Source organism: Bradyrhizobium sp. th-b2 (genome assembly GCF_000426785.1).
Classification (GTDB): domain Bacteria; phylum Pseudomonadota; class Alphaproteobacteria; order Rhizobiales; family Xanthobacteraceae; genus Bradyrhizobium; species Bradyrhizobium septentrionale.
Map to the genome: position 1 here is coordinate 1 of NZ_AUGA01000029.1, position 55488 is coordinate 55488.

A 55488-nucleotide genomic window follows, 5' to 3' on the forward strand; every position below is an offset into this window, starting at 1 on the left:
TCGGTCACCACATCGCCGGCATTGTCGACGAAGTAGGTGTCGTTGCCGAGCCCACCGGCCATCGTGTCGGCGCCAATTCCGCCGTCCAGCGTGTTGTTGCCGGAATTGCCCGTGATGACATTCGCGAGCCCGTTGCCGGTGCCGGCGAGATTGCCGGTGCCGTCCAGGATCAGATTCTCGACGTTCGCGGTCAGGGTATAGTCGATCGTGCTGTGAACGGTGTCGGTGCCCTCGCCGGGGTTCTCGGTCACGACGTCGCCGGCATTGTCGACGAAATAGGTGTCGTTGCCGAGGCCGCCGGCCATCGTGTCGGCACCAAGCCCGCCGTCCAACACATTGTCGCCCGTGCCGCCCGTGATGACATTTGCGAGCGCGTTGCCGGTGCCCGAAACATTCGCAGAAGTCTCTATCGTAAGGTTCTCGACGTTGGCAGCGAGCGTGTAGTTGAAGTTGCCTGTGACAACCGCAGTGTCGGTGCCCTCTCCCAGGTTCTCGGTAATGACATCGCCGGGGTCATTGAGAATATAGATGTCATTGCCCAAGCCGCCGACGAGCGAATCTGCCCCGCCTGCGCCGTCCAGCAGGTTGTCCCCGGCATCACCGATCAAGGTATCGTTGAAGTCTGACCCTCTCAGCCCCTCAATCGAGATGTACGTGTCTCCGGCCGCCTCGCCCGTGTTCAAGGCCGGATTTGCGAGGCTCACAAGCAGGCCAGTGCTGGATGTGATATATTCCGCAACGTCGTTACCGGCTCCGCCGTCCAACGCGTCGGCGCCGAGACCGCCGCGCAGATTGTTATTTCCTGCATCGCCCGTCAGCGTGTCACCGAAGTCCGAGCCGATGATGCCTTCGATCGAGGTATAGCTGTCACCAGCAGCATCGCCGGTGTTGCTGCCCGGATTTCCGAGATTTGCAACGACTGCCGTTGCAGCGTTGCCGTAGTCTGCGTAGTCAGTGCCTCCGCCGCCATCAAGCGAGTCGGCACCGGCACCGCCACGCAAGTTATTGCTGTTTGCGTCGCCGATCAGGGTATCGTTAAAGGCACTTCCCTGGATGGCTTCAATCGAGGTGAATGTGTCTCCGGCGGCTTCACCGGTGTTCTGTGTCGGGTCTGCGAGATCGACGACGAGGCCGGCCGACGAATTGGCGTAATCGGCGTAGTCGAAACCTGCTCCGCCATCGAGGGAGTCGGCGCCAAGGCCGCCACGCAGGAAATTGCTGTTGGCATCGCCGATCAGCGTGTCGTCGAACGCCGACCCACTGAGGTTGCTGATGTCGAAATATGTGTCGCCGGCCGCTTCTCCGGTGTTCTGTGTCGGGTCTGCAAGATTGACTGTAACTCCGGCGGCCGAATTCGCGTAGTCGGCGTAGTCGCGGCCTAAATCGCCGCGGATCGAGTCAGCTCCCAGTCCGCCCCGCAGGAACGAGCCGGTTCCGTCGCCTTCAAGAGTGTCGTTGAAGTTGCTGCCGATCAGCCCTTCGATCGAAGTGTAGGTGTCCCCCGCCGCAAAGCCCGTGTTGTTGCCCGGGTGCAGCAGGCTTGCCACAACTCCGGTGCCGGAGTCGCTGTAGGATGCAAAGTCAAATCCGTTGCCTCCATCAAGGGAGTCGGCGCCATCGCCGCCGATCAGCGTGTCATTGCCGTCGAGCCCCAGCAGCGTGTCATCTGTGTTCGAACCGTTGGGGGTTCCGGTCAGGGTGTCTGGACCTGACGTGCCTGTAAATGTTGCCATGGTAAAATTCCCCTTCCGTCATCAATAGTGGCTGCGCAATGCGAGCAGTCGGCAGAATTCTGAGGTCACCGGAAGAACCGGTGTGCCAATCACCGAACCAGAACGAACCGCTCGAGCGCTCACGAATGCGAACGCCGTACAGCAGCGAAAAGCTGCTGTGCTCAGGTTGCGGGTCGAACTGATCAGGTGACGGAAATCCAATCGAGGCCGTTAAGGCGGATTGGAGCGGCAACGAAAAATCTCCCAACTCAATATGCAGGGATTGATTGAACAATGAAAAAGACAATTTAGGCGGGAGATTTAGAGGTAGTCCCCGGCCACAGGCTTGACATTAAGTACGAGACGATGCTGCGGAACTCGCCGAGTGCGGCAATTTGTCAGTGGCGCAGGGTTCGCGTCTCGGGAACCTGGAACGTGAGAACTCCGCATCACGAGAATTCGCTCGCGCTGCTGCGCGCGGCTCGTTGGCACGGTTGATCCCGTCTGGCGCTCAAGCGTCGGCCGGATCAGGCTGGCAATCGATGGCAGCCGGCGCTACGCCATCATCGTCCCTGTTCCCGTCTGTCTTGAGTCTGAGCTGCTCGATCGGACGAAGCTGAATTGAGGCCGCCTCTGCCCCGTCAGCTGTTCTGCAAATTGAATCGGACAGCCATATCGGCTGCCGCCAAGACTTGAACGTCTCAAAACTTGAACGTCTCGATCCCGTCAGCTCGGTCCCAAAATCATATAGAGCAGCATCGCGCCCACGACGGCGGTCCAGCCGATCGATGCGACAACGGTCCACACCTGCAGGGGCATCGGACAATCTCTTTGCAATCAATGAAGCACAATCACTCAAGCAATACGAAGAGGCCGCTGGCGCTGGACAGCGGCCTCCTGAACCTGACCTAAAATGAACGCCTTGGTAGTAAAAATATTCGCCTCAGGTCCGCCATTATTAGATCGGGAAATTGCCACACAGTGAAGTCCGAAAAGCCCCAACGCCCAACGGAACTCTTGGGGCGTTGCGGGCGCGACACACCTTCTGCGGCCTGACTTCAGGCGTCGGTCAGCGGAAGCTCGCCCTGACCGCCCGTCCAGTCGATGATATCGACCAGCAGCCCGCGCTTTAGCATCTCGGCCTCAAGACTGCCGGCATGCCGTTTCCACTCGGGCGTCGAGCGGACCCGGAATTTTGGCTCTTCGCCGTAGGCCTCGAACTCATCGTCGGCCGCGAGCGCGCCGCGGACGGCCTCATACATCATCTTCAAGCTGGCGTCGGTGAAGGCGCCGTAGTCCATCGGTCGTCTCCTGTAACGCTGTTAGACGCAAAAAGCCGCCACGCTGCTACGCGTGGCGGCCTTCTGCAAGCGGCCCATCCAGACGGCCTGGAACGAACCTTGTGTGAGTCGGGTTAATGAAAGCTTGCCGGTGCAACGGCGACGTCTCTCCTTGCGGCGCGTTGCGAATTGGTCCCGCCTGTCGGAATCGAACCGAGCGTCCCCGGGTCCACAACCCAGTGCCTTGACCACTAGACGAAGGCGGAGAACTTGGTCCCGACAGGCGGAATCGAACCGCCGACCGGCACGACTTATGAGGCCGCCGTTCTACCGCTGAGCTATATCGGGAAGATGGCCGGTGCGGCAGGACTCGAACCTGCGGAATGTCGGAGTCAAAATCCGATGCCTTGGCGAACTCGGCTACGCGCCGGTGAAATGGCGCTCCCTACCGGACTCGAACCGATGCCAGAAGCCTTCACGCTCGTTCGAATATCGATGACCGAGCGCGTCGCAGCACGTCTGCGGGACGAAGGCGGCGAAACTCTATGGTTATGAAGGTTCCGACGCGGTTTCGATCGGCAACTTCGACCGATGGTTTTTCCAGTATTATCCCTATCTGCGGCGCTTCATCCCGTTCGATCAACTGGCGGGAAAGTCCGTTCTCGAGATCGGCCTTGGTTACGGTTCGGTGTCGCAGGCCGTTGCGGCCGCGGGCGCGCAATTGACCGGCCTCGACATTGCGGCCGGTCCCGTCAACTGGTTGCGCCATCGACTTGCGCTGGCGGGCTTGCCGGGGCAAGCGATCCAGGGCTCAGCCCTCGATATTCCGTTCCCTGAAGGCAACTTCGACCACGTCGTGACGATCGGCTGTCTTCATCATACCGGAGACCTGAAAAAAGCGATTTCAGAGGTGCACCGGGTCCTTCGCCCCGGCGGAACGGCAATCATCATGGTCTACAGCGCGACCAGCCATCTGCGCCGGCTGAAACACCCCGCCGAGACCTTGCACTATGTCAGGTCGGTTGCCGCCGGGAGTGACGAGCCGCTCGCCCTCGACAAGCACGGCCGGCCGACTTCGATGCCGCCCCTGACGGACGGATCGCGCCGGAAGTCGTGCTTGCCTCAAAGGCCGCATTCTCGCGCATGCTGAACGCATTCAAGGAGCACACGATCCGTCGCACCAATGTGCCGGATCATCCGATTGTCGGCCTCATTCCGCGCGACTGGCGAATTCAGACCGAAGGCCGGCTGTTCGGAACTGATCTCTATGCGACCGCGCGGAGGTAGGACCGCAGCGACTGTCACCTCCGATACCAGGATCATCCGCACGACCTCCGGCCATGCCGGTGCCTCCCCTCGTCACAGTCTCAGGCATCGAAACAATTGCGCGAGCGCGGTGTTGGCAGATTGTGCGCGCCGTTCGAGGACCTCGGCCGCGGTGGCGTAGTTGCGCGCCAGGATCTGGAGCGCACGACGCGCGTCCGGCAGCGTGGATTGCTTCGCCATCTCCAGGCACTGATGCTCGAAGTATCGAAGCTCCTCAAGTTCGGTCATTGCGATTCGTCCGATTAGGTTCCGCATTGTCGAACTCACTGCGCCCGCGACCTAGTGAAAGTTTGGCAAGATTGTTGCGGGGGCCGGACTAGCTGGTCCGAGTGTTTCTGGATGCATGATTTGATAATCACCGCTCCGTGACCGGCGCTGGAGTGAGCATCGGCAAGCGCGTTTGATCGTTTCAGACTGCCGGAGTCTTGCTTTGCAGGCATCGTTGCGAGAGATTTCGCTGGAGCGGGCCGCGGCCGGCGCGGCATCGATTTGGCGTTGTTGAAGCAGATGAAGAAGCGCGATTGGGCCTTCGTGGCCGCCTGTGTGGCAGGTGCCGTGCTGTTCGGTGTCTGGAGCTTCCAGATGGGTCTCGCATTTCATCGATCCCGGCAGGGCGCGACCGATCTCTCCAGTTCGCACCGGCGTAACCAGGACGGCGCCTCCGCGCGCAGCCCGGCCCGGCTGCTGGCTGACGACGGCGATGAGCAGGCCGGGCAGCCGCGATAGCGGAGCACTCGCGGTCTTCACCGCACGTCGCCCCGGATTAGGCCCAGGCAAGACCGGGTATGACAGCGGCGTCCTCCTCGTCGTTGCTCGCGCGCGTGGACCGCTTGCGGCGGTGGTGTCGCTTGCGCGACGGTGACGGATATCGAGCCTGCGCAGCGCCGTCGGCACACGCCGCAGCATCCAGTTGATAGAATCGATCGCCTGGCGGACGACGGCCAGCACGGTCGCCGCGCGCGTGAAGAAGCCGATCAGGAAGATCATCGAGAAAATGTCGATATAGGCCAGCACATCGCCAACCAGCATCAACTCGGGAGGAAGCGGAATCCGATGCCAATAGGCGCCGATCAAGATGACGACCGGGATCAGCGCAATCAGCTTGCGCAGCGTCAGCCGGTCGAGCAAGGCAGCGAGCTCCACGACCAGAACCTGCCAGAGCCAATCGCCAAACGCGGCCGGCCTGTCGATCGTCCAAGTCTGCCAGATTCGTTTCCACATTGCGGCGTCAGCCGTCTCTCGGGTGCAAGCCTCGGGTGCAAGACCGGCACGCTACGACTTCGACGAGGCCCCGCCTGCGTCGCCCTCGTCCGCCGCGCCTTCCACGTCGGTCGAACCGGCCGATGGAAAGATGCGCTCGTAGTTCGCCCGGGCCTCGCGGATCAGACGCGCGCGCTCCCGTTCAGACTTCGAGATAAACCTGATGATCTCGCCCATTTGCTCTCCAAGAGGGTCTGCCCTCCAAGGGGGTAACTGTCTGACTATTGGCAATGCAATCATCGTGCCTGATGGTCGCACGGCCGACGGCCGCTCAGCGGATCGCCCGCGGCGCCATCCGCTGCTGGCTGAACGCAACGCGCGGGTTGACGCCGCAATAGGCATTGCGGCCAGACGCCGCCGCCTGGCATTGCTGGTAGGTCTGGTACCCGCAATAGCCGGGATACCCCTCCTGCCTGCCCTGGATGCACCACGGATAATCATAGGGATCGGCGACCGCCGGCGATGCGGAGCCGACAATCCAGCTCGTTCCGAGCGCCGCAAACGCCAGAATTGCCCAATTCGTCCTGCGCATGATCCTGCTTCCTTCCTCAATCGGCACCCAGCTACTGATGTAGGTACGCCGGCGAGATGTGCGAGGTTTCCGGTCGCCGCCTCAAGAAGCTGTGAGCAAGAGTTGTAAGGAAGGTTCAAGGCCCTTTTCAGCGTGAACAGGGCCGGCTGATGCCGAATGGCCATGAGAACAAGGGCATCAAGAGCTTCCTCGGCCAGGCCAAGTCAAAGGAGCTGTTCGCCAAGGAGGCCTACGCGTTGAAGAACCAGCTGGAGTTCTTCGCGGTGACCGCTAGCATCTTCCTGGCCGGCAAGGATTCCGGGCACGAGCCCTACACGCGCGCCACGCTCAAGGAAAGGATGCCGGACTATTAAAAAGTAACTCGTCGGCCTGTTCGGCGCCGATCCCGAAGAAACCAGCATCACGCCGGTCGCCTCCGCGAACTGAGTTCAGGACCCCACAAAAAACACGAGGCCCGGTGTGCCTAGGAGCCCGGGCCTCGTGTCTGATGTCCCCCGCCTCACGTGGCGGATCAGAGGTCTGCGTGTACGTCAGGTCACAGGCGCGATCCATCCCGGATGACTACGGTGTTCGCCGCGCGGCGCAGCCTTACTTGCTGTAGCTGTAGAACCCCTGCCCGGTCTTGCGGCCGAGATGGCCGGCATCGACCATCTCCTTCAGCAGCGGCGCCGGCCGGTATTTGGGGTCGTTGAAGCCGGTGTAAAACACCTCCATCACCGACAGCATGGTGTCGAGCCCGATCAGGTCGGCAAGCGCGAGCGGGCCGATCGGATGGTTGCAGCCGAGCTTCATGCCGGCATCGATCTCCTCGGCCGTCGCAATGCCTTCCTGCAGCGCGAAGATCGCCTCGTTGATCATCGGGCACAGGATGCGGTTGACCGCAAAGCCCGGGCTGTTCTTCGCCGTGATCGCGACCTTGCCGATGCGCTTGGCGAAGGCTTCGGCCTTGGCGACGGTGTCATCGGAGGTCTGCAAGCCCCGGATCAATTCGAGCAGCGCCATCACCGGGACCGGATTGAAGAAGTGCATCCCGATGAAGCGATCAGGACGATCGGTGGAGGCCGCCAGGCGGGTGATCGAGATCGACGAGGTGTTGGTCGCAACCAGCGCGCTCGGCTTCAGCCCGGCGCAGAGATCCTTCAGGATCTTGATCTTCAGCTCCTCGTTCTCGGTCGCCGCTTCGATCACGAGATCGCAGGCGGCAAGCTTCGACTTGTCGGTGGTCGCGTTGATGCGCCCAAGCGTCGCGTCGCGATCGGCCGCTGTCATCTTCTCCTTGGCGACCAGGCGATCGAGGCTGGTCCCGACCGTCTTCAGGCCGCGCTGCACCGCCGCGTCGGAGATATCCACCATGGTGACAGCAAGCCCCGCCGCCGCGCAGATCTGCGCGATGCCGTTGCCCATGGTTCCGGCGCCGATGATGCCAACCGTCTCGATCATTGTGTCAGTCCTTCCCGTCGCTTGCGCCGCCGCGCGGCTGCATCGTCAAAAACGGCGGACCGTAAGTCCGCGGATGGCGCATGCATAGCAGCCCGACCGAGCGGCCGATACAGGGGGTGCCGGTATTCTGGTGGTGACTATTCCGGGCGCGGCGGGACCGGCCACCGTGGCGGGACGGACGCGCGCGACGGCACCTCGGTCCGTGACGGCTCGGCGGCGCGCGACGGCTCGAACACGCGATTGAGTCGCACAATCCACCAGGCCACCCGCCCGTAGCTGCGGCGCAGCGCCGGTACGATACCCTCATCAATATCTTGCTGCCGATCCATGGTCGCTATCGCTAGCGTACATCCTTGAAGGAACGGTGTGATGAGATCACGCGCTGGGTGGCCCGCCGGTAGGGATTTGGCAACCATTCCGTCCCGATTCTCGGCAAAGGCCCCGTGGGCCGGATGCTACAAAACCCGCAGCTGTGACGTTCAGCACCTTTCCACGCAGGGGTGTCGATTGCTAAATTGCAGCCATCGGACGTCTCGGAAACGCTGAGGGTACGGTGTTTCGATTAATTCGACGCTGGAAGACGAGCAAGCTGGCGTTGGCTTGCCCGAGTTGCAAGGAAATCGCGTCGCCTCAACTGTTCAGGCGCGGACGATATTTGCATGGCGACACACCGCTTCGCTGCGAGCGCTGTGGCACGGTATCGCTGACGACGCTTTGGCGCTTCGAGGGTTTGGCTCATGGCCCCGCGGTTGCTGGCTGCGAGGGATCCAGACCCGCCTTCTCGCAGCAACAGCGCGCGACCTGAGCCGGCGGACGCCGGTAGTCTCCCGGATTGCACATGGACGGGCTCGCGGCGCAGCATTGCCAAGACGGCTGCGGCTCGCATTTTGTTGATCGAATTTTCGAGAGGACGCCGCGACTTACAGGAATTGGACGACGAGGGCTACGCCCATGCTTGCCGAGAAATTCATTCTGTTGCTCGAGACGTTGCTTAACGGCCAGACCCATTCCGACGGAAGCCCGCGTGTGGTGAGCACGTCGCCCCACATCCCGGTCAAGCTTCCGCGTGGAAGCCAAGGCAACGTTCAAGGTAACGCTCCTCGCTAAGCCTGCTGGCGGCAGGTCAGGTCGCCACAGCGCGCCAGAATTCTCCATCGCCCGCGCGACGGCGCGGATTCCCTGTTGCGGTACGCGTGAGCAACGTTGCCGGCGGTTGACCGCAGCGATCCGCGGAGCTCGTTGGCACGGCGTGCGCCGCGCCCGTGAACCGGCTCATAGTTGGCCAAGGCTGAGCCGCGCTACACCGCGTCGGCAACAACGCGGTGTCGCCATGCAGAGCAAGACCGATTTCGTGAGTATCGTTGTGGCCGTCTGCGTTGCTGCCTACGCAGCGATCATGCTTGCCTATCTTGCTCAATACGATCTCGGCCTCTCCACCGCGCAGACGCGTCATCTCTCGGTGCTGGCAGCGCTCGTCCTCGCGCTGCCTATCGTGGTGGATTTCCTGCGCACAGGATCCGGCAACGCCAGCTGACGCGGATATCAGCACGCCTGCCCGTGCAGATCTCGCCGCCTCAAGCTCACCCGCGCAACATACCGTTAGGTGAAACGGCGCGAATCAGCGTTACTTTGCAACTGATCACTTCGTGGGATTTGGCGGCATGACCCAGCCCGACGTCTTGGATCAGAAGATTTTGGATCAGAAGATTCTGGATCGGAATATTCGCGAGCTGCAGGAATGGCTGCGCAAGGCCTGGCAGCAGCTTGCGGACCCCTCGCTCACCGCCTTCTCGCGCCGCGAATTGCGCAACCAGATGAAGCAGTGCAGTGCCGATTTGCGCACGCAGTTACAGGCTGCCGAACGAGCGCCGAGACAGCCTGCATCGCCTGCCAGAAAGTTCGCCAAGCCGGAGCTGCGGATACTCGCCTAGAGTTTGACGCCGTGATGAGGGCATCCACGAACCGCGCCTCCGATCGCCACAACAGCCCGCGCGCCAAAATGCCGCGATCTCCTGCTGCATGCGCGCCATACGCACGCTCTGCTTGTGCAGGGACGTCCGACAGGGCACAGCAAAGCCGCGCCGGTATGCCTATATAGGGCGTCGTGCAGCGGCCGACGCCGCCCAAGCTCAGGGACTCCCGTGTTATATCTGGAACTTGCGATCGTGGCGGTCTTGATCGTCGTCAACGGTCTGTTGGCAATGTCGGAACTCGCCATCGTCTCCTCCCGTCCGGCGCGCCTCGCGGCGCTGGTTGAACGCGGCGTCAGCGGTTCGCGCCGTGCGCTTGCGCTGGCCTCCAATCCCGGAAGATTCCTCTCCACCGTGCAGATCGGCATCACGCTGATCGGCGTGCTGTCGGGCGCCTTCTCGGGCGCAACGCTCGGCCAGCGCCTCTCGCAATGGCTGTTCGAGCTCGGACTGCCGGCAAACGTCGCCGACGCCGCCGGTGTCGGCATCGTCGTCGGCGCGATCACCTATGCCTCGCTGATCATAGGCGAGCTGGTGCCGAAGCAGATCGCGCTGCGCGATCCGGAGTCGATCGCGGTCAAGGCTGCGCCGGCCATGACGGTGATGGCAAAACTGTCGCTGCCGGTGGTGTGGCTCCTCGACCGCTCCGGCAAGGCGTTGCTCTGGCTGCTCGGCCATCGCGAGGATGCGCAGGACCGCGTCAGCGAGGACGAGATCAAGACACTGGTGGTGGAAGCCGAGAACGCCGGCGTGCTCGAGCCCGGCGAAAAGGAGATGATCGCCGGCGTGATGCGGCTCGGCGATCTGCCGGTCGGCGCCGTGATGACGCCGCGCCACGAAGTCAGCCTCATCGACCTCGCCGCTCCCGCAGCGGAGATCCTCGCGACGCTGCAGAAGAGCAGCCACTCGCGCTGCGTGGTGTTCGACGGCAACCGCGATCATGCGCTCGGCATCGTGCAGGCCAAGGACGTGCTCGACGTCTACCTCGCGGGCCAGGCGCCCGACATCCGCGCGCTGACGCGCGACGCGCCGATCATCCCGGAAACGGTGGACGCCCGCGACGTGGTCGCGATCCTGCGCGACTCCGCGGTGCATATCGGCCTCGTGCACGACGAGTACGGCACCTTCCAGGGCGTCGTCACCAGCGCCGATATCCTTGAGGCAATCGTCGGCGCCTTCCATACCGAGGAAGGTCCGGCCGAGCCCGCTTATGTCAGGCGCGACGACGGCTCCTATCTGATCTCGGGCTGGATGCCCGCGCTCGAATTCAGCGAACTGCTCGGCATCGCGCTGCCCTCTCCGCGCCCCTACCAGACCGCGGCCGGCTTCCTGCTGCATGAATTCGGCGCGATCCCCGATGTCGGAGCCAAAACCACGGCGCAGGGCTGGGAATTCGAGATCGTCGACCTCGACGGCCGGCGCATCGACAAGGTTCTGGTGAGCAAGCAGCCGGCGGCCTGAGATTGCCACCCGGCCGGCTTGTTGATAACGGGCAGGACAGCAAAACAGGCCGCCGCGGTGTGCTATCGGCATAGCGGCAGCCCGAATAGACCCAGAATAACCCCCACGGAATTCATCCCATGCGCATTACCCTTGTCGGTTCCCGCCATTTCGGCGTGACGACCCTGAACATGCTGCGCGAGCATCACGTCACGCTCGTCAGGGTGGTCGTCCATGACGGCGAGGACCGGCTTGCGGCAGCGGCTCGGGCGGCCGGCATCGAGGTCGTCGTTCAGGCCGACCCCAAGCTGGTGACGGCCGCCGAGATCGCCCCGGGCACCGACCTGATCGTGACCGCCCACAGCCACGCCCGCGTCAGCAAGGAGGCGCTTGCCGTGGCCAAGCTTGGCGGCGTCGGGTACCACCCATCGCTGCTGCCCCGACACCGCGGCATCGCTGCGGTGGAGTGGACCATCAAGGAAGGCGATCCGATCGCCGGCGGCAGCATCTATCACCTCGCCGACCGCATGGACGCGGGCGCAATCGCGGCGCAGGACTGGGTGTTCGTCAAAAAGGGCGAGACCGCCCGCGAGCTTTGGGAGCGCGCGCTGGCGCCGCTCGGTCTGCGTCTGCTCGCCGAGGTCATCGACTACGGCAAGGTCAACGGCTCGCTGCCGGCCAAGCCGCAGGATGAGCAGTTTGCAACCAAGGCGCCAAACCTCAGCGGTACCAAACACTAAGCCGAAATAAGGTACTTAAATACCTGATTCCGTGAAGCGCGGAGGCAAATTTCTCGTTCCTGATCCGGAACCAGATTCACCATGATGTGTTTGAGTTCACAGGAACATTTGGGGCCTCTCGCGACGCAGCAAATTTTGAACACATTGTGACAGGATAAGCCGCGTCATCACACGAAATTACAGGGATTTGATTCATGCGTTCGATCCGCATTCGCGACCTGATTTTGGTCACTTCGGTCGCCTCGGCTGCCGCCCTCACCGCTGCTCCCGTGTCCGCGCAGCAGCCCTATGACGGCCTCTGGAGCGTCACAGTCGTCACCAAGACCGGCAGCTGCGAGCCGTCGTCCAGTTCGACGGTGAATGTCGTCGAAGGAAAGATCTCGGCGCAGGGTGCGGCGATCTCCGGCACCGTGGGCAGTGGGGGACTTGTGCGAGTCTCGATCAATGGTGCATATGCGAACGGTCAACTCAGTGGCAACTCCGGATCGGGGAAGTGGAATGGGGCATCAGCTGGCGTACCGTGCAGCGGCCGATGGGAAGCGTCCCGTCAGTAAGATCACCAGCGTATCAAGGTTCTTCGCCATCGCGCGGCGGCCAGCATTTGCAGCCGCCGCGTTTTTCGTGACCGCATTGGCCAGCACCGCGGGCCATGCCCAGTCCAGCCCGTTCGCCGGCATGGCGGGCACCTGGTCGGGCGGCGGCTCGGTCACGCTGGACGACGGCTCCAGCGAGCGGATTCGCTGCCGCGCGACCTACCGTGTCGGCGGCCCGAACATGACCATGAGCCTCACCTGCGCCAGCGACGCCTACAAGTTCAACCTGGCTGCCGACGTGCAGGCGCAAGGCAGCGCCGTCAGCGGCTCGTGGAGCGAGACCAGCCGCAATGTCAGCGGCGACCTGCGAGGTCGCGGCGGTGGCGGCAACTTCCAGGTCGTTGCCAGCGCTCCCGGCTTCAACGCCGACATCTCGATGCGCACCTCCGGCAACAAGCAGTCCGTCACCATCAGGCCCGACAGCCAGTTCCGCGGCGCCAGCATCACGCTGTCGAAGTAATCGATCGCTCCGCCGACGAGAAAAGCCCTCGGGTCACCCCCGAGGGCTTTTTGCTGGCCGCGCAACAATGACGTCGCACGCGTCTCGGCGTTGCTAGGCGGCCGGCACGAACGCCGTGACCTCGATCTCGACCTTGGCGCGCAGATCGACCAGCCCGTCGATGTAGAGCAGCGTGGAGGGCGGGAAATTGCGCCCGAGCGTCTCCTTCCACGCCGCGCCGATGCCGGTGCCCGCGGCCTCGTATTCGATGCGGCTGGTCAGGTACCAGGTCAGGCGGACGATGTGCTCGGGACCGGCGCCGGCTTCGTTCAACAGCTTGACGATGCGCTTCAGCGCCGTGCCGACCTGGGCTGCCATCTCGGGTACGTAGTCGCCCTTTTCGTCGCCGCCGGTCTGCCCCGCCAGCACGATCCATTTGCCCGGAGCGTCGAACGCGACACCGTGCGAGAAGCCGCGGGGTTTCGACCATTCGGCCGGTTGCAAGACACGCATGAGCAGATCCTCCTGATGTGATTATTCCCGACCTGCTTAGCAGAGATCACATGGTCGACACATCACCACGCCGGCAGAATTGCACGTTGCAAATTCGTATCGGCTCGCCGATACCGGGTACCCCTCACCTCGTTTCCCGTCATGGATCGCACACCCTCAAAAACCGGCGCAGCGCTGTGGATGTCCGGTTGGCTCGCGCTCATGCTGATTGTGGCGGTGGCCGGCCGCGAGGCGACGCGCGAGGTCAACGTGTTCCAGCTGATGGCGGTTCGCGGCGTGCTCGGCTTCGTGATGCTCTATCCGCTGATCCACATGAACGGCGGATTCGCGATCGTGAAGACGGCACGCGTGCACATCCACATCGCGCGCAACCTGGTTCATTTCTGCGCGCAGCTCGGCTGGTTCTATGCGCTGACATTGATCCCGATCGGCCAGGTGGTCGCGATCGAGTTCACGATGCCGATCTGGACCGCGATCCTCGCGGCGAGCTTTCTCGGCGAACGGATGACATCCTGGAAGATCGTCGCGATCGTGCTTGGCCTGGTCGGCGTGTTCGTCATCGTGCGGCCGGCGACCGGCGCGATCAATCCGGGCCAGCTGATCGCGCTCGCCGCGGCCGTCGGCTTCGGGATCTCGGTCGTGGTGGTCAAGTCGTTGACGCGGACCGAACAAACGCTGGCGATCCTGTTCTGGATGCTGGTGGTGCAATCGCTCGCGAGCATCGGGCCCGCGCTCTATGTGTGGATCTGGCCGCCGCTCTCGACCTGGGGCTGGCTCGTCGCGATCGCGTTCTGCGGCACGTTCTCGCATTACTGCATGGCGCGCGCCCTGCTCCACGCCGACGCAACCGTGGTGATCCCGATGGATTTCATTCGCGTGCCGCTGACCGCGATCGTCGGCTGGCTGATCTACGCCGAGCAGCTCGATGCCTACACGGTGCTCGGCGCGGCCATGATCCTGGCCGGCAACCTCCTGAACCTGAAGCCGGGCGCAGCGGCGCTGGCGCGCGCACGGTGACACTCGCGGCCCGCCGCGCAGGTCGCCGCATAGCAACAAGCCCGGGGATCATCCCGGGCTTGCTTGTTTTGGAAGTGCGCTACTTCCCGGCGGCCTTGCGCAGCGCCGCGTTGATGCGGTCCTGCCAGCCGGGGCCGCCCTCCTGGAAATATTGCAGCACGTCCTGATCGATCCGCAGCGTGACCTGCTCGCGGACGCCGGGGACGGCGACAGTCTTTGGCACCGCGTCCGCGACCTTGGTGGTGGCGCGCTTGAACGCCGCCTCGGCCTCGCTGCGGGCATCGTTCAGGGTTCGCGGTCGCCTCGGCTGATCGGCCATATCCTGGATTCCTGTGTCTCAAATTCCTTCAAACAACGCCGTCGAGAGATAGCGCTCCGAGAACGACGGCACAATCGCCAGGATGGTCTTGCCCGCAGCCTCCGGCCGCTTGCCGATCTGCAAGGCGGCCGCGATCGCGGCCCCCGAGGAAATGCCGCCGGGGATTCCTTCGTTGCGCGCCAGCGCGCGCGAGGTCTCGATCGCGGTCGCGCTGTTGACCTTGACGATCTCGTCGATCACCGAGCGGTCGAGGATGTCAGGGATGAAGCCCGCGCCGATGCCCTGGATCTTGTGCGGGGTGTGCTGACCGCCCGACAGCACCGGGCTCTCTTCCGGCTCAACCGCGACGATCCGCAATGACGGCTTGCGCGGCTTCAGCACCTGCCCGACCCCGGTGATGGTGCCGCCGGTGCCGACGCCGGCGACGAAATAGTCGATGTTGCCGCCGGTATCATTCCAGATCTCCTCGGCGGTGGTGCGGCGATGGATTTCAGGATTGGCGAGATTCTTGAACTGTTGCGGCATCACCGCGTTGGGCGTCGTGCGCACCAGTTCTTCCGCGGCAGCGATCGAGCCCTTCATGCCCTGCGCGGCCGGCGTGAGCACGATCTCGGCGCCGAGGAAGGCCAGCATCCGGCGCCGCTCGATCGACATCGATTCCGGCATCACGAGCTTCAGCCGATAGCCGCGCGATGCGGCGACATAGGCGAGCGCAATGCCGGTATTGCCCGAGGTCGGCTCGATCAGCACGGTGTCGGCGTTGATGATGCCCGCCTTCTCCATCGCCACGATCATCGCCGCGCCGATGCGGTCCTTCACGCTGGCCGCCGGATTGAAGTATTCCAGCTTGGCGAGGATCGTCGCGTGGACGCCACCCGCCTGCGGCAATCTGCGCAGGCGTACGATCGGGGTCGAGCCGATCGCATCGACGATGGAATCGAAGACGCGGCCGCGTCCGGGTTGCACTGCACTCGTTGTCGACGGCGCGTCCATCAAGCGGCTCCTGTTGCGGGATATGCTGGGAATATGCGGTCTTCTCTCATTAGAAGCAGCGCATCATGACGCGCAAGTGAGAAACCGCCGAGGCACAAATTCGTTGCATCGCAAAAATGAGAACCTGCGCAAATAACGTAAAACCTACGCATTTGTGTTGCGACAAGGTCAAACAAGTGCGTCTATATACTTTCGTCAGGTACAGCTCCGAACGCAAAGGAGGTCACATGCCAGCTCTCGCTGAAGTTCTGTCGACCGCAGCGTCCAGGCCCGATCCGCGCGGCAGCGATTTGCCGACCTGTCCGGTGTGTGCGGACTCCATGATCGCGGCAGAAGCGTCCGCGTACCTCCAAGACAATTTGATCAGCTATCTCTGGACCTGCGACACTTGCGGTTACGGGTTCGTCACCAAGCACACCGTCAAACCGATCGTGTGCAACTGATCACGCAGCTCACCTCGGAGCGATGTCCCCGCGCGCCCAACCGGCGCGCGTTTTCGTTCTGAAGGCCTCGAACGTGCCGTTTGCGATCGCGTCACGGATGCCCTGCATCAGCTCCTGGTAATAGGCGACGTTGATTTCGGACAGCAGCATTGCCCCAAGTGTTTCGCCCGCACGCACCAGATGGTGCAGATAGGCGCGCGAAGTGCTACGTGCCGCCGGCCACGGGCTCTCTTCATCCAGCGGGCGCGGATCGTCGACGTGCCGGGCGTTGCGCAGGTTGATCTGGCCGAAGCGGGTGAACGCCATGCCGTGGCGTCCGTTCCGTGTCGGCATCACACAGTCGAACATGTCGATGCCGCGCGCCACCGCCTCGAGAATGTCCTCCGGCGTGCCGACGCCCATCAGATAGCGCGGCCGATCGGCCGGCAGCGCCGGCGCGGTCTCCTCGATCATCGACAACATCACCGATTGCGGCTCGCCGACCGCCAGCCCGCCGATCGCGTAGCCGTGAAAGCCGGTATCGGTGAGCCCGCGCGCGCTGACGTGCCTGAGATCAGGGACATCGCCACCCTGCACGATGCCGAACAGCATGTAGCCGTCCGGCGCCGCCTCGAACGCGCGCTTGGAGCGTTCGGCCCAGCGCAGCGACAGCTGCATCGCCCGCTCGATGTCGGCGCGCTCGGCGGGCAGCCGCACGCATTCGTCCATCTGCATCGCGATATCGGAGCCGAGCAGAAGTTGCACCTCGATCGAGCGCTCCGGCGACAGCTCGACCTTGGCGCCGTCGATATGCGAGCGGAAGGTCACGGCCTTCTCGGTCACCTTGCGCAGCTCCGAGAGCGACATGACCTGGAAGCCGCCGGAATCCGTCAGCATCGGACCGCCCCAGCCAGTGAAGCGCTGCAGACCGCCAAGCCCGGCGATCCGCTCAGCGCCCGGCCGCAGCATCAGATGATAGGTGTTGCCGAGCACGATATCGGCGCCGGCATCGCGCACCTCGCGCCAATGCATGCCCTTCATCGCGCCGGCGGTGCCGACCGGCATGAATGCGGGCGTCCGCACCAGGCCATGCGGCGTGGTCAGGCGCCCGGTGCGGGCAGCGCCGTCGGTTGCCAAGAGCTCGAATTGATTGGGAAGATTCATGCGGCTGCTTATTGCGTGTCACTGACGCCCGATCAACCCGTCGGATAACGCCTCTCGCCCGACTTCGTGAACGCCGGCAGCCGGATCGATACTTGCTTCGGGCCGGCCGCCACATTAAACAAAACGAAACCGTATCGTTTTATGTCGATAATGGGGCAGCGGACTTCCCCGCCGCGCCGCAATCCACGCAGAGACGTGATTGGCAGAGATGGTCTCAATCCCTAGCGCCCGGCCTCGGGGCATCAGCCCTCGCACGACGGCTGCCGGCGCGATCCGGCATGCCGCTCTGCTGTGTGGCCTGGCTTTCGCGCTGGCGGCCTGCAGCTCGCTGCCGCGGACGCCCTACACGGCGGCCGACGCCGTCAATTCGCGGGTGCTCGATCTCGACGGGCTGCGCCGCTACGCCGACGAGCCGGCGTCCAGATTCCGGCTCGACAAGAGCGACGTCGCCCCGATCAAGACCTATCTCGCCCTCTCCGGCGGCGGTGCCGACGGCGCCTACGGCGTGGGTGTCCTCAACGGCTGGACCGCGGCAGGCAATCGCCCGGCCTTCTCGGTCGTCTCCGGCGTCAGCACCGGCGGACTCATTGCGCCCTTTGCGTTCCTCGGCCCCCGCTACGATGACACGCTGAAGGAGGTCTACACCTCAGGCATCGCGGAGAGCCTGCTACAGGACCCGAGCCTGATGCGGGTGCTGTTCGGCTCCGGCCTGTTCGGCAACAAGCGGCTGCGCGAGCTGGTAGCGCGCTACGTCGGCCAGGACATCCTGAGTGAGGTGGCGCGCGAAAACGCCAAGGGCCGAAAGCTCCTGATCGTCACCACCGATCTCGACACCCAGCGCACGGTGATCTGGGACATGGGGCGGATCGCCGCCGTCGGCACGCCCGAGGCGTTGCAGCTGTTTCGCGACGTGATGGCCGCCTCCGCCAGCATCCCGCTGGTGTTTCCGCCGATCATGATCGATGCCGAGGGCCAGGGAAAACGCTTCCAGGAGATGCATGTCGATGGCGGCGTCACCGCACCTGTGCTGACGCTGCCGGACGCACTCCTGTTCCGGGAGCGCAGCTGGCCGGCCAATGGCCGGATGAACATTTACATGCTGGTCAACAAGAAGCTCGAGGGAAACTTCGAGCTGGTGTCGAACTCGACGATCGACGTCGCCTCCCGCAGCATTTCGGCGATCACACAGGCGCAAACCCGCTCCGTGATCCTCTCGACCTATGATTTCGCCCGGCGCAACCGCCTCGGCTTCCATTTGTCCTATATCGAGCGCGATTATCCGGCGCCGGAGACGCAAGGCTTCGATACGGCCTATATGCGCGCGCTCTATCAGTACGGATACGAGAAGGCCGCCGCGGGGCACGCCTGGACCGCGACGCCGCCATGAGCGGCCCGCCCCCGGTACCACCGAATGGACGAATCCGTACCGCGCGGGTTATAGACCGGACAGACCCGTCCGACGCACAACGAGATGAATGGGCAATGGGATTGACGGCAACCAAGGCCAAGGGCGCCAAACAGCCGGCCAAACGCGGCGTGATCAAGTCACGCGGCGGCCGGCCGACCCGCGATGCCGCGATCGAGCGCGACCAGCGGCTGATCGAGGTCGCCACCCGCCTGTTCCTCGAGCGCGGCTTCGATGCGACGTCGATCGACGCGGTGGCCGAGGCCGCCCGCGTCAGCAAGCCCACCGTCTATGGACAGTATGGCGACAAGCGCGGCCTTTTCGCCGCGGTGCTCCGGCGCGAAATTGCCCGCTGGCTTGCCCCGCTCGCCGCCGCGGCAGCCGAAGCGCAGGGCGACGGCAATTGCGAGGGTTTGGTCGAGGAGCGGCTGACCGAGCTCGGGCGCCAGTTATTGGTGCTGAATTGCAGCGCGGACTCCATCGCCTTCAGCCGGATCCTGACCGCGCAGGCGATCAACTTCCCCGAGGTCGCCAAGCTTGCCGTCGACGAAGGCTGGTCGAAAGCCGTGTCCACGACGGCGGATTTCTTCGACCACCTGGTCGACAAGGGCGCCCTCGACCTCGAGGACACCACGATCGCGGCCGAGACCTTCCTCAACATGGTGGTCGGCCACACCCATCGGATGGCAACCTTCGGGATCCCGATCGACATGAAGACCGCCGAGACGCGGATGGAGGTCTCGATCCGGCTGTTCCTTGCCGGCGCCGTCGGGCCGCAGGATCGGCTGCGCGAGGCCGCCAAGGAGGCGGATAAGGGCGGCCGCCGCCGGCCGGCCCGCTAAGCGGAGTCAGCAGGATCGTTCTATCGTCTCGCACGTTATCGTGAGCAATCTTGATTGCGAGTAGCCTTGAACGAAACAGAACGAAACCGTATTGTTTAGTTGCAACGAGGCGCAGAATCCAGATCAGCCCCCAAGGGTTTTGACGCCGACTTGTAATTTCGACCGTGACGACGGGGCAGCCGCCATCGCTCCGTCCTGAACGTTCGGCGGCCGACCCCTGACTAACCGGGGTCGGCCGCACCTTTCTCGGCCCGCGCGGCCGCTGCAAGCGCGGGCAACGCGCAAAGTTCGATACAGGTTCGACGATGAGGACAGGACGATTGCGCGCACTGAGGTATTTGGCATTGGGAACGCGGCTGCTTGCAACCGCGCTGCTGGCCCTGCCCTTCGCGGCGCCGGCCCATGCGATCACGAGTTCGGCTGCCGCGGCCCTCACCCCGCGTGACAATGACAACGCGCTCGACGTGCATGCGGTTCGCCGCGAACTCGACAGCTTCCAGGCCGCACAGATCTCGCTGCGCAAGGCGATGGCGATTGCGGAAGCGCTGCACTCCGGTGCGATCACCGCCGACATCAGCTTTGACGGCGCATCGCTTCCCGCGGTCTACCGGGTCAAGACCATGCAGCAGGACCGCATCTGGCACCACGCCATCGACGCTGCGACCGGTGAAGTGGTGGGTGGCGAGGCCGCCTCGCCGCTGACGTCGCTGGGCGCCGAGGACCGCGGCAACCTCGTCGTGCTCAGGGCGCTCCGGCACCGTCTGTCGGATGCGGTACGCGTCGCCGAACGCTCGACCTCGGGAAAGGCGATCAGCGGCGGCTTGATGCGCGAGCGCGGCAAGCTGAATTTCGTGATCGTGGTGCTCGCTGGCAGCGATCTGAAAGAGGTGATCCTCGAGCCGCCCGGCGCGCGCCGGCGGTAAGGGCCCAGAGCGTTTTCGAGCGAAGTGGACACCGGTTCGCGTGAAGAAAACCCGTCAAAACAAGAAGCTAGAGCTTCGGTTCTGATTCAATCAGAACCGAAAATGCTCTAGGCGGGCCTTGCCAGATTTTCGCCCAAAAGCCGTTGACGGGACCGATCTCTCCCGCATAAGTCCGAACCATGATCACCGCGACCAAACGCACCACCAAAACCACCAAGCCCTCCGGGGCCTCGGGAGGCGTGCGCGCGTAGTCGGTCGAACCGCATCATCTCTACCCGAAGCCCCGCCTGATGAAGGTCCGGGGCTTTTTTGTTGTCTGCAGCACATCTCAAATGGAGGACAAAGTGAGTAACGATCCCGTCGTCGCGATTGTCGGCGTCACCGGCGCAGTCGGCGCCGAATTCATCTCCACCATGGACAAGCGCGGCTTCCGCGTCGGCAAGCTGAAGGCGCTGGCGAGCGCCCGCTCGGCAGGCAAGACCGTCGCCTTCCGCGGCAAGCCGGTCGTGATCGAGGAGCTGACCGAGCGCGCCTTCGAGGGTGTCGACATCGCACTGTTCTCGGCCGGCAGCGGCATCTCGAAGAAGTTCGCGCCGCTTGCGGTGAAGTCCGGTGCGGTCGTGGTCGACAATTGCTCCGCGTTCCGGATGGATACGAACGTGCCGCTTGTGATCCCCGAGATCAACGCCAACCGCATCCGCGACCACAAGGGCATTATCGCCAACCCGAACTGCGCCGCCATCACAGCGCTGGTGCCGCTGTGGCCGATCCACCAGAAGAACCGCATCAAGCGCGTGATCATCTCGACCTATCAGGCCGCGAGCGGCGCCGGTGCTGCTGCGATGGAGGAGCTCGTCGAATCGACCCGCGCCAGTCTCAACGGACAGGTCTTTACGCCGAAGGTGATGCCGCACCCCTACGCCTTCAACCTGTTCAACCACAACACGGCTGTTGACCCCGAGACCGGCTACAACGACGAAGAGACCAAGGTCATCAAGGAGACCCGCAAGATCTTCGAGGACGACAAGATCGCGATCGGCGTGACCTGCGTGCGGGTGCCGGTGCTGCGCGCGCATTGCGAGGCGATCACCTTCGAATGCGAGAAGCCGATCACCGAGGACCAGGTCCGCGCAATCATGGCGCAGGCGCCTGGCGTCAAGATCGTCGACGATCGCGCCAAGAACTACTTCCCGATGCCGATCGACGCCTCCGGTCAGGACGACGTGCTGGTCGGCCGCATCCGCAAGGATCTCAGCGACCCCAGCGGCCACTCGATCTCGATGTTCGTCGCGGCCGATCAGCTGCTCAAGGGCGCCGCGCTGAACGCGGTGCAGATCGCCGAGCTGCTGCCCGAACGCGCGATGGCGTGAGCGATAATGGAGGGTGGGCAAGGCGCCAGCGCCGCGCCCACCCTCAACCCGACAAGCAAGAGCAGGACGTATCATGCCGAGCACTCGGATCACGACCGGCATTTGGGCCCGCGGCATCGAGGCCCAGGTGATTGGAGCCGTCCAGGACGCTCTGCTCGCGGCGCTGAAAATCCCTGACTACGACCGCGATGTCGTGCTCGACCTCTACGATGACGCCGCCCGGATCGTTCCAGCGGGCCGATCGGAGCGCTACACACGCATCGAGATTTTCCTGTTTTCCGGACGATCGCTGCAGGCCAAGAAAGCCCTCTACAGCGCCGTGGTGGCGAACCTCTCCGCCCTCGGAGTGCCCGCGAATGAGATCAAGACCATTCTGATCGAGATTCCACCCGACAATTGGGGCTTGCGCGGAGGTTTGCCTGCGTCCGAAATTGACCTCGGCTTCAAGATCGACGTCTGACAGCCATGCTCCAGTTGCATCGCAGCGCGGGTCGAGCGAAGCCGTAACCCACTCCGATGCATTGCCGACGGACTCCTTCCGACATGCATTCCCAATCCGAACAGTTCGAGATCAGAGACCTGCATGCTCATTCCGGGCGCGAGGAGTTGTTGCGACTGAACAACGCCAGTGCCAGTGAAACGTCCCTGCTCACGGCCGCGAGGTTCGAACAATTGATCGATGCAGCAACGATCGCGCTGTTCGTTCCGCCGGCCGCCGCGATGCTGTTGGCGTTCGAGCACGGCGACAACTATGACGGCACTCACTTCGGCTGGTTCCGCGGCCGGATGGACCAATTCCTCTACGTCGATCGAATCGTCGTTGGGGCGGCGTGGCGGCGGCACGGACTGGCGCGCAAGCTCTACCGCGAGGTCTTCCGGCAGGCCGCGCATCGCGGTCATCGTCGTGTCGTGTGCGAGGTCAACCTCCAGCCGCCGAATCCGATATCAGACGCACTCCATCATTCGCTTGGCTTCGAGGAAGTCGGCCGGACCACCATCGACGGCGGCGCAAAAACGGTCCGCTATCTCTGTGCGAGGCTCGAGCCTCGCACGTAAGCCCTCAATCGCGCGCACGAAGGCGCTATGCATCGCTCGCCTCGCTCGGGTATGCCGGCAGACCGCCACCGGATCAGAAGTGGACCAGGGTGCGCAGACCAAGAACCCAGGCGTTGTCGGTCTTCACGCCGGCGGCGTTGTATCCGCGTCCGCCGGGATGGATGACATACTGGGCGTCGAATTTGAGGTTCATCCAGCCGGTCGCCTGCCAGCCGTACCAGGCTTCGATCGGCACTTCGTTGCCGCCGGCATTCAGGGTGAGCGCCGCCGAGTTCACATGGGTCGTGCCCACCGCGAAGCCGACTTCGTCCTCGGGACGCGAGGCGAACGTTCCGGTGTGCCTGAAGCCCCAGGCGATCTGGTAGTCCTGATACGACGTCCTGTGATCGGCGACGGTCGTATTGAGGAACGTGTACCAGCCCTGCGCCTTCGGACCCTCAACGGTCAGCCGCTGCAGGATCGATTCATAGACGCCGTAGCGGCCGCGCTGATCGCCGAGATTCTGGTCGGGGACACCGCTGGTGCCCGGGACGATCGCGATGATGCCCGGGAGGCCGCCATCGATCGTCGATGCGCTGTCATACCAGCCGCCAAACCGCCAGGTCCCGCTCAACGGACCGCTCGGCGCCCAGACCAACTCGACCGGCACCAGCACGCCGGAGGCCGGGCTCGAGCCGGGGACACCGGGCAGGAAGTAGGTCGCGGAATCCGACGTCGTCAGATAGTTCGGGTTGGCGTCGTAAACGCCGACCGAGAGCTGGAATTCCTTGGCGAAGTTGTAGTGGACCACACCGGCCCATTGGCTCACCGGCCAGTTATAGATGTAGCCGCCCTGGATGTTGCCGGGCTGGCCGCCGCAGAAGGTCAGGTTGATGAACTCGCACAGGCCGAAGAAGAAATCGAAACCGACCGGAAGACGGCCGCCCTTGAGTTCGAGGCGATCATCGAAGAGCTTCTGCGAGTAGTACAGTTCGGTCAGGCGCAGGATGTTGCCGCGGCCGAACACTTCGTTGGTCAGCTGCAAGGCCGGAATGCCGGCCTCGTCATTCAGATTGCGGCCGAAGCGGTCGACCAGCGTGAGGCCGACCAGGCCGCCCTGGATGCCGGCCAGTTTCGCCATGTCGAACTTGGCCTGAAAGAACAGCTGCCCGGCGTTGGCCCCCGTGTTCTTGTTGCCGCCCGATATGTTGGTCACGGCCTCGTCGCCCAGCGTCAGGGCCAACGAGATGCCCTGCTCCTTCAGCTTCGTCCTGCCGAGATCCCCGAACAAATACGGCCGTGTCCAGAAATCATCGGCGGGATCAACGTAAGGCAGCGGCGGAGCTTTCGTCAGGAGATCGGCCGCGTGTGCGCCGCCACTCAACAACGATGACAAAACAATCCCGACGCCGCACGCGCGTGCGACGCTTACAGGCCCACGAAACATTCTTTCCTCCCACCGTCCCGGGCCTTGTCTGATTCCTGTCGCGTCCCCGCCCAAAGCCCTTCAGCCCGGAACGCGCTTGTTGTAGCGTTACTATTTTTCAATTTTAGATAGCAATTACGCGCGCACTAAAACCCCTCAACACTGCGTTAGGGTCTGTCCGCGAGCCGGCGTAGCTGCGCGCGAGCGTCGTGCGATTCATCAATCTTGCGCATCGAACTCCTCCCCTTGTTCCTCTACTCAGGGAACCGCGACCATATTCCTGAGTCCGGTCGCGTTTTTTCTTATCGAGTTGTCATGCCTGGTCGCCCGTACTCGTCGGCAACACAGCCGCGCCGTGCGATGACGCGCTTTGCAGAATTGTGCTTTCCTTCGATCGCGGCGCGCTGCGGGTGAGGCCGGCCAGCGCCACCTTGCGCCGGCGTCGCGCCTGCAATTGCTGATCCGCCAGCACGCCGAGCAGAATGACCGTCCCCATCACCGCGAAGTTCAGCGAATTGGGGATGCCAAGGATGTTCACCAGGTTCTGCAGCACCTGCAGCAGCGCCGTCCCCAGCACGATGCCGAGGATCGATCCCTCGCCGCCGCGCAGGCTGCACCCGCCGAGGACGGCAGCCGCGATCGCATAGAGCTCGTAGAAATTGCCGAACGAGCTCGGCGAGACCGAGTTGGTGTAGAACACGAACAGCACAGTGGAGATCCCGGCGAGCCCGCCGCTGATGATGTATGCCGTCGCAATCACGATATTGGTGCTGATGCCGGAGAAGCGCGCCGCTTCCTCGTTCTTGCCCACGGCGTACAGCCAGCGCCCGTAGACCGAGCGGTGCAGCAGCACGCCGAGGATCAGCGCGAGGATGATCAGGAGGATGAAGGTGTTCGGGATGCCAGCGACGTTGCCGGAGGCGATGTCGCTTAGTGTCTTGGCTTCATCGCCGTAGCCGAAGCCGCGCGTCGAATCGCTGGTGTAGTAGCGCGCGACGCCGCGATAGATCAACAGCCCGCACAGCGTCACGATGAAGGGCTGCATCTTCAGCCGCGTGATCAGGAACCCCTGGATGCCGCCGAGCCCGAGCCCGCCCAGTAGCACCAGAAGCAGCGCCAGCGGCCAGTCGAGCTGATAGGTCGTCAGCAGGTCGACGAACACGACGCCAAGCAGCGCGAACATCGAGCCGAGCGAAAGATCGATGCCGCCGGTGATGATCACGAGCCCCTCGCCCAGCGCGAACACGCCGAACAGGCCGATCAGATTGGCCATGTTCAAGAGGTTCACCCATGAGAGGAAGGCCGGATTGATCGCGCCCGTGATCGCGGAGATCACCGCCAGCAATATGAGCAGTCCGAGTTCTTTCTTCATCATGGCGCAGCGGCTTCCGTGGTTTCGAGTGCTTGACCGATCGCCAGCCGCAGCACGTTGTATTCGCTGAACTGCTCGCGCTCGAGCACGCCGCTGACGGCGCCTTCATGCATCACCGCCACCCGGTCGGAGACGCCGATCACCTCCTCCATGTCCGAGGAGATCATCACGATCGCGACGCCTTGGTCGGCAAGGTCGCGCATCAGCGCGTAGATCTCGCTCTTGGCACCGACGTCGATGCCCCGAGTCGGCTCGTCGAAGAACATCACGCGCGGCTGCATGGACAGCCACTTGCCCAGCACGACTTTCTGCTGGTTGCCGCCGGAGAGCGTCACCGCCTCGATATCGACGCTCGGCGCCTTGATCGACAGGCTCCTCGCCTGCTGTTGCGCGACCTCGCGCTCGGCCGCGCTGCTGACCAGCCACATCCGCGCATATTTGCGCAGGTTCGCGAGCGTCACGTTCTCCCGGATCGGCAATTCCAGCACCAGCCCGGATTTCTTGCGGTCCTCCGGCACCAGATAGATCCCCTGCCTGATCGCATCCTTCGGCGACCTGACACCGACCGGCGTGTTGTCGATGCTGATCTCGCCGCCGAGCAGCGGGTCGATGCCGAACGCCGCTCGGGCGAGCGAGGTGCGGCCGGCGCCCACGAGCCCTGCCAGGCCGAGGATCTCGCCGCGCCGCACCGACAGATTGATCTCCTGGTCGGGATAGGCGCTGGTCACAACGCCGCTGATATCGCAGCCGCCCGGCTGTGGCGGCTGCTTGGGCGGGGTGTAGAGCGTGTTCAGGTCGCGGCCGATCATCAGCCGGATCATCGCGGCATGGCTGAGCTCATGACGCGCCAGCTCACCCACCGTGCGCCCGTCGCGCAGCACCGCGACGCGGTCGGCGCAGGTCATGATCTCGCCCAGCCGGTGCGAGATATAGATCACCGAGATGCCGTGCGCCTTCAGATCGGCAATCACCCCCAGCAGCCGTTCGGTCTCCGAGATCGTCAGGCTCGAGGTCGGCTCGTCCATGATGATCACGCGTGCGTCCATCGAGAGCGCCTTGGCGATCTCCACCATCTGCCGCTCTGCGATCGACAGGCTGTCGACCAGCGTGTCCGGCGCGAAATCGGCGCCCAGCCGCTTGAGCAGCGGCGCCACGCGGGCGTGCATCTCCGAATTGTCCACCAGCTTGAGCGGTCCGCCGGTCAGCTTCTCGCGCCCGATGAAGACGTTGGCCGCGACGTCGAGATTCTCGAACAGGTTCAGTTCCTGATGCACGAAGGCGATGCCGCATCGCGTCGCCTCGCTCACCGTCATCCGGGCATGGTCGTTGCCGCCGATCCGGATCACGCCCTCGCTCGGCGCGATCACGCCGCCCAGCACGCGCATCAGCGTCGATTTGCCGGCGCCGTTCTCGCCGATCAGGCCCAGCACCTCGCCGCGGTAGACGCGCAGGCTGACATCGTCGAGGGCCCTGACACCGGGATAGGTCTTGCTGATGCCGGCGAGTTCAAGCAGCGTCTCCGCCATTCGTCGTTTCCTTCCGCACGACGCCCGGCAGCCAGTGGCGGCCGGGCGGTGAGACACACTGAAGTCACTTCTTCAGCAGTTCTTTCAGGGATGCGGTGAATTCCGCGACGTTGGACTTGCTGATCACCTTGGTCGGCACGATCAGCTTGCTGTCCTTCGGAATCCAGGATTTGTCGCCGTTCAGCGTCTTGATGATGTTGGTCGCGGAGAGGTAGCCGAACTCGTAGGGCTGCTGCACGACCGTGGATTCGATCGTGCCGTCGGAAACTCCCCGCAAGGTGCGCTGGTCCTCGTCGAAGCCGACGATCTTGACCTTGCCGGCCTTGCCTGCGGCCTTGACCGCGTCGTAGATCAGCGGCGTCTCGTAGCTCCACAGGCCGGACAGCAGCGCGATGTCGGGATATTTGACGAGCACGTTTTCCATGTTCGCCTTGGCCTTGGCGAAATCCACCTGGTCGGTGAACACGTCGACCAGCTCGACCTTGGTGCCGGCGATCGATTCCTTGATGCCCTGCACGCGCTCGCGGGCGTTGTCGGCGTCCATCGTGCCGACGAACAGCGCGATCTTGCCGCCGTTCGGCAGCGCCTTCTTGATCTCCTCGCCCGCCTGCCGCCCGGCCGCGACGTTGTCGGTGCCGATATAGGCGACACGATTGCTCTGCGGCGCGTCGCTATCCGTCGTGATCAGCACGGTCTTGGCCGCAACCTTGTTGAGTTGTTCGGTTGCGTGCGGCGCATCATCGACCGAGATCGAGATGCCGGCGACGCCGCGCACCAGGAGGTCGTCCAGCTCGCGCCGCTGGCCTGCCGCGGTGCCTTCGTTGGTGACGATCAGCTCGATGTTGTAGTCCGGGTGCTCCTTCTGCGCCTTCTCGAGCCCGCGGCCGGCAATGGTCCAGAAGTCGGCCGCCACATTGGTCACCAGTGCGATGGTCTTTTTCGACTCGGCCTGCGCCACGCCTGCGGCCATCGCGAGCGCGGCGGCACTCGCCAGCAGCGGCAGGAGCAATTTCTTCATTGGGCTTTTCATATGTACCTCCCCTTGATCCCCCCGGTGTGAGGGGCGTCACGCATCGCGCTTGTTGCGCTTATTTTATTTACGTAACGAATAAACTAGAAAGGAAAAACACGCAGTCAAGGATGTTTTCACCCTTCTTCTCTAGCTTGAATAGTGCAAAAGGTACGATAATAGCAAATATTGCCCGATAAGTGGCCATCTGACTGTGCTTTTTCGATTACACCGGCACCTCACGCATTGATTAATTTCACTATACAAATTAAAGAGGCGATATGATTGAGCAGACCGAGCCCTCGAAGCGCGTTTCAGCCGTTGCCCGCGGATCGAATCGCGGCCGTCTCGTCGAGGTTCTGCGACGCCTGGGGCCATTGCCGCGCGTCGAACTCGCACGCAGTACGGGGCTGAGCTTCCCGGCCATTTCGGCCATCACCTCGAAACTGATCGCCGAAGAGGTACTGCGCGAGGCCGAGACGGTGTCCTGGCCGGACGACAGCGACGAAGACGATGCGGACGGGCTGAGCGGCCGGCGCCGCGGCCGGCCGGCGGTGCTGCTGACCCTGAACCCGGAGTTCGGGCGCGTCGTCGCGGTCTCGCTGCGGATGAACATGATCGAGACGCTGATCGCGGATTTCTCAGGCTCCCCCGTGGCGCAATCCCGGCTCGAGCTCCCGACGCGCGCGCTCGATGTCAGCGCGTTGCGCCAGCTCGTCGTGTCGCAGATCGATGCCATGCTCGATGCAACCGTCACGCCGCGCCATCGGCTGCTCGGAATCGGGATCGGGTTGCAGGGCATCGTGAACGCCGATACCGGCCGGCATCTGTGGAGCCCGGCGCTGTCGGTCACCGACATCGATCTGGCAAAGCCGATCCGCGAGGCGTTCGGTATCGAGCCGGTGATGGCGAACGATGCGGTCGCCGTTGCGCTGGCGCTGACCGCCGCGGAGCCGGCACTGGCGCAGGGTCTTTCGGCCACCATCGTGGTCGGTCACGGCGTCGGCATGGGCGTCGTCGTCGACGGTGAAGCCCGCTTTGGCGCCGACGCCGGCAGCGAGATCGGCCATGTCAAGCTGGCGCCGGACGGTCCGCAATGCCGCTGCGGCCAGCGCGGCTGCATCGAGGCCTATCTCGCGGACTACGCGCTCTACCGCGACGCGCGCACCTTTCTCGACCTGCCGCCGGCGGCGTCGCAGCAACCGTCCGAGCCGCAGATGGCGCTGCTGCGCGAGCGTGCACAGGGCGGCGATCCCCGCCTCGAGCATCTATACCAGGCGGCGGGCCGTTCGCTCGCCGAGGCGGTCGCCGCAACGATCTCGGTGCTGCGCCCGCATCACGTCATTCTGGCGGGCCCCGGCCTGCAGGCCTTCGAGATGATGCGCCACGCCTATGAGGAGCGGCTCGAGCAGGCGGTGCTGCCGTGGCTGCTCAAGTCCACCGCGATCTATGTGCGCCCGAGCGAATCCGCGGCCATTGTCGACGGCATGGTGCGGCGGACGCTGCGGGTCGTCGACCGGAATCGGATGGAAGCCGCCGAGTGAATATCGGAAGCTGCGGTGCTTTTTGAACCGTAGCAACGCAACAGACGCCGTTCAGGCGCAAAATCGAGAGAATGCCAATGCAGGGCGCGATCTATCCAAGCCTCAAGGACCGGACCGTATTGGTGACCGGCGGCGGTTCCGGCATCGGCGAGGCCATCGTCCGCCAATTCGTCGCCCAGGGCGCGCGGGTCGGCTTCATCGACATCGATGAGGCGGCCTCGAACCAGCTGCTGTCCAGCCTGCCGGCGCAGGCCCGCGTGCACTTCGCCCACGCCGATCTGCGCGACATCGGCGCCCTGCGCCGCGCGGTCGCCGCTATCCGCGAGGTGCTCGGGCCGATCACCATCCTGGTCAACAACGCGGCGCGCGACGACCGTCACGCGATCGAGGACGTCACGCCGGAATTCTGGGACGAGCGGATCGCCGTCAACCTGAAGCATCAGTTCTTCAGCGCCCAGGCGATCGCGCCTGACATGAAACAGGCAGGCGGCGGTGCGATCGTCAACATCGGCTCGGTGAGCTGGGTGATCGGCCAGGGCAACATGCCCTGCTACACCACTGCCAAATCGGCGATTCAGGGCCTGACCCGCGCGCTCGCTCGCGATCTCGGACCGCACAATGTGCGGGTCAATTCGATCCTGCCCGGATGGATCATGACGCAGCGTCAGCAGGAGATGTGGTTGACCCCTGAAGGCGTGACCGAGCTGATGGAGCGTCAATGCCTCAAGCGCAAGCTGGTGCCTGACGACATCGCCCGCGTCGTGCTGTTCTTCGCCGCCGACGACAGCGGCGCCTGCACCAACCAGAACTACATCGTCGACGGCGGCTGGGTCTGACCACGGCCGCTGCCGCTCAATTCAACCGCGCACAACCGATCCACTTCCGCCTGGCACCGCTACAAACCGCGGCCTGGGAGCGCGCACAAAACGACACCTCTCCTTACCCAATTCGGGTTTGCCCGGGTTCGATTCTGTCCGTTGCATCGCGCCCGCCCTCACAACGCACGAACCTCCGAAGCATTTGGCCGACCGTCACACCAGCACCAATTGACTCCCTCAGACGGGGTTGCTGGGTTCACGCCTCCGCGTGTTAATTGGTTCACACCCGCGGCTTTGGATTTGCTGCAAACTGATTGCGGAAATTATTTGCCTACCTGCGGCCTCGTCCTGCTCGACGTTAAATCAGCTCTGTCACCAATCACCGAACTGAACCGTCGTTGACCTTGGACCAGATGTTTTACGAAGCCGCGTTGGCAGACAAGGCATTGCATCAGAGGTTTTCAAATGGCGACATTTGCGGCCAATACCGAATCCGTCAGCTTCGCGACCCTGTTTGCCGTGTTCAACCAGACCAATCCGGTTGACCTGCTAAATGCCTTTTCGAACCAAAGCCCGTCCGGATTCACTTACACGGCAGATACTGGCTACACCGTGACCGTGAGTGGAAGCGGGTTCACCTATACAAATTATGTAATCATCAATATCCCTGCGTCAGGGACAGTTACCGGGATTTCAGTGCTTCACAACGGAGTGCCCGTTTTCACCGTGACGAATACGTCAGTCGCGGTCGACTTCACCGCCTGGTACACGATCAACACCTCGGGAGGAATACCGACTGGAGCGTCGCTTCATATTCCTGTCGACGCGCTGATCGCTGCTTTCTTTGCAGGTAATGACAGCGTCAGTGGTTCTACTCTGAGTGACTTTCTCTTGGGCGCAGCCGGCAACGACGTCATTCTCGGCGGCAGCGGCAACGACAGCATCGACGGCGGCAGCGGAAACAATCTTCTTTACGGTGGCGACGGCAACGACCTGGTCAGTGGAGGATCCGGCAACGACGTGCTCGTCCTCGGAAACGGCAATGACACCGGCTATAGCGGGAACGGCAACAATTACATCTACGCCGGCAGCGGCGATGATTTGCTGGTCGGCGGAAGCGGACTCGACGTCCTGCTCGGGGAAGATGGCAATGATTCCATCTACGGCGGCGGCGGATTCAACTATCTGTTCGGCGGATCGGGCAACGACGTTCTGGTCGGCGCGGGAGGCTCTGGTGCCAGCGACGTCAACGTCATGTACGGCGGCGATGGTGCGGATTATCTCTATGGCGGAGCCGGCACGAATTACTTCTACGGCGGCGCCGGCGTCGATACTATGTATGGCGGATCGGGCCTGAATATCTTCATCTCCTCGGGCGAGACCGACGGCAACGTCATCTACGGCGGTTCAGGCCAGAACTATGTCTACGGCTCCAACGGCGGAGATACGGTCACCGGCGGCAGCGGCGTCGACGTGTTCCTGATGGGCGCCGGCGCCGATGTCATCAAAGGTGGCGGCGGCGTTGACTATGCTTGGGGCGGCGGCGGCTCGGATACTTTCGTGATATCAGATGCCGCTCCCGAGGTCATGGTGATCGAAGACTTCAATGTGGGTGGCGTCAATGATGTGCTGAATTTTGCCGGGACCTCGCTGCACTCATTCGCCGACGTCCAGGCCGCCTCGTTCTACTCGCCGGGGATCAACACGACCATCATCACGGATGCCGCCGGCAACGCGGCATGGCTGATCGGCGTCGGCCCCGCGCAACTCGATGCCAGTATGTTCAAGTTCACCTGACGCTGGAGGGCTTCTCCGGGACGCCAAAGCTGGGATGGGCGGACCTCGCTCATCCCGGCAATTCACCGGCCCAGCTTGTCGCGAAACAACAAGCAGGCATCGCCGTAGGAATAGAACCGGTAGCCATCACTGATCGCCTGCGCGTAGGCGCGCTGCATCGTCTCGAGGCCGGAGAAGGCCGAGACCAGCATGAACAGCGTCGAGCGCGGCAAATGAAAATTTGTCAGCAGGATATCGACCGCGCGGAAGCGGTAGCCCGGCGTGATGAAGATCGAGGTTTCCGCCGCAAACGGCTGGATGCTGCCGTCGGCATTGGCGGCGCTTTCCAGAAGCCGCAGCGACGTGGTGCCGATCGCGACGATCCGGCCGCCTTTTGCGCGCGCGGCGTTCAGCGCGGCGGCGGTCTCGGCGGTGATGCAGCCCCATTCGGCATGCATCTTGTGCTCGGAGGTTTCGTCCACCTTGACCGGCAGGAACGTCCCTGCCCCGACATGCAATGTCAGCCGATGCAGCTCGACGCCGCGATTGCGTAACGCGGCCTGCAGCGCCGGCGTGAAGTGCAGCCCCGCCGTCGGCGCTGCGACCGCGCCTTCATTGGCCGCGAACATGGTCTGGTAGTCGCTGACGTCCCGGTCGTCGGGCGTGCGCCTGGAGGCGATGTAGGGCGGCAGCGGCGTGACGCCGACATCTGCAATGGCCTGGTCGAGCGCGGGGCCATGGAACGAGAATGACAGCGTCACCTCGCCCTCCTGCCCCTTGGCCTCGACCGTCGCGTCGAGATGGCCGAGCAGGCAGACCTTGCCCTCATTGCCGAAGCGGATGGTGTCACCGGAGCTGAGCTTCTTCGCCGGCTTCACCAGCGCCTGCCAGCGCGAGCCGTCAAGCCGCTTGATCAGCGTCGCCTCGATCTTCGGCTCGGTCTCGCGCCCGATGCGGCGGCCCTTGAGCTGGGCCGCGATCACCCTGGTGTCGTTGACGACGATCTGATCGCCCGGCTCCAGCCAATGCGGCAGGTCGGCGATGGTGGCGTCGCGCAGCACGCCGTCGGGATGCACCACCAGCATCCGCGCGGCATCACGCGGGCTCGCGGGGCGGAGCGCGATGCTGTCGGGCGGGAGCTCGAAGTCGAAGAGATCGGTGCGCATGGTCAAGCTGTCATTGCCGGGCATAGTCGTTCGAAGGACGGCGTCGCTTCCGCTCGCCTATGCCCGGCAATCCATCGTCTACGAACAAACTTCCAAGGATCGATGGATGCCCGGGTCAAGCCCGGGCATGACCACCTGCATCTCAAGCCGCGTCGGCGGCCATGCGCGCCTTGACGATCTTGTCCGGATCCTTCACCGGCTCGCCGCGCTTGATCTTGTCGACGTTCTCCATGCCCTCGGTGACCTTGCCCCAGACCGTGTACTGGCCGTTGAGGAAGGAGGCGTCGTCGAAGCAGATGAAGAACTGGCTGTCGCCGGAATCCGGGCTGGCGGCGCGCGCCATCGAGGTGGTGCCGCGGACATGCGGCTCCTTGTTGAACTCGGCCTTCAGCTTCTTGCCCGAGCCGCCCGTGCCGGTGCCCTGCGGGCAGCCGGTCTGCGCCATGAAGCCGTCGATCACGCGGTGGAACACGATGCCGTCGTAAAAGCCCTCGCGCACCAGCTCCTTGATCCGCGCAACGTGGCCCGGCGCGAGATCCGGGCGCATCTCGATGGTGACCGGGCCCTGGGTGGTTTCGAGGATCAGAGTATTTTCGGTAGCAGCCATGCTCGCTTCTCCTGGCTTCGGGGTGGATATTTCTTGTTCCTGAACGGGATCGCGAACGGACGGCCAGCCACCGCGCCGCCCAGACTCTCGGTAAATGGCAACGGCGTGCAGCGTTGCAACGCCTCCATCACCGCGACCCGGTACGCGATCCGGTCATTGTCGGTCGCTTCCTGCGATTCATAGCTGATCCTCGGATGTCCGAGGATCGCGCCCTCGCGGTTGAAGCTGACGATCACGGTGATGTCGAGCGGGCCGGCCTTGTCCGCCGGCGGCGGCCGCCAGCAGCGGTGGATGGCCAGCACCACATCCTTGATCGTATTGAGTTGCTCCGGCTCGGCCGCCACCGACCCGGTCAGCGCGAGCCACACCGCGAGCGGCGCGGCGAACCAGGCAAGTGGTTTGCTGCGCGCCGCCATCGCGGATCACTTGATGTCGGATGCGACCTGCACCTTCACCATCTTGTCGGGATCAGGGACCGGTTCACCGCGCTTGAGCTTGTCGACCACGTCCATGCCGGAGACCACCTCGCCGATCACGGTGTACTTCCCATTCAGGCTCGAGCCGTCGGCAAACATAATGAAGAACTGCGAATTCGCCGAGTTGGGATCGCTGGTACGCGCCATGCCGACGATACCGCGCTTGTAGGGAACGTCAGAGAATTCAGCAGGAAGATTCGGATATTTTGAACCGCCGGTTCCGTTGAAATTCTTGCCGTCGCCGGTCTGCGCCATAAAGCCGTCGATCACGCGGTGGAACGGCACGTTGTTGTAATAGCCCTCGCGCGCCAACTGCTTGATCCGTTCGGCGTGTTTCGGCGCGAGATCGGCCCTCAGCTTGATGACGATGCGGCCCTTGGTGGTGTCGATCACGATCGCATTGGCCTTGTCGAGACCGGCGGGCAGCGGTTGCGCGACCGCGGGCACGACGCAAAGCAGCGCGGCGACGAATGCAAGAATGCGGATCATGGAAACTCCGGATCTCTGGACGTTCGGGATGTGGCAGGCAGCCGGGGTCAGCCGACGAACTTGGCCTTCAGGCTAGCGGCGACTGATGACGGCACGAATGAAGAGAAGTCGCCGCCCATCTGGGCGATTTGACGCACCAGTGTGGCGGTGATCGGGCGGACCGCGACCGACGCCGGAACGAACACGGTATGCACCTCGGGTGCCATCGCCTCGTTCATGCCGGCCAGCTGCATCTCATAGTCGAGATCGGTGCCGTCGCGCAGGCCGCGAATCATCAGCGCGGCCCCGGCCGTCCGCGCCGCCGCGACCGTGAGGTTGTCGTAGGTGGAGGCCTCAAAGGCGCATCCGGCTTTTTGGGCGATCGGGTCGAACACCTCATGGACCATGGCCAGCCGCTCCTCGGTCGAAAACAGCGGCTTCTTGCCGGGATGGACGCCGATGGCGACGATCAGACGATCGCAGAGGAAGACGGCCTGTTTCACCACATCCAGATGGCCGTTGGTCACGGGATCGAAGGAACCAGGATAGATCGCGATACGGGGCATAGCCCCTCCTAACCCGCCCCGCTCGCCCCGGCAAGCGGCCTTGGTTCCATCGATACCCACAAAACATTTTGCCGCTCGTCCAGTGAACGAGTTCTGGGATGCCAGCGTCTACAGGGGTGAATGTTTCGTCGGCCGCTGGCGGACGAAACAAAACCGGCCCTCGACGACACCATTTCCCGCGGTGGCGAAGACACCAGGAAACGTCCGGCCGGTAGAGATTGCACAACGAAACGACGGGCCCGGGGGGCTCGTTCACATGGGGACCGTCATGATCAAGGCATTTTCCGCCATCGCCGTTGCCGCGTTCACTGCCGCCGCGCTCACCGTTCTTCCGGGCTTTGCTCCGCAGGTCGAAGCCTCCACCCCGCAGCCGCTCGCCAAGGCCGATCGTCTCGATATCCATCTGGTCGGCAAGGACTGTTCGCAACAGGCCTGGCCGAATTTCGAGGCCTCCTGCCTGCGCTCCGCCGGCACCAAGACTGTGGTTCGCGAAGCCCGCCTCGTCACCGCCGATCGTACGCCGTAGTCACTTCTGACCGTAAGGGCGTCACTTCCGACCGTCACACAAATCCCAATGGTAATTTGCGGCGTCCCGTCGCAGACTATCGTCTAAGGCGCCCGTCCGGATGATCCGGCGGGCACAAGCCACCAGGGGATTGCCGTGACGAGTACGCCCGCGATCGTTTCTTCTGGCCACCCTCCGAGCAGTCCGATCCCGATTGCCGTCACCCTCGGTGCCTTGGGCGTCGTCTATGGCGACATCGGAACCAGCCCCCTATACGCCCTCAAGGAAGCCGCCAAGGCCGCCACCCATGGCGGACCGCTCACCGAGAGCGCGGTGCTCGGCGTGGTCTCGCTGATCCTGTGGGCGCTGATCCTCATCATCTCGCTTAAATATGCGATGCTGATCCTGCGCGCGGACAACCGCGGCGAAGGCGGCATCGTCGCCCTACTGGCGCTGCTGTCGGCGCGCAACGCGGCGCCCGGCACCTGGCGCGCCCATCTTCTGGTCGTAGGCCTGATCGGCGCCGCCCTGCTCTACGGCGACGGCGCGATCACGCCGGCCATCTCGGTGCTGTCGGCGATCGAGGGCCTGAAGGTCGACGCGCCGTCGCTGGCGCCGGCCGTGGTGCCGGTCACCGTCGTCATCCTGATCGGCCTGTTCATGATGCAGAAGCAGGGCACGGGTTTCATCGGCAAGATCTTCGGCCCGGTGATGCTGTTCTGGTTCGGAGTGCTCGCAGTGCTGGGCATTCACGGCATCGTCAAGGCGCCCGGCGTGCTGGTTGCGCTGAGCCCGTTCTACGCATTCGATTTCCTGATCCATCAGGATTTTCACGTCAGCTTTGCCATCCTGGGCGCCGCCTTCCTCGCGGTCACCGGCGGTGAGGCGATGTACGCCGACATGGGGCATTTCGGCCGCTTTCCGATCCGGCTCGCCTGGTTCGCCATCTGCCTACCCGCGCTGGTGCTGAATTATTTCGGCCAGGCCGGGCTGTTGATCACCGACCCGACCGCGATCGACAACCCGTTCTTCCAGCTCTCGCCCGACTGGGCGCATTACCCGCTCGTCCTGCTTGCGACCATCGCCACCGTGATCGCCTCGCAGGCCATCATCTCCGGCGTGTTCTCGCTGACCCAGCAGTCGATCCAGCTCGGCTTCCTGCCGCGCATGCATATCGAGCACACCACGAGCGATGCGATCGGCCAGATCTACGTGCCGCTGGTGAACTGGCTGCTCGCGGCCGGGACGCTCGGCGCGGTGCTGGCCTTCGGCACCTCGGACGCGCTGGCCGGCGCCTACGGCATCGCGGTGTCGCTGCTGATGGCGATCACCACCCTGCTCGCCGCTTTGGTCGCGATCCAGTGGGGCTATTCGCCGATCATCGTGATCGCGGTGAACGGCTTTTTCTTCATCATCGACGCGATCTTCTTTGCGGCAAACTCGACCAAGCTGTTCGAAGGCGGCTGGTTCCCGCTTCTGCTCGCGGCCGCGGTGGCGTTCCTGATGCTGACCTGGCGCAGCGGCGTGAAGCTGGTCGAGAAGGCACGCGGCAAGCTGCGGCAGCCGGAAGAGGATCTGATCGAGACCGCCGTCAACAAATGCAGCGCCCGCCTGCCCGGCACCGCCGTGTTCCTGGCGTCAGCCCCCAACGGGGTGCCGCTGGCGCTGACCCAATTCGTCAAGCACAATCACGTGCTGCACCAGCGCGTGCTGCTGGTCACGGTGCTGATCGAGGAGCGGCCGAGGATTTCCGACGAGGAGCGCGCCGAGGTGGTCGAGATCGTCCCGGGCATCACGCGGATCATCCTGCATTACGGCTTCATGCAGTATCCGACGATCTATGAGGGGCTCAAGCTCGCCTGCCAGCAGAGCAAGCTGCCCGGTATCGATCTCTCCGACGTGACCTACTATATCGGCCGCGAGACCATCATCCCGCGTGAGGACGTTCCAGGCATGTGGGTGTGGCGGGAATCGCTGTTCGCCTTCCTGCAGCGCAATGCAGAGCGGACGGCGGCTTTCTTCGGCGTACCGACCGGTCAGGTCGTGGAGTTCGGCACCGAGATCGAGATCTGATCTCGCCGTCTGCGTAGCCCGGATGCAGCGAAGCGCAATCCAGGACAAGTGACGGCCGTATCGCAAGCCCCCGGATTTCGCTTCGCTGCATCCGGGCTACGAGTGATCTCCGGGAATGTCCGACGATCCGCCCCTTCAGCTGAAGCCGCGGCTGGCGATTGCGATCGACCAGGCGCAGGCCATTATCAGCCGCGTCGCGCCGGGCGCAGCGGTGCGCGACGTGATCGAACTGCGCGGCGGCGAGATCAGCACGATCCTCGAGATCGCGCTGGCGGACGCACCAAGCTGCATCCTCAAGGTCTATCCCGCGCAGCTGCAATGGAAGATGGCGAAGGAGGTCCACGTCCTCGGGCTGTTGCACAAGGTCGACATCCCCGTTCCCCGTATTCTCGTCGCCGATGACACGCGTTCGGTGATCGACCTCAGCTTCGTGCTGATGACGAAGCTCGACGGCGTCGTGCTCGGCGGCCGCGAGCCGGCCCTGACCGATCAGGAGCTGTTTGCGATCTACGCCGCCATGGGCGAAGCGCTCCGCCGCATCAACGACATCACCCTCGACAGCTTCGGCTATATCGGCCCGCATGGGGTCTGGACGCCGCACCCGACCAACCGCGCCTACATGTCCGCCCAGTTCGAGCGAAAGCTGACGGAGTTTTGCACGCGCGGCGGCGACCCGGCGCTCGCGGAGCGGCTCCGGGACAGCATTGCTGCACGCAGCGACCTGCTCGACGCCGCCGACCGGCCCCGCCTGTGCCACTACGATCTCCATGCCGGAAACGTGCTGGTAACGCCGGAAGGCGCACCGCAACTCTCAGGCATCGTCGATTTCGAGAATGCCACCGCCGGTGATCCGCTGATGGATATCGCCAAGGCGCTCTACTACTTCATGCCGAAGGATGCGCCGAAGCGCGACGGATTGCTCGCGGGGCACGGCACCCGCGACCGCCCCGACTGGGAGGCCACGATCGCGCTCTACCGGCTCGCCTGCACGCTGGAGCTGTGGTGCTGGTTCGCCCAGATCGGCCGGGCGGACGCGCTGGCCGGCCTCACCAGAGAACTCGAGAATTCGACCGGTCAGGGCTTGGCTCATTGACCCAAATCGGACGCCGAAGGGCCTGAACGTCTATTCGCCCGCCGCGAGACGACGAATGCCGGATGCAGTCAGGCCGAGTTCACCGAGCCGTCTGACTGCGTAGCCGAGACCAACAAGGCGCTCCCAGTGCAACTGGGGAATCTCCCGTTGCGCTTCGCCCTTGCCGACCTCGACCAGGGAGGCGAACTCGTCCGCACTGAGGGTTTGGGGATCATCCGTCATGACGCGGCCTCATCGGTCCAGACCTTGAACGAAACCAGTGTGTTTGGCCCAAATGTCTGCGTGATCGGAACGTCGGAGGCATCCCGTCCCTGTGCGATCAGAACCCGGCCGATCCTCGGCACGTTGTTGCGCGGATCGAACATATGCCAACGCCCCCCGATATAGGCCTCGAACCAGCCGGCGAAATCACCTGCAGCCCAAGGCAGCGGGGTGCCGATGTCGCTGAGATAGCCGGTGCAATAGCGCGCTGGAATGTTCATGCAGCGGCAGAAGGCAATAGCGAGATGCGCGTAGTCGCGGCACACGCCCCTGCATTCGTTGAAGGCCTCCCACGCCGTCTTGGTGGCGCGGGCGTGCTCGTAGCCGAAAGTGATGTGGCGATGGACGAAATCGCAAATGGCCTGGACCCGCGGCCAGCCCGGCGGCGTGCCCTCGAACAACTTCCATGCGATTTCCGAAAGCCGGTCGGTCTCGCAATAGCGGCTGCCAAGCAGATAGACCAGCGTGTCCGACGGCAGGTCCTCGACCGCGTGTTGGCCGGCCGAAGCAAACACCGGATCAGGCGCGCCGCTGTCGCGCACGACGCCATCGGCCGCCAGCCGCATCGGACCGGCCGGCGCAACGATACGGCTGCACCAATTGCCGAATCCGTCGCGATACGGCGTGATCGGCACCGAGGGGGTGGTGGTCAGGTGGTCGGGGACGATGATGTCGGAGGCGCGCGTAAAATGCGTGCCCAGCACCATGATGATGGGCGTCGGCTGCGGGAACTCGTAGTGCATTTCGAATCCGACGCGAAGCTTCATTCGAAATGCATCCCTCTTTGTACCACCGACATGGCTACGAAGAGGTCGAATACAAGGCACGATCTGCCTCATCGGACAAATACCCGCATCGCGCGAGAAAATGATGGCTATTTGCTGCGATAGCGCGCAGGAACGGAGGCGCTTGCCGAACTGGCGCGGCTTGCCGGCGCGAGTCGAACCCGACGAATGTTCGAGTCGGATGGTTGAAAGCCTCCTCCGCGCGTTCGACACAGTTTCGGAACGCGCTCACCGAAAGACCTTGATGCAAAATCTCTCGCCTCGTCACGTCAAGACTGAAGAGTCCGTCCGCCTCGGCGTGATTTCGGGCTGGTATTCCACAAAAGTCAGCGGAACATTCGTGACGGGCCCGCATGACACCGAAGCCGATTGCCTGCGCAAAATCGCCGAGATCGATCCGCCACCGCCGCCGCCGAAGAAGAAGAGATAACCCCTGCGCGACCAAATTGGCCGCACTGGCAAACGGGCCGCCCAGGACGCATATCGGCAAGATGGCCAAACAAAGCCGCGTTCGCCTCCTTGAGGTTACCGTGATTGCGCAGAACGAGCCAACGCGCTGGAAATGGCATATTTCCGAAGGCGGCCTGGAGCTCGTGCACGGCTACGCGACGTCCCGCGAAACAGCGCAAAGAGACGGCGATAGCGTACTGTTTACAATGCTATCTGCCTCCCAGACGCCCTGAGCGGGTCGCTTTCGTCGAACGGAGAAGCGAGTGCCGAAGCTCGGCGAAGCGACGCACAGGCGCAGCCCGGCCCGCCCAGGCAATCAGGGATGAATCAACCCGCGGCGGGGCCTGACCTGGAGCCGCATGCAACGAACCACGTTCGGGAACGGCCTTACTCGCCGTTCCCGTTCGCGCCGTTTTCCTCCTCCGGAATATGCTCGACCGAGACGACGTGCTCGTCCTCCGCGGTGTCGAACACGATCACACCCTGGGTCGAGCGGCCGGCGACGCGGATGTCGGCCACCGGGCAGCGGATCAGCTGGCCCTTGTCGGTGACCAGCATGATCTGGTCGGCGTCCTCGACCGGGAACGACGCCACCAAATTGCCGTTGCGGTTGTTGACGCTCATCGCGACGATGCCTTTGCCGCCGCGGCCGGTGGTACGGTACTCGTAGGACGAGGTCCGCTTGCCGAAGCCGTTGACGGAGACCGTGAGCACCACCTGCTCGGCCGCCGACAGCTCGGCATAGCGCTCCTGCGACAGCTGGATCGCGTCGTTCGCCGTCTCCTCACCTTCCGCCTCGACCGGCTCCTCGGCCGCGGTCTCGCCGGCCACCGCACGGCGCATCTTCAGATACGCCGAGCGCTCGTCGGAAGTGGTTTCGACATGGCGCAGGATCGCGAGCGAGATCAGCTTGTCGGCCTCGGCCAGCGCAATGCCGCGCACGCCCATCGAGGTGCGGCCGGTGAAGACGCGCACATCGGTGACCGGGAAACGGATGCACTGCCCGCCGGCGGCGGTCAGCAGCACGTCGTCACGCTCGGTGCAGATCTGCACGTCGACGATTGCCTCGCCCTCCCCGAGCTTCATGGCGATGATGCCGGAGCGGCGGACGTCGACGAAGTCGGACAGCTTGTTGCGGCGAACGGTGCCGCTGGTGGTCGCGAACATCACGTCCAGATTGCCCCAGGAGGATTCATCCTCCGGCAGCGGCATGATCGTGGTGATACGCTCGCCCTGCTCCAGCGGCAGGATGTTGATCAGCGCCTTGCCGCGCGCATTCGGCGCTGCCATCGGCAGCCGCCAGACCTTCTCCTTGTAGACCTGGCCACGCGAGGAGAAGAACAGCACCGGCGTGTGGGTGGACGCCACGAACAGGCGCGAGACGAAATCCTCGTCGCGGGTCTGCATGCCGGCGCGGCCCTTGCCGCCGCGGCGCTGCGCCCGGTAGGTCGACAGCGGCACGCGCTTGACGTAGCCCGCGTGCGACACCGTCACGACCATGTCCTCGCGCTGGATCAGGTCCTCGTCCTCGACCTCGTCTTCCTGCTCGACGATCACGGTCTTGCGCGGGGTTGCGAACTGCTGCTTCACCTCGGCCAGTTCGGTCTTGATGATCGCCTGAACGCGGGCGCGCGACCGCAGGATGTCGAGATAGTCGGCGATCTCGGCTGCGAGCTTGTCGAGCTCTTCGGAGATCTCGTCCCGCCCCAGCGCGGTCAGTCGCTGCAGCCGCAGGTCGAGGATCGCCCTCGCCTGCTCCATCGACAACCGGAGCGTGCCGTCGTCGTTGATGCGATGCCGGGGATCGTCGATCAGCGTGATCATCGCTTCGACATCGCGCGCCGGCCAGTCGCGCGACATCAGGGCCTCGCGCGCGGTGTTCGGATCGGGCGAGGTTCTGATGACGCGGATCATTTCATCGATATTGGCGACCGCGATCGCAAGGCCGACCAGGATGTGGGCGCGGTCGCGCGCCTTGCCGAGCAGGAATTTGGTCCGCCGGGTCACTACCTGCTCGCGGAACGCGACGAAGATGGTGAGCAGGTCCTTCAGATTCATCGTCTGCGGACGACCGGAATCCAGCGCCAGCATGTTGGCGGGGAAATTCGACTGCAGCGGCGTGAACCGATAGAGCTGGTTGAGCACCACATCGGGCACCGCTTCGCGCTTCAGCTCGATGACGACGCGATAGCCGTCGCGGTCGGACTCGTCGCGCAGATCGCCAATGCCCTCGATCTTCTTCTCTTTCACCAGGTCGGCGATCCGCTCGACCATCGTCGCCTTGTTCACCTGATAGGGAATTTCGGTGATGATGATCGCTTCACGATCCTTGCGGATGGTGTCGATCGCCACCTTGCCGCGCATCACGATCGAGCCGCGGCCGAGGTGATAGGCCGAGCGGATGCCCTGGCGTCCCAGGATGACGCCACCGGTTGGGAAATCCGGTCCGGGAATGATGTTGATGAGCTCGTCGATCGAAAGCGCCGGGTTGTCGATCAGCGCCACACAGGCGTCGACGACCTCGCCGAGATTGTGCGGCGGGATGTTGGTCGCCATGCCGACTGCGATGCCGCCGGCGCCGTTGACCAGAAGGTTCGGGAACCGGGCCGGCAGAACTGACGGCTCCCGCTCGGAATTGTCGTAGTTCGGCTGGAAATCGACGGTGTCCATGTCGATGTCGGCGAGAACGGCGAGCGCCGCCTTCGTCAGCCGGGCCTCGGTATATCGATAGGCCGCAGGCGGATCGCCGTCGACCGAGCCGAAATTGCCCTGCCCGTCGATCAGCGGCACGCGCAGCGAGAAGTCCTGCGCCATCCGGACCATCGCATCGTAAATCGACTGGTCGCCGTGCGGATGATACTTACCGATCACGTCGCCGACGACGCGCGCCGATTTCACGTACTTCTTGTCCGGTGTGTGTCCCTGCTCATGCATCGAGTAGAGAATGCGCCGGTGCACCGGCTTCAGCCCGTCGCGCGCATCGGGCAGCGCACGCGACACGATCACGCTCATCGCGTAATCGAGGTAGGACTTCTTCATCTCGTCGAGAATGGAAACGGGACGAATATCTGAGGGCACCGGCGGCTCGCCGGGCTTGTCGTCTTCGGGTTCGGACAAAGGGGAAATCCGGTCAGTTCTGTTGGGGAATCATATAGCGTATCGAGGGCCTGATAACCACCCTTACGCGGCTCCGGCAAGCCGTTTTTCCCTTCGTTTTTTCATGCACTTACCGGCGACATTGCAGGTTCCTGGCGGGCCTGCTCTGCGTAGCAAAATGCGAGCTCGCGAAGACCAGGCGGAACCGGCTTCGCAATGCCCTTTTTCGCTCAGTTACTGGCCGAAGATCACGGCATGCATGATCCGCCCGGGCATGAAGGTGAACAGCCCGGCAATGACCAGCGCGCCGAAGAAAATGCCGATCATCGTGAACTTGTGGCGGCGGACATTGTGGCTTCGCGCGGCCGTCACGCCGAGCACCAGCATCGCCAGCGAGAAGATCGACAGCAGGTGGATCGGGCTCCATGGGCCCAGCAGCCGGATCTGGTGGATCCAGAACGAGCTCCCTGCGACGATCAGCATCAGGATCACCCAGATCCAGCCGAGCGTCCGGTGCGGCAGCGTGCCCTTCGGTGCGGCGAGCTGAATCGAGCCGAGCACGAAGGCGGCCATCGCCGCGAAGGCATGGAACGGGATCGCAGGCGCAGCGTCGAGCAATGGCGCGAGGCTCATGATGGCGGCCCTCGGGTGATGCGCGCGGCCAGGCATCGCTCGCCGCAGGCCGATGTAAATATCATTCACATAAGCCTGTGTCAAAGCACGGGGAACCCGCAAAGGCATCTTCCGATAATCACGTAATATCAGATTGATACGAGATTATCCTCATAGTCCACACAAAGGACTTCCCTCGCACGTCGTACCGCCGCCCCGGGAAATGATCTTCACGAGGGCGACGCCTGACAGAATGTGGGAGGCGCGATCTCGTCAGAACGGGATGTCGTCGTCCATATCGCTGTTGCGGCCGCCTGCGGCGACTGCACGGCGCGGCGCCGAGCTGACCGGTCCGGCCGAGCCGAAATCGCTGCCGCCATCATCGGAGAAGCTGCCGCCTCCGCCGCTGCGCCCGTCGAGCATCGTCAGGTTGGAGTTGAAGCCCTGCAGCACGACCTCGGTCGAGTACTTCTCGACGCCGCTCTGGTCGGTCCATTTGCGGGTCTGCAACTGACCCTCGATGTACACCTTGGCGCCCTTCTTCAGATACTGCTCGGCGACCTTGCAGAGACCTTCGTTGAAGATCACGACGCGGTGCCACTCGGTCTTTTCCTTGCGCTCGCCGGTGCCCTTGTCGCGCCAGGTTTCCGAGGTGGCGATCGACAGATTTGCGATCGGACGGCCATCCTGCGTCCGCCGGATTTCCGGATCCTTGCCGAGGTTTCCAACCAGGATCACCTTGTTCACGCTTCCCGCCATCGCATCATCTCCACTCAAAAACCGGGCGCCGGACATCGGCCGCCACTCTCAACCTTCGCCACTTACATTGCAGGCGTCGTGGATGACCCTATACGCCGGCGCCGGCCCGACGCCTTTGCCGTCGCGCGGTTATCCACGATTATTGAGATCGAGATATAGCATCGCCGCCGTCACCGTTCCAGTTTTGTTCGCCACAACCTGCCGTAGCAGCCGGCGACGGCGTTGGCGTGGCCGCCGGTCACGGGATCAGCGGTTGCCCCGCAGTGATCACTCAGAAAACTTGCAACAAAATCAGCACCTTGCGTGGTCGGCACTTCTTCCGCGAGTGTTGCATTTGGGAGACGGCGTTTCCGGTTGAATCAGCGTATAGATTCCAACCATGGCGCGGGCGCTCGCGTCTGAGATCGTGCTTCGGGACCAGTTGGAAGCCGATTTGGGAAGCTGGGGATTGATGATGAAGAAGTTTTTGCTCGCGACCGTTGCTCTGATTGCGTTCGCCGCGCCGGCGGCGGCGGCCGATCTGGCTGCCCGCCCCTATACCAAGGCGCCGCCGATGATCGCCGCCGTCTATGACTGGAGCGGCTTCTATATCGGCGCCAACGGCGGTTGGGGTTCGAGCCACAATTGCTGGGATCAGCTCCCGGGCGGCACTTTCATCGGATCGGATGGTTGCCACGATGCGACGGGCGGCGTCGCCGGTGGTCAGATCGGCTATCGCTGGCAGGCGGGCACCTGGGTGTTCGGCCTCGAAGCGCAGGGCGACTGGGCTGACCTGAAGGGCAGCAACGGCAGCGCGATCTTCCCGGGCCTGTTCACCAACCAGAGCAAGATCGACGCGTTCGGCCTGTTCACCGGCCAGATCGGTTACGCCGTCAACAACGTGCTGCTCTACGCCAAGGGCGGTGCAGCGCTGACCGACAACCGCTTCAGCACCTACTTCACGCCGACCGGCGCGCTCGGCGGCCGCGCCACCGACACCCGCTGGGGTGGCACCATCGGCGCCGGCATCGAAGTCGGCTTCGCGCCGAACTGGACCGCTGGTATCGAATACGACCACCTGTTCATGCAGGACAAGACCTACAACCTCACCACCCCGAATGGCGCGCTGTTCAGCACCATCCGCGACCGCCAGGACGTCGACTTCGTCACCGTCCGCGTGAACTACAAGTGGGGTGGCCCGGTCGTTCCGCGCTACTGATCGCACGCAGCGGATCTGATCCAGACGAAAGGCCGGCGTTGCGCCGGCCTTTTTGTTTGCGCGATCGAACGGCCGAACGCCCCGGTCCATAGCATCGGAGACCGGAGCCAGCCTCGCGCCGGCTCTCCTATTGGTACGTGCGCACCTCGCGCGCTCGTTTTCCGTGCATTGTGGTTTCCCGGTTACACAACCTCCGCGATTTCTGTGTAGAAACTTTTGCTCGTCACGCAACATTCCCGTGACGCTCCCTCCAATGTTTGGAGGGACAAGAAAATGGGCAAGAAAACGGGACTCGGACTTTGAAAATCAGGAATGTTTTGCTGGCATCGGCCGGCATGCTCGCACTGAGCACTTTTGCACCTGCGATGGCCGCCGACATGGCTGCACGCGCCCCCTACGTGAAGGCTCCGCCGCCGGCCGCGATCTACAACTGGACCGGCTTCTACATCGGCGGCTTCGGTGGCTATGCCAGCGAGGATTCCGGCAATCCGAAGATGGAAGGCGGCTTCGGTGGCGGCACCATCGGCTACAACTGGCAGGCCAGCAACATCGTGTACGGCCTTGAGGCCGACGGCGCCTGGGCTGACGTCAATGCCTCCGCCACCGGCTTTGGCATCACCGCGACGAGCAAGATCGACGCGCTCGGCACCGTGCGCGGCCGCCTCGGCTTCGCGGTCGACAAGGTGCTGTTCTACGGCACCGGTGGCTATGCCTGGATCGACAACAAGATTATCCTTAGCGGCTTCGGCCTGACTACCTCGCAGAGCAACTTCCACTCCGGCTGGACCGTCGGCGCTGGCATCGAAGCCTTCATCGCGCCGCAGTGGTCGATCAAGGGCGAGTACCTGTATCGCAGCCTGAGCAGCGAAAACTACTTCGGCGTGCCCTCCGGCGACCTCAACCTGCACAGCGTCCAGTTCGGCGTGAACTATCACTTCGGCGGCCCGATCGTCGCCAAGTACTGAGCCAGGGACTGGTCGTTTCGCTACGACCTCACACGGAAGGCCGGCGCCTAACGCCGGCCTTTTTCGTTGCCGGAACCAGCCCTGCTGACGGCTGCTGCCATCGGGCAAACTATCCGTTGATGGAGACGACTCAGCACTGGAAATCTGCCGCCGTTCTTCCTACGTTCCAGTCTTCTCACCCATCGGCGCAAGGTCCCGGCAGCACCGGCGATGCGCGCCCAAAAGGCGCCCGATCATGCGCCCGGAATTGTCGCAATGGATGAAGTGCTCAAGGCGAAGCGCCAACAGAACGCCGGCTCCTCATCGCGCGCCATCACGATCCGCGGCGCGCGCGAACACAATCTGAAGAACATCGACGTCGAGATTCCGCGCGACAGACTGGTGGTGTTCACCGGCCTGTCCGGCTCCGGCAAGTCGTCGCTCGCATTCGACACCATCTATGCCGAAGGCCAGCGACGCTACGTCGAGTCGCTGTCGGCCTATGCGCGGCAATTCCTTGAGATGATGCAGAAGCCCGACGTCGACCAGATCGACGGCCTGTCTCCTGCGATCTCGATCGAGCAGAAGACCACGTCGAAGAACCCGCGCTCCACGGTCGGCACCGTCACCGAGATCTACGACTACATGCGCCTGTTGTGGGCGCGCGTCGGCGTGCCCTATTCGCCAGCCACGGGGCTGCCGATCGAAAGCCAGATCGTCTCGCAGATGGTCGACCGCGTGCTGGCGCTGCCGGAAGGCACCCGCCTCTATCTGCTGGCGCCGGTCGTGCGCGGCCGCAAGGGCGAGTACAGGAAGGAGCTCGCCGAGTACCTCAAGAAGGGTTTTCAGCGCGTCAAGATCGACGGCACCTTCTACGAGCTGTCGGAGGCGCCGGCGCTCGACAAGAAATTCCCGCACGATATCGACGTCGTGGTCGACCGCATCGTGGTGCGCCCCGACCTTTCGCAGCGCCTCGCGGAGAGCTTCGAGACAGCACTGAAGCTCGCCGAGGGCCTCGCCGTGATCGAATATGCCGACGCGCCGGCGGCCGCGCAGGACGAGAAGAAAGAGGACAGGAAGAAGACCGCAAAGATCCACGACAAGAGCGGCCCCGAACGCATCCTGTTCTCGGAAAAATTCGCCTGTCCGGTTTCGGGCTTCACGATCCCCGAGATCGAACCCAGACTCTTTTCCTTCAACAACCCCTATGGCGCGTGTCCTGCCTGCGGCGGCCTTGGCGTCGAGCAGCATATCGACGAGGACCTCGTCATCCCCGACAAGGAGCTGACCTTGCGCAAGGGCGCGATCGCGCCCTGGGCGAAATCCTCCTCGCCCTATTACATCCAGACCCTGACCGCGCTCGGCAAGCACTACAAGTTCACGCTCGACACCAAGTGGAAGGACCTGCCCAAGAAGGTGCAGGCCGCGCTGCTGCATGGCTCCGGCGACGACGAGATCAAGTTCTCCTATGAGGACGGCGTCCGCTCCTACGACACCAAGAAGCCGTTCGAGGGCGTCATCACCAACATCAACCGCCGCTACCGCGAGACCGAGAGCGAGTGGGCGCGCGAGGAGCTTGGCAAATATTTCTCCGACGTGCCCTGCGCCGGCTGCAACGGCTATCGGCTGAAGCCCGAGGCGCTGTGCGTCAAGATCGGCGGCAAGCATATCGGCGAGATCTCGGAGCTCTCGGTCAGGCGCGCCGGCGAATGGTTCGAGACGGTGCCGGCGGCACTGAACGCGCAGCAGAACGAAATCGCCGCGCGTATTCTCAAGGAGATCCGCGAGCGCCTGACCTTCCTGCTCGACGTCGGCCTGAATTACCTGACGCTGTCGCGCTCCTCCGGCACGCTGTCGGGCGGCGAGAGCCAGCGCATCCGCCTGGCGTCGCAGATCGGTTCGGGGCTGACAGGCGTGCTCTATGTGCTGGACGAACCCTCGATCGGCCTGCACCAGCGCGACAATGCCCGGCTGCTCGACACGTTGAAGCGGCTCCGCGACCTCGGCAACACCGTGATCGTGGTCGAGCATGACGAGGACGCCATTCGGCTTGCCGACTACGTGCTCGACATCGGCCCCGGCGCCGGCATGCATGGCGGCCACATCGTGGCCGAAGGCACGCCCGACCAGATCATGCGCAACCCGAAATCGCTGACGGGCAAATATCTGACCGGCGAGCTGTCGGTTGCGATCCCGGACCGGCGGCCGCCGAACCACCGCCGCACCATCAAGGTGATCAACGCCCGCGGCAACAATCTGAAGAACGTCTCGGCCGAAATCCCGCTCGGCCTGTTCACCTGCGTCACCGGCGTCTCCGGCGGCGGCAAGTCGACATTGCTGATCGATACGCTGTACCGCGCGATCGCCCGCAAGCTGAACAACGCCAGCGAAGGCGCCGCACCGCACGACCGCATCGAGGGCCTCGAGCACATCGACAAGATCATCGACATCGACCAGTCGCCGATCGGCCGCACGCCGCGTTCGAACCCCGCGACCTATACCGGCGCCTTCACGCCGATCCGCGAATGGTTCGCCGGCCTGCCGGAGGCGAAGGCGCGCGGCTACGAGCCCGGGCGCTTCTCCTTCAACGTCAAGGGCGGCCGCTGCGAAGCCTGCCAGGGCGACGGCGTCATCAAGATCGAGATGCACTTCCTGCCCGACGTCTACGTCACCTGCGACACCTGCAAGGGCAAGCGCTACAACCGCGAGACGCTGGAGGTGCTGTTCAAGGGCAAGAGCATCGCCGACGTGCTCGACATGACGGTCGAGGAAGCCGCCGAATTCTTCAAGGCGGTGCCGCGGGTGCGCGAGACCTTCCAGACCCTGCACCGCGTCGGCCTCGACTACATCCATGTCGGCCAGCAGGCCACCACGCTCTCAGGCGGCGAAGCCCAGCGCGTCAAACTGGCGAAGGAGCTGTCAAAGCGCGCCACCGGCCGCACGCTCTACATCCTGGACGAGCCGACGACGGGCCTGCACTTCCACGACGTGGCAAAACTGCTCGAGGTGCTGCACGAGCTGGTCGCCCAAGGCAACACGGTGGTGGTGATCGAGCACAATCTCGAGGTCATCAAGACCGCCGACTGGGTGATCGACCTCGGCCCCGAAGGCGGCGACGGCGGCGGCGAGATCGTCGCCTGGGGCCCGCCCGAGGACATCGTCAAGGCGCCGCGCAGCTACACCGGCAAATTCCTGGCGCCGGTGCTGAAGAAGGCCAACAGCAAGCCGAGGAAGAGCAGCGCGAGCGAGGCGGCGGAGTAGATTGGGATCCCTGATGTCCCAAGGCGTCAAAACACTTCTGGCTTGGTCTTATGGGTGTTGACTGGTTCCGAAGGCAATCTTGGTCGCAAGAAGATCAGACCGAATTTTGGCACCGCTTGCGCAAAGCGCGAGAACAAAATCGGCCGCAGTATGTCTTTATCCAAGGCTTCACGCTATTGGAGACAGGTCCTCAATACTACGCCAGCGCGATAAAGCATTTCGACTACGTGATCGATCGTTACTCAGATTCGATCAGATTCGTACAAGCGCTCTCCGCAAAAGCCGACTGTCTTGCCGCGTCGGGGGACATTGAGGGCGCCCTCGCGTACTATGAACGCGCGATCCAGACGATGCGCATCAAGCCAAATAATCAGACATGGGCATGGCTTGATTTTGTGTGGATCGTCGCGACAAACGAACTCTCGAACTACTACGAGACGGCCCTCGCGATACTTGATGAGTTCGGAAGTCAACCACCATTGTTTCCAGTTACTGCGTTCCGCTTCTACGGCAGCCGCGCCCTCATTCAGAGTGCTTGCGGACTGACCGACTCGGCCAGGAACGCCGCACGCACGGCTCTTGCTGCCGCGGACAAAGAGGTATCCGGACTGCGGTATCATCCGAAGCTCGGCGTCATAGGGTCAAGTTACCGCGACATCAGGGAACGACTTGCCGCGATCGTATAGCAAGCAAGTAGCCCGGATGAGCGAAGCGATATCCGGGGACCTGCTGTCAACGATGACAGCTGATCCCGCATGTCGCTTCGCTCATGCGGGCTACGACGTTCGGACAACCTCAGCTTCTCGCTACACCGCCCAGTAATTCGGGTGCGTGTAGCGGTCGCCCCAGTCGAACGCGTCGCCGTCCAACTCGGACGGCCCTGTGCGCAGGTCCTCCAGCGTCACCTCGGCCTCGAAGGCCTGCCGCTCGGGATCAAATCGCAGCGCGGTCCATCTGACGGGAAAGTGGTGGTGGGTACTCAGCACGCCGCCGGTCTTGATCACGGCGTAGGCCACTGTTCCGCTCACCTTGTCGAGCATCAGCCGCTCGATCGATCCGAGCTTCGTGCCGTCGCGTCCGAACACGCAGACATGCTCGACGCGGTCGCTGGGCACCAAGGTATGATGCATGGCATCCTCCCTGTCTTCCCTTGTTCGGCCGAGATTATAGCATTGGCGCTCACCGGGCGTGCAGAGATCGTGTCTACCGCGGTGCGGCAAACCCGCCCTGTATCGCGTGTGGCATCAAGGAGCGTTGCGCCGGTGTTCCCACATCCGTCATGGCCGGGCATAGCCGTCCGAAGGACGGCGTCGCTTCCGCTCGCCTACGTCCCGGCCATCCACGTCTTACTTGCTGCAGAAGCCAAGACGTGGATGCCCGGGACAAGCCCGGGCATGACGCGTGTTGGGTGAATTGGCCAAACGGCTGGCACCGAATTCGCAGCGCTATCGGTACATTACTCCGCCAGCACCGCCCTACTCCGTCCTTCTGAGAAACGCCCCAAACGCCCTTGGCCCGTCGCCGACCTTGATCTCGCCCACGACCTTCAGCTCGGCGGCATCGATCACGCTGAGCGTGTTGCTCTCCCAGTTCGCGACCACGATCCGCTTGCCGTCCGCCGTCGCCTCGATGCCTTCGGGGTAATCGCCGACATTGATCCGCTTCAACGGCTGCAAGGTCGCGAGGTCGAACACGCTGACCTTGCCGTCATACTGGTCGGTGACGAAACCGCGGCCCTGCGCCAGCGCCACGGCATAGGGGCGCAGGCCGACATGGACGCGGCCGATTTCACGCGCGGTGGCGATGTCGATCACGGAGACGTCGTTGGAGCCGACATTGGCGGTATAGGCACGCTTGCCCTCGGCATCGATGGTGACGCCGAACGGACGGGTGCCGACCTTCACGATCCCTCTCCGCTCCCGCGTCGAGGTATCGATAACAGACACGCTGTCGTCGTCGCGGTCCGCCGAGAGCAGCAAGCGCCTGTCCGGCGTCACCGCGAGCCCAGACGGCGATGCGCCGACCGCGATGCTGGCGACGACCCGCTGTTCCCTGGCATCGATCACCCGTACCGCGGCGGCGTACCAGTTGGCGACATAGACCGTTGCCCCGTCGGGCGCGACCGCGATGCCGAGCGGCCCGCCGCCGACATCGACCCGGCCGACCACCTTGCGCGCTGACGCGTCGACCACGGTCAGCGCCTTGGCGTCGGGGCACGTCACATAGGCGAAGCGGCCGTCATTGCTGACGGCGACGCCGGCCGGCTTGCCGCCGATCGCGATGGTCGCGACCGGTTTCGACGTCGCGAGATCGACCACCGTGAGATCGTCGCTGAGCTGGTTGGTGACGAACGCCTCCTCGGCATGGGCTGCGCCGAGGCCAAGCAGCGCCGCGACAACGATCGCCCGCATGCTCAGCTGCCGCTCTCGATCTTCTTCTTCAACGCCTCAAGGCCGGTGCGGTAGAGCCCGCTCACCGCCTTCACCGCGGCTTCGTCGCTCAGTTCCGGCGGCGGGTCGTTGTTCGGAAAGCCGCGGTAAAACGCGCCGGTCCATTCCAGCTTCGTCTTGCCGCCGGGCGCCGGCGACAGCGACAGCGTCGAGGAATAATTGGTGACCGGCAGCACCTTCACGTCGACCGCCGTGATCCGGTACGAATAGCTCATCATCTCGGGCTCGTATTTGTAGAGCTCCTCGTCGACGGTGGCGCCGGGCGAAAGCGTCAGCCGCCGCGTGGCGCCGATCTCGTTGCCCTTCTCGCCCTCGGTTTTGCTGACGCCGGGAAGCCAGCTCATGTCCTGGAAATTGCCGATCACCGCCCACACCTTGGCCTGCGGCGCGTCGATCTCGATGGATTCCCGCACCTTCTGCCGGGTCGGCCCGTGGGCCCAGGCGGCCCCTAGCACGGCCAACGCCGCCACCACGACGCCAACCTTCGCGATCGCTCTCCTCATGTCGTCTCCCTGATCTGTCGGTCTGCCGCCAAGCGCGTGCCGAAGCTTATGGGTCGAGGTTTAGACCGGATCGGGGACCGCCTGCTAGCACCAGAGCGAAGTCGCGGGCTCCTTCTTCCCCGGGAGGCAAGCCTGCCTGTCACCCTCACTCGGCGATCGCCGCGTCGACGAACCCCTTCGGGTCGTCGCAGAATTCGCGCATGACCTTGTAGTGATCCGTGTCCTTCAGGTTCACCGGCTCGAGCCCGTACTTGGTGAGCCGCAACAGCGTGGCGTTCGGATAGGCCATCAGGACCGGCGAATGCGTGGCCATGATCACCTGGCAGTGGCCGGTGCCGTTCATCCGGTGCAGCAGCTTGAGGAATTCGATCTGGCGCGACGGCGACAGCGCGGATTCCGGCTCGTCGAAGATGAAGATGCCTTGCCGCTGGCAACGCTCCTCGAAGAAGCGCAGAAAGCCCTCGCCATGCGAATGCGATAGAAAGTCGGCATAGGGACTGGCGACGGAGTCGAGATATCTGGCGACCGAGAAGAAGCTCTCGGCGCGGAAGAACCAGCCTTTGGTGATTTTCGGCAGCCAGCTCGCGCGGAGCGCGGTCGCAAGCGAGCCGCCCATCTTCTCGACCGCGTTGCCGTGATCGACCGGCATGTAGCCCTTGCCGCCGCCGGCGTCGTCATAGCCGGCCAGCACGGCGATCCCCTCGAGCAGCGTCGACTTGCCGGTGCCGTTCTCGCCGACGATGATGGTAATAGCCTTGTCGAAGCTCAGCTCGAAATCGTCGCGCAGCAGCGGCAGCACGAACGGGTAGGCCTTGCGGTTGGGAATACGCGCGGGGTCGAGCCAGACCCGCCGCAGGTATGGCGCGGGCATGTTGATCAGGCGGTTTCGTCCTCTGGCCATTCGTCCTGCCTCCCAGCGCTCAGCGGCCGCGCCAACCAAGGTCTCAGATGGCCAAGGCACCGTCAAGAACGTAACGGGAACGATATGGTGGCAGACACGCGCCGGGCGCGGAACCCCGGCCATATTTTGGCCATAGCCCATTTCTTAAAGGCCTGAGCGGGCCATGTTCCCGCCTCGCGAGCGTCGCCGGACCGATGCGGTCCCTTCGCTACCAATCGCAGATTATCGCTGCGCCCCTCCCCACACCAAGGATCCTCTACCAACAACAAGAAGGACTTTGTAATGCGTAAACTTCTGACTGCGGTTGCCGTGCTTTCGGCCCTTGCTTCTTCTGCCGCCGAAGCCCGCGGCCATCACCGTCATCGGCATCATGCACATTCCGGCCGCCCAGCCGCGTGGTGCGGATGGTTCATGCGCACCCAGGTCGGTAGCGATCCGGGTCCACAGTTCAATCTGGCACGATCCTGGGCGCGATACGGCAGCAATGCGGGTGGCCCTTCGGTCGGCACGATCGTGGTTTGGCGTCACCACGTCGGCAAGATCGTGGGCCAGCAGAACGGTCAGTGGATCATACAGAGCGGCAACGACGGCCATGCCGTGCGCACGCGGCCGCGCTCAATTGCCGGCGCGATTGCGTTTCGAAACGCATACGCTTCGTTCTAAGGGAACCACGGTCGCATTGCCCGCCGGTATACGAACCGTTCATAACAGCTGCCTACGCTGAGCGCGGGCTTCGCCCTGAGGCCCTCAGACGGGCGTCGTCGCCTGAGTTGACCAGGCGGCGCTTGCCCCGTGGCCTCTCCGATCAAGTTGCGCGCGCGGTGGTGGCAGCCTGAGAAGCCGTAATATGCCTGGACGTCGTGATCGCGGCGAATGTAACGGCCAAGCCAAATACAATTGAAAAAACGATCAAAGCAAAACGTGGCGTCATCGACGAGCCTCCTACCGCAGGACGCCCCCCTTTCTCGCAATTCTAGTCGGCCGCGGGCTTACGTTTCAAGCGCGCTACGGCGCGCAAGTGGGTTACGCCGTTTGCGACTTTCGTTGCAGATAGCCGGATTGAAATCAGCCAGCGCTTCGAACTCCCCGCGGTTCGGAAGCGAAACCA

At 63.7% G+C, this 55488-nt stretch carries 58 protein-coding genes, 3 tRNA genes and 1 pseudogene; 29 read left to right on the forward strand and 33 right to left on the reverse strand.

The features are described 5' to 3' along the window. The 5 genes from K359_RS0129935 to K359_RS0129960 all read right to left on the reverse strand — a co-directional run. Positions 1-1733: calcium-binding protein (locus K359_RS0129935; RefSeq protein ID WP_029082612.1), on the reverse strand; the 1733-nt coding region annotated here is incomplete at its 3' end. Between the two features lie 1037 nt (positions 1734-2770). After that, positions 2771-3013 carry a hypothetical protein gene (locus tag K359_RS0129945; RefSeq protein WP_029082613.1) on the reverse strand — a complete coding sequence of 81 codons (243 nt, stop codon included), beginning with the start codon at positions 3011-3013 and terminating at the stop codon, positions 2771-2773. A gap of 169 nt (positions 3014-3182) precedes the next feature. After that, a tRNA-His gene (locus K359_RS0129950) sits at positions 3183-3258 on the reverse strand. Between the two features lie 5 nt (positions 3259-3263). After that, positions 3264-3340: transfer RNA gene (locus tag K359_RS0129955), tRNA-Met, on the reverse strand. Between the two features lie 4 nt (positions 3341-3344). Then, positions 3345-3422, reverse strand: a tRNA-Gln gene (locus K359_RS0129960). A 198-nt stretch (positions 3423-3620) separates the two neighbouring features. Here K359_RS0129960 and K359_RS57430 point away from each other — a divergent pair. Beyond that, positions 3621-4142, forward strand: coding sequence for a class I SAM-dependent methyltransferase (locus tag K359_RS57430; protein ID WP_371261201.1), 522 nt, complete (start codon positions 3621-3623; stop codon positions 4140-4142). After that, entirely contained in the window at positions 4136-4279 is a 144-nt protein-coding gene (locus tag K359_RS61690; protein WP_156928728.1) for a hypothetical protein, read from the forward strand. Before K359_RS57430 ends, K359_RS61690 begins: the two co-directional genes overlap by 7 nt. 72 nt (positions 4280-4351) lie before the next feature. Here the strand turns inward: K359_RS61690 and K359_RS0129975 are convergent, their stop codons facing one another. The 4 genes from K359_RS0129975 to K359_RS0129990 all read right to left on the reverse strand — a co-directional run bounded on the left by K359_RS0129975 (position 4352) and on the right by K359_RS0129990 (position 6110). Next, positions 4352-4546 (reverse strand): hypothetical protein, encoded by a 195-nt coding sequence (locus tag K359_RS0129975; protein WP_029082614.1) that lies wholly within the window; start codon positions 4544-4546, stop codon positions 4352-4354. 51 nt (positions 4547-4597) lie between these two features. After that, positions 4598-5539 (reverse strand): hypothetical protein, encoded by a 942-nt coding sequence (locus K359_RS64710; protein WP_245284768.1) that lies wholly within the window; start codon positions 5537-5539, stop codon positions 4598-4600. A 51-nt stretch (positions 5540-5590) separates the two neighbouring features. Further along, on the reverse strand, positions 5591-5755 hold the full coding sequence (locus K359_RS61695) for a hypothetical protein (protein ID WP_156928730.1): 165 nt from the start codon (positions 5753-5755) through the stop codon (positions 5591-5593). Between the two features lie 94 nt (positions 5756-5849). Beyond that, positions 5850-6110 (reverse strand): DUF3551 domain-containing protein, encoded by a 261-nt coding sequence (locus tag K359_RS0129990; RefSeq protein WP_035977372.1) that lies wholly within the window; start codon positions 6108-6110, stop codon positions 5850-5852. A gap of 149 nt (positions 6111-6259) precedes the next feature. On the opposite strand from K359_RS0129990, the gene K359_RS0129995 reads away from it, so the two are divergent. Further along, on the forward strand, positions 6260-6463 hold the full coding sequence (locus K359_RS0129995) for a hypothetical protein (RefSeq protein WP_029082616.1): 204 nt from the start codon (positions 6260-6262) through the stop codon (positions 6461-6463). 235 nt (positions 6464-6698) lie between these two features. On the opposite strand, the gene K359_RS0130000 is transcribed toward K359_RS0129995, so the two are convergent. Further along, positions 6699-7550: a 3-hydroxybutyryl-CoA dehydrogenase gene (locus tag K359_RS0130000; protein WP_029082617.1), complete on the reverse strand. Its 852-nt coding sequence runs from the start codon at positions 7548-7550 to the stop codon at positions 6699-6701. 1330 nt (positions 7551-8880) lie between these two features. On the opposite strand from K359_RS0130000, the gene K359_RS0130010 reads away from it, so the two are divergent. The 6 genes from K359_RS0130010 (at position 8881) to K359_RS0130035 (ending at position 12753) form a co-directional block, all read left to right on the forward strand. Continuing rightward, on the forward strand, positions 8881-9084 hold the full coding sequence (locus K359_RS0130010; RefSeq protein ID WP_029082619.1) for a hypothetical protein: 204 nt from the start codon (positions 8881-8883) through the stop codon (positions 9082-9084). A 127-nt stretch (positions 9085-9211) separates the two neighbouring features. Then, on the forward strand, positions 9212-9481 hold the full coding sequence (locus K359_RS0130015; RefSeq protein ID WP_029082620.1) for a hypothetical protein: 270 nt from the start codon (positions 9212-9214) through the stop codon (positions 9479-9481). Between the two features lie 210 nt (positions 9482-9691). After that, positions 9692-10981, forward strand: coding sequence for a hemolysin family protein (locus tag K359_RS0130020; protein ID WP_029082621.1), 1290 nt, complete (start codon positions 9692-9694; stop codon positions 10979-10981). A gap of 119 nt (positions 10982-11100) precedes the next feature. Next, positions 11101-11700 (forward strand): formyltransferase family protein, encoded by a 600-nt coding sequence (locus K359_RS0130025; RefSeq protein WP_029082622.1) that lies wholly within the window; start codon positions 11101-11103, stop codon positions 11698-11700. A 194-nt stretch (positions 11701-11894) separates the two neighbouring features. Further along, positions 11895-12254, forward strand: coding sequence for a hypothetical protein (locus tag K359_RS59230; RefSeq protein WP_084518554.1), 360 nt, complete (start codon positions 11895-11897; stop codon positions 12252-12254). Between the two features lie 121 nt (positions 12255-12375). Next, complete coding sequence (locus K359_RS0130035; RefSeq protein WP_156928737.1) at positions 12376-12753, forward strand: hypothetical protein; 378 nt, start codon at positions 12376-12378, stop codon at positions 12751-12753. 93 nt (positions 12754-12846) lie between these two features. On the opposite strand, the gene K359_RS0130040 is transcribed toward K359_RS0130035, so the two are convergent. After that, positions 12847-13245 carry a RidA family protein gene (locus K359_RS0130040; protein ID WP_029082624.1) on the reverse strand — a complete coding sequence of 133 codons (399 nt, stop codon included), beginning with the start codon at positions 13243-13245 and terminating at the stop codon, positions 12847-12849. A 141-nt stretch (positions 13246-13386) separates the two neighbouring features. On the opposite strand from K359_RS0130040, the gene K359_RS0130045 reads away from it, so the two are divergent. Next, positions 13387-14262: a DMT family transporter gene (locus K359_RS0130045; RefSeq protein WP_029082625.1), complete on the forward strand. Its 876-nt coding sequence runs from the start codon at positions 13387-13389 to the stop codon at positions 14260-14262. Positions 14263-14341: 79 nt separating this feature from the next. Here the strand turns inward: K359_RS0130045 and K359_RS0130050 are convergent, their stop codons facing one another. Both K359_RS0130050 and cysK read right to left on the reverse strand, forming a co-directional pair. Beyond that, positions 14342-14581 carry a BrnA antitoxin family protein gene (locus tag K359_RS0130050; protein WP_029082626.1) on the reverse strand — a complete coding sequence of 80 codons (240 nt, stop codon included), beginning with the start codon at positions 14579-14581 and terminating at the stop codon, positions 14342-14344. 18 nt (positions 14582-14599) lie between these two features. Continuing rightward, a complete protein-coding gene (gene cysK, locus K359_RS0130055) occupies positions 14600-15574 on the reverse strand; it encodes a cysteine synthase A (RefSeq protein WP_029082627.1) in 975 nt (324 codons plus the stop codon). Between the two features lie 227 nt (positions 15575-15801). On the opposite strand from cysK, the gene K359_RS0130060 reads away from it, so the two are divergent. Further along, positions 15802-16017, forward strand: coding sequence for a hypothetical protein (locus K359_RS0130060; RefSeq protein WP_029082628.1), 216 nt, complete (start codon positions 15802-15804; stop codon positions 16015-16017). Between the two features lie 9 nt (positions 16018-16026). On the opposite strand, the gene tgt is transcribed toward K359_RS0130060, so the two are convergent. Continuing rightward, the gene (tgt, locus tag K359_RS0130065) at positions 16027-17160 is read right to left on the reverse strand and encodes a tRNA guanosine(34) transglycosylase Tgt (RefSeq protein ID WP_029082629.1); all 1134 of its coding nucleotides are present in this window, start codon (positions 17158-17160) and stop codon (positions 16027-16029) included. A gap of 208 nt (positions 17161-17368) precedes the next feature. On the opposite strand from tgt, the gene K359_RS0130070 reads away from it, so the two are divergent. From K359_RS0130070 to K359_RS0130095, 6 genes are all read left to right on the forward strand, one after another. Beyond that, positions 17369-18547 carry a patatin-like phospholipase family protein gene (locus tag K359_RS0130070; protein ID WP_245284769.1) on the forward strand — a complete coding sequence of 393 codons (1179 nt, stop codon included), beginning with the start codon at positions 17369-17371 and terminating at the stop codon, positions 18545-18547. A gap of 95 nt (positions 18548-18642) precedes the next feature. Continuing rightward, positions 18643-19407, forward strand: a complete 765-nt coding sequence (locus K359_RS0130075; RefSeq protein WP_029082631.1) for a TetR/AcrR family transcriptional regulator — start codon at positions 18643-18645, stop codon at positions 19405-19407. A gap of 320 nt (positions 19408-19727) precedes the next feature. Then, positions 19728-20330 carry a PepSY domain-containing protein gene (locus K359_RS0130080; protein WP_245284770.1) on the forward strand — a complete coding sequence of 201 codons (603 nt, stop codon included), beginning with the start codon at positions 19728-19730 and terminating at the stop codon, positions 20328-20330. 332 nt (positions 20331-20662) lie between these two features. Then, positions 20663-21700: an aspartate-semialdehyde dehydrogenase gene (locus K359_RS0130085; protein WP_029082633.1), complete on the forward strand. Its 1038-nt coding sequence runs from the start codon at positions 20663-20665 to the stop codon at positions 21698-21700. A 73-nt stretch (positions 21701-21773) separates the two neighbouring features. After that, entirely contained in the window at positions 21774-22160 is a 387-nt protein-coding gene (locus K359_RS0130090; RefSeq protein ID WP_029082634.1) for a tautomerase family protein, read from the forward strand. Between the two features lie 83 nt (positions 22161-22243). After that, entirely contained in the window at positions 22244-22756 is a 513-nt protein-coding gene (locus K359_RS0130095; RefSeq protein ID WP_029082635.1) for a GNAT family N-acetyltransferase, read from the forward strand. Between the two features lie 73 nt (positions 22757-22829). On the opposite strand, the gene K359_RS0130100 is transcribed toward K359_RS0130095, so the two are convergent. The 4 genes from K359_RS0130100 to K359_RS0130115 form a co-directional block, all read right to left on the reverse strand. Beyond that, positions 22830-24182 (reverse strand): carbohydrate porin, encoded by a 1353-nt coding sequence (locus tag K359_RS0130100; RefSeq protein ID WP_029082636.1) that lies wholly within the window; start codon positions 24180-24182, stop codon positions 22830-22832. A gap of 292 nt (positions 24183-24474) precedes the next feature. Next, positions 24475-25536: an ABC transporter permease gene (locus K359_RS0130105; RefSeq protein ID WP_029082637.1), complete on the reverse strand. Its 1062-nt coding sequence runs from the start codon at positions 25534-25536 to the stop codon at positions 24475-24477. After that, complete coding sequence (locus tag K359_RS0130110; RefSeq protein WP_029082638.1) at positions 25533-27059, reverse strand: sugar ABC transporter ATP-binding protein; 1527 nt, start codon at positions 27057-27059, stop codon at positions 25533-25535. The genes K359_RS0130105 and K359_RS0130110 overlap by 4 nt, the downstream gene beginning before the upstream one ends. A 64-nt stretch (positions 27060-27123) precedes the next feature. Further along, positions 27124-28077 carry a sugar-binding protein gene (locus K359_RS0130115; protein WP_029082639.1) on the reverse strand — a complete coding sequence of 318 codons (954 nt, stop codon included), beginning with the start codon at positions 28075-28077 and terminating at the stop codon, positions 27124-27126. A gap of 272 nt (positions 28078-28349) precedes the next feature. On the opposite strand from K359_RS0130115, the gene K359_RS0130120 reads away from it, so the two are divergent. The 3 genes from K359_RS0130120 to K359_RS53410 all read left to right on the forward strand — a co-directional run bounded on the left by K359_RS0130120 (position 28350) and on the right by K359_RS53410 (position 32227). After that, positions 28350-29612 carry an ROK family protein gene (locus K359_RS0130120; RefSeq protein ID WP_029082640.1) on the forward strand — a complete coding sequence of 421 codons (1263 nt, stop codon included), beginning with the start codon at positions 28350-28352 and terminating at the stop codon, positions 29610-29612. Positions 29613-29689: 77 nt separating this feature from the next. Next, positions 29690-30448 (forward strand): SDR family NAD(P)-dependent oxidoreductase, encoded by a 759-nt coding sequence (locus K359_RS0130125; protein WP_029082641.1) that lies wholly within the window; start codon positions 29690-29692, stop codon positions 30446-30448. A gap of 501 nt (positions 30449-30949) precedes the next feature. Next, positions 30950-32227, forward strand: a complete 1278-nt coding sequence (locus K359_RS53410) for a calcium-binding protein (RefSeq protein WP_198031200.1) — start codon at positions 30950-30952, stop codon at positions 32225-32227. Between the two features lie 62 nt (positions 32228-32289). On the opposite strand, the gene queA is transcribed toward K359_RS53410, so the two are convergent. From queA to coaD, 5 genes are all read right to left on the reverse strand, one after another. Continuing rightward, on the reverse strand, positions 32290-33372 hold the full coding sequence (gene queA, locus K359_RS0130135) for a tRNA preQ1(34) S-adenosylmethionine ribosyltransferase-isomerase QueA (protein ID WP_029082642.1): 1083 nt from the start codon (positions 33370-33372) through the stop codon (positions 32290-32292). A 142-nt stretch (positions 33373-33514) separates the two neighbouring features. Continuing rightward, positions 33515-33979, reverse strand: coding sequence for a peptidylprolyl isomerase (locus K359_RS0130140; protein ID WP_029082643.1), 465 nt, complete (start codon positions 33977-33979; stop codon positions 33515-33517). Beyond that, positions 33955-34395: a hypothetical protein gene (locus K359_RS0130145; RefSeq protein ID WP_029082644.1), complete on the reverse strand. Its 441-nt coding sequence runs from the start codon at positions 34393-34395 to the stop codon at positions 33955-33957. The genes K359_RS0130140 and K359_RS0130145 overlap by 25 nt, the downstream gene beginning before the upstream one ends. A 6-nt stretch (positions 34396-34401) precedes the next feature. Beyond that, the gene (locus tag K359_RS0130150; RefSeq protein ID WP_029082645.1) at positions 34402-34944 is read right to left on the reverse strand and encodes a peptidylprolyl isomerase; all 543 of its coding nucleotides are present in this window, start codon (positions 34942-34944) and stop codon (positions 34402-34404) included. A 47-nt stretch (positions 34945-34991) separates the two neighbouring features. Continuing rightward, the gene (gene coaD, locus K359_RS0130155) at positions 34992-35489 is read right to left on the reverse strand and encodes a pantetheine-phosphate adenylyltransferase (RefSeq protein WP_029082646.1); all 498 of its coding nucleotides are present in this window, start codon (positions 35487-35489) and stop codon (positions 34992-34994) included. 268 nt (positions 35490-35757) lie between these two features. Here coaD and K359_RS0130160 point away from each other — a divergent pair, with 268 nt between their 5' ends. The 3 genes from K359_RS0130160 to K359_RS0130170 all read left to right on the forward strand — a co-directional run bounded on the left by K359_RS0130160 (position 35758) and on the right by K359_RS0130170 (position 39160). Then, positions 35758-36015, forward strand: a complete 258-nt coding sequence (locus K359_RS0130160) for a hypothetical protein (RefSeq protein WP_029082647.1) — start codon at positions 35758-35760, stop codon at positions 36013-36015. A 153-nt stretch (positions 36016-36168) separates the two neighbouring features. Continuing rightward, the gene (locus tag K359_RS0130165; protein WP_051346498.1) at positions 36169-38067 is read left to right on the forward strand and encodes a KUP/HAK/KT family potassium transporter; all 1899 of its coding nucleotides are present in this window, start codon (positions 36169-36171) and stop codon (positions 38065-38067) included. A 115-nt stretch (positions 38068-38182) separates the two neighbouring features. Beyond that, positions 38183-39160, forward strand: a complete 978-nt coding sequence (locus K359_RS0130170) for a phosphotransferase family protein (RefSeq protein ID WP_029082649.1) — start codon at positions 38183-38185, stop codon at positions 39158-39160. 30 nt (positions 39161-39190) lie between these two features. Here the strand turns inward: K359_RS0130170 and K359_RS0130175 are convergent, their stop codons facing one another. Beyond that, positions 39191-39382 carry a hypothetical protein gene (locus K359_RS0130175; RefSeq protein WP_029082650.1) on the reverse strand — a complete coding sequence of 64 codons (192 nt, stop codon included), beginning with the start codon at positions 39380-39382 and terminating at the stop codon, positions 39191-39193. Further along, a complete protein-coding gene (locus K359_RS0130180; protein WP_029082651.1) occupies positions 39379-40188 on the reverse strand; it encodes a transglutaminase family protein in 810 nt (269 codons plus the stop codon). The genes K359_RS0130175 and K359_RS0130180 overlap by 4 nt, the downstream gene beginning before the upstream one ends. Positions 40189-40450: 262 nt before the next feature. Between K359_RS0130180 and K359_RS0130185 the strand changes: the two genes are divergently transcribed. After that, complete coding sequence (locus K359_RS0130185) at positions 40451-40636, forward strand: hypothetical protein (RefSeq protein ID WP_029082652.1); 186 nt, start codon at positions 40451-40453, stop codon at positions 40634-40636. 407 nt (positions 40637-41043) lie between these two features. On the opposite strand, the gene gyrA is transcribed toward K359_RS0130185, so the two are convergent. From gyrA to K359_RS0130200, 3 genes are all read right to left on the reverse strand, one after another. After that, positions 41044-43773 carry a DNA gyrase subunit A gene (gene gyrA / locus K359_RS0130190; RefSeq protein ID WP_029082653.1) on the reverse strand — a complete coding sequence of 910 codons (2730 nt, stop codon included), beginning with the start codon at positions 43771-43773 and terminating at the stop codon, positions 41044-41046. Positions 43774-43986: 213 nt separating this feature from the next. Then, positions 43987-44385, reverse strand: a complete 399-nt coding sequence (locus K359_RS0130195; protein WP_029082654.1) for a DUF2306 domain-containing protein — start codon at positions 44383-44385, stop codon at positions 43987-43989. A gap of 252 nt (positions 44386-44637) precedes the next feature. Further along, the gene (locus K359_RS0130200) at positions 44638-45123 is read right to left on the reverse strand and encodes a single-stranded DNA-binding protein (RefSeq protein ID WP_029082655.1); all 486 of its coding nucleotides are present in this window, start codon (positions 45121-45123) and stop codon (positions 44638-44640) included. A 454-nt stretch (positions 45124-45577) separates the two neighbouring features. On the opposite strand from K359_RS0130200, the gene K359_RS0130205 reads away from it, so the two are divergent. The 4 genes from K359_RS0130205 (at position 45578) to K359_RS0130220 (ending at position 51212) form a co-directional block, all read left to right on the forward strand. Beyond that, complete coding sequence (locus tag K359_RS0130205; RefSeq protein ID WP_029082656.1) at positions 45578-46321, forward strand: outer membrane protein; 744 nt, start codon at positions 45578-45580, stop codon at positions 46319-46321. 305 nt (positions 46322-46626) lie between these two features. Then, positions 46627-47286: an outer membrane protein gene (locus K359_RS0130210; RefSeq protein WP_029082657.1), complete on the forward strand. Its 660-nt coding sequence runs from the start codon at positions 46627-46629 to the stop codon at positions 47284-47286. 255 nt (positions 47287-47541) lie between these two features. Further along, on the forward strand, positions 47542-50526 hold the full coding sequence (uvrA, locus tag K359_RS0130215; RefSeq protein ID WP_029082658.1) for an excinuclease ABC subunit UvrA: 2985 nt from the start codon (positions 47542-47544) through the stop codon (positions 50524-50526). A gap of 50 nt (positions 50527-50576) precedes the next feature. Further along, positions 50577-51212 (forward strand): tol-pal system YbgF family protein, encoded by a 636-nt coding sequence (locus K359_RS0130220; RefSeq protein WP_029082659.1) that lies wholly within the window; start codon positions 50577-50579, stop codon positions 51210-51212. 120 nt (positions 51213-51332) lie between these two features. Here K359_RS0130220 and K359_RS0130225 read toward each other — a convergent pair whose 3' ends face one another. The 5 genes and pseudogenes from K359_RS0130225 to K359_RS66265 all read right to left on the reverse strand — a co-directional run. Continuing rightward, complete coding sequence (locus K359_RS0130225; RefSeq protein ID WP_029082660.1) at positions 51333-51656, reverse strand: PRC-barrel domain-containing protein; 324 nt, start codon at positions 51654-51656, stop codon at positions 51333-51335. 345 nt (positions 51657-52001) lie between these two features. Further along, entirely contained in the window at positions 52002-52937 is a 936-nt protein-coding gene (locus K359_RS0130230; protein WP_029082661.1) for a cytochrome D1 domain-containing protein, read from the reverse strand. Between the two features lie 2 nt (positions 52938-52939). After that, positions 52940-53479, reverse strand: a complete 540-nt coding sequence (locus tag K359_RS0130235) for an SRPBCC family protein (RefSeq protein WP_029082662.1) — start codon at positions 53477-53479, stop codon at positions 52940-52942. 145 nt (positions 53480-53624) lie between these two features. Beyond that, positions 53625-54128: an AAA family ATPase gene (locus K359_RS0130240; protein ID WP_371261202.1), complete on the reverse strand. Its 504-nt coding sequence runs from the start codon at positions 54126-54128 to the stop codon at positions 53625-53627. Between the two features lie 39 nt (positions 54129-54167). Continuing rightward, positions 54168-54269 (reverse strand): annotated as a pseudogene (locus K359_RS66265) (AAA family ATPase); the annotation flags it as partial. 522 nt (positions 54270-54791) lie between these two features. On the opposite strand from K359_RS66265, the gene K359_RS0130245 reads away from it, so the two are divergent. Next, positions 54792-55043, forward strand: coding sequence for a hypothetical protein (locus K359_RS0130245; RefSeq protein WP_029082664.1), 252 nt, complete (start codon positions 54792-54794; stop codon positions 55041-55043). Positions 55044-55488: the final 445 nt, after the last annotated feature.

Bases quoted from the DNA above. Each gene is read 5' to 3' on its own strand.
- K359_RS0129945 (WP_029082613.1), bottom strand. From the start codon at position 3,013: ATGGACTACGGCGCCTTCACCGACGCCAGCTTGAAGATGATGTATGAG.
- K359_RS61690 (WP_156928728.1), top strand. From the start codon at position 4,136: ATGCTGAACGCATTCAAGGAGCACACGATCCGTCGCACCAATGTGCCG.
- K359_RS0129975 (WP_029082614.1), bottom strand. From the start codon at position 4,546: ATGACCGAACTTGAGGAGCTTCGATACTTCGAGCATCAGTGCCTGGAG.
- K359_RS64710 (WP_245284768.1), bottom strand. From the start codon at position 5,539: ATGTGGAAACGAATCTGGCAGACTTGGACGATCGACAGGCCGGCCGCG.
- K359_RS61695 (WP_156928730.1), bottom strand. From the start codon at position 5,755: ATGGGCGAGATCATCAGGTTTATCTCGAAGTCTGAACGGGAGCGCGCG.
- K359_RS0129990 (WP_035977372.1), bottom strand. From the start codon at position 6,110: ATGCGCAGGACGAATTGGGCAATTCTGGCGTTTGCGGCGCTCGGAACG.
- K359_RS0129995 (WP_029082616.1), top strand. From the start codon at position 6,260: ATGCCGAATGGCCATGAGAACAAGGGCATCAAGAGCTTCCTCGGCCAG.
- K359_RS0130000 (WP_029082617.1), bottom strand. From the start codon at position 7,550: ATGATCGAGACGGTTGGCATCATCGGCGCCGGAACCATGGGCAACGGC.
- K359_RS0130010 (WP_029082619.1), top strand. From the start codon at position 8,881: ATGCAGAGCAAGACCGATTTCGTGAGTATCGTTGTGGCCGTCTGCGTT.
- K359_RS0130015 (WP_029082620.1), top strand. From the start codon at position 9,212: ATGACCCAGCCCGACGTCTTGGATCAGAAGATTTTGGATCAGAAGATT.
- K359_RS0130025 (WP_029082622.1), top strand. From the start codon at position 11,101: ATGCGCATTACCCTTGTCGGTTCCCGCCATTTCGGCGTGACGACCCTG.
- K359_RS59230 (WP_084518554.1), top strand. From the start codon at position 11,895: ATGCGTTCGATCCGCATTCGCGACCTGATTTTGGTCACTTCGGTCGCC.
- K359_RS0130035 (WP_156928737.1), top strand. From the start codon at position 12,376: ATGGCGGGCACCTGGTCGGGCGGCGGCTCGGTCACGCTGGACGACGGC.
- K359_RS0130040 (WP_029082624.1), bottom strand. From the start codon at position 13,245: ATGCGTGTCTTGCAACCGGCCGAATGGTCGAAACCCCGCGGCTTCTCG.
- K359_RS0130045 (WP_029082625.1), top strand. From the start codon at position 13,387: ATGGATCGCACACCCTCAAAAACCGGCGCAGCGCTGTGGATGTCCGGT.
- K359_RS0130050 (WP_029082626.1), bottom strand. From the start codon at position 14,581: ATGGCCGATCAGCCGAGGCGACCGCGAACCCTGAACGATGCCCGCAGC.
- cysK (WP_029082627.1), bottom strand. From the start codon at position 15,574: ATGGACGCGCCGTCGACAACGAGTGCAGTGCAACCCGGACGCGGCCGC.
- K359_RS0130060 (WP_029082628.1), top strand. From the start codon at position 15,802: ATGCCAGCTCTCGCTGAAGTTCTGTCGACCGCAGCGTCCAGGCCCGAT.
- tgt (WP_029082629.1), bottom strand. From the start codon at position 17,160: ATGAATCTTCCCAATCAATTCGAGCTCTTGGCAACCGACGGCGCTGCC.
- K359_RS0130070 (WP_245284769.1), top strand. From the start codon at position 17,369: ATGGTCTCAATCCCTAGCGCCCGGCCTCGGGGCATCAGCCCTCGCACG.
- K359_RS0130075 (WP_029082631.1), top strand. From the start codon at position 18,643: ATGGGATTGACGGCAACCAAGGCCAAGGGCGCCAAACAGCCGGCCAAA.
- K359_RS0130085 (WP_029082633.1), top strand. From the start codon at position 20,663: ATGGAGGACAAAGTGAGTAACGATCCCGTCGTCGCGATTGTCGGCGTC.
- K359_RS0130090 (WP_029082634.1), top strand. From the start codon at position 21,774: ATGCCGAGCACTCGGATCACGACCGGCATTTGGGCCCGCGGCATCGAG.
- K359_RS0130095 (WP_029082635.1), top strand. From the start codon at position 22,244: ATGCATTCCCAATCCGAACAGTTCGAGATCAGAGACCTGCATGCTCAT.
- K359_RS0130100 (WP_029082636.1), bottom strand. From the start codon at position 24,182: ATGTTTCGTGGGCCTGTAAGCGTCGCACGCGCGTGCGGCGTCGGGATT.
- K359_RS0130105 (WP_029082637.1), bottom strand. From the start codon at position 25,536: ATGATGAAGAAAGAACTCGGACTGCTCATATTGCTGGCGGTGATCTCC.
- K359_RS0130110 (WP_029082638.1), bottom strand. From the start codon at position 27,059: ATGGCGGAGACGCTGCTTGAACTCGCCGGCATCAGCAAGACCTATCCC.
- K359_RS0130115 (WP_029082639.1), bottom strand. From the start codon at position 28,077: ATGAAGAAATTGCTCCTGCCGCTGCTGGCGAGTGCCGCCGCGCTCGCG.
- K359_RS0130120 (WP_029082640.1), top strand. From the start codon at position 28,350: ATGATTGAGCAGACCGAGCCCTCGAAGCGCGTTTCAGCCGTTGCCCGC.
- K359_RS0130125 (WP_029082641.1), top strand. From the start codon at position 29,690: ATGCAGGGCGCGATCTATCCAAGCCTCAAGGACCGGACCGTATTGGTG.
- queA (WP_029082642.1), bottom strand. From the start codon at position 33,372: ATGCGCACCGATCTCTTCGACTTCGAGCTCCCGCCCGACAGCATCGCG.
- K359_RS0130140 (WP_029082643.1), bottom strand. From the start codon at position 33,979: ATGGCTGCTACCGAAAATACTCTGATCCTCGAAACCACCCAGGGCCCG.
- K359_RS0130145 (WP_029082644.1), bottom strand. From the start codon at position 34,395: ATGGCGGCGCGCAGCAAACCACTTGCCTGGTTCGCCGCGCCGCTCGCG.
- K359_RS0130150 (WP_029082645.1), bottom strand. From the start codon at position 34,944: ATGATCCGCATTCTTGCATTCGTCGCCGCGCTGCTTTGCGTCGTGCCC.
- coaD (WP_029082646.1), bottom strand. From the start codon at position 35,489: ATGCCCCGTATCGCGATCTATCCTGGTTCCTTCGATCCCGTGACCAAC.
- K359_RS0130160 (WP_029082647.1), top strand. From the start codon at position 35,758: ATGATCAAGGCATTTTCCGCCATCGCCGTTGCCGCGTTCACTGCCGCC.
- K359_RS0130170 (WP_029082649.1), top strand. From the start codon at position 38,183: ATGTCCGACGATCCGCCCCTTCAGCTGAAGCCGCGGCTGGCGATTGCG.
- K359_RS0130175 (WP_029082650.1), bottom strand. From the start codon at position 39,382: ATGACGGATGATCCCCAAACCCTCAGTGCGGACGAGTTCGCCTCCCTG.
- K359_RS0130180 (WP_029082651.1), bottom strand. From the start codon at position 40,188: ATGAAGCTTCGCGTCGGATTCGAAATGCACTACGAGTTCCCGCAGCCG.
- K359_RS0130185 (WP_029082652.1), top strand. From the start codon at position 40,451: ATGCAAAATCTCTCGCCTCGTCACGTCAAGACTGAAGAGTCCGTCCGC.
- K359_RS0130195 (WP_029082654.1), bottom strand. From the start codon at position 44,385: ATGAGCCTCGCGCCATTGCTCGACGCTGCGCCTGCGATCCCGTTCCAT.
- K359_RS0130200 (WP_029082655.1), bottom strand. From the start codon at position 45,123: ATGGCGGGAAGCGTGAACAAGGTGATCCTGGTTGGAAACCTCGGCAAG.
- K359_RS0130205 (WP_029082656.1), top strand. From the start codon at position 45,578: ATGAAGAAGTTTTTGCTCGCGACCGTTGCTCTGATTGCGTTCGCCGCG.
- uvrA (WP_029082658.1), top strand. From the start codon at position 47,542: ATGGATGAAGTGCTCAAGGCGAAGCGCCAACAGAACGCCGGCTCCTCA.
- K359_RS0130220 (WP_029082659.1), top strand. From the start codon at position 50,577: ATGGGTGTTGACTGGTTCCGAAGGCAATCTTGGTCGCAAGAAGATCAG.
- K359_RS0130225 (WP_029082660.1), bottom strand. From the start codon at position 51,656: ATGCATCATACCTTGGTGCCCAGCGACCGCGTCGAGCATGTCTGCGTG.
- K359_RS0130230 (WP_029082661.1), bottom strand. From the start codon at position 52,937: ATGCGGGCGATCGTTGTCGCGGCGCTGCTTGGCCTCGGCGCAGCCCAT.
- K359_RS0130235 (WP_029082662.1), bottom strand. From the start codon at position 53,479: ATGAGGAGAGCGATCGCGAAGGTTGGCGTCGTGGTGGCGGCGTTGGCC.
- K359_RS0130240 (WP_371261202.1), bottom strand. From the start codon at position 54,128: ATGCCGGTCGATCACGGCAACGCGGTCGAGAAGATGGGCGGCTCGCTT.
- K359_RS0130245 (WP_029082664.1), top strand. From the start codon at position 54,792: ATGCGCACCCAGGTCGGTAGCGATCCGGGTCCACAGTTCAATCTGGCA.